The sequence below is a fragment of the Aeromonas sp. ASNIH8 genome (assembly GCF_002919855.1).
In the GTDB taxonomy this organism is placed as follows: Bacteria; Pseudomonadota; Gammaproteobacteria; order Enterobacterales; family Aeromonadaceae; genus Aeromonas; species Aeromonas caviae.
This window is the reverse complement of record NZ_PQLN01000013.1, coordinates 1-57671: the sequence shown is the minus strand read 5'-3', so window position 1 is coordinate 57671 and position 57671 is coordinate 1. Positions and strand designations below refer to the sequence as shown.

Sequence of the window (57671 nt, the reverse complement as noted above, 5' to 3'; positions counted from 1 at the left end):
ACATCAACATGGGGGCCACCCTGCTGGACAATGCCCCCATTCACATCGGTGCCGAGGTGATGATTGGGCCGAACGTGCAGATCTACACCGCCGCCCATGCGCTGGACGCCGATGAGCGCATTCAGGGGGTTGAGACGGCGCTGCCGGTCACCATCGAAGACAGGGTCTGGATAGGCGGCGGCGCCATTCTGCTTCCCGGCGTCACCATAGGGCGGGAAGCCGTCGTGGGTGCGGGCTCGGTCGTGACCAGAGATGTACCGGCCGGTGCCAGGGTGGCAGGCAACCCGGCACGGCTGCTGCCAGTCAAAGGTTGAGCGGAAGGCCAGAGGCTCGCTCAGGCGCTTTCCAGCAAGCGGTCGATGCAGTGCACCACCTGCATGCTGGCGTTTTCCATGGTCTTGAGCTGCTCGACCATGCTTTTGATATCCCCCTGCTCGCGCGCGTGCAGGGCGGCCTTGCCGCTCTCGTGGACCCGCTTGTGGGGCCCGTCCAGTTCACGAAAGCCCGGCTTGTGGGCGAAGAGCTCCGCACCCTGCCCCTCGAAATACCATTTGCCCAGCCTGCACTGAGCGTGGTCGCTCACCGGCTCGTGAAAATGCTGCTGATCGATGAGCCGATAGATGGTGTTCTTCCAGACGGCGTGATCCAGCTTGGTGGTATTGAGGAAGGAGGTGGAGGCCGCACTGTGGATCACCTGCTGCATCCGGCCTGATTGTGCAAGCACCTGGGTCACCACCACATCGATCTGGGAGGAGGAGGTCGCCACCTCGGCGGCACTGGCCTGGTTGTCATCGATGATGGACTTGATCTCCTGCGCCTGGGCCACTATCTGCCTGACCAGCACCTCGATCTGGCTGCTGGCTTCATGAGCCTTGCTCGCCAGCTGACGCACCTCATCGGCGACCACGGCGAATCCTCGACCAGCTTCACCGGCCCTGGCCGCCTCGATGGCCGCATTGAGTGCCAGCAGGTTGGTCTGATCCGAAATGCCCTGGATGGCGGTCACGAACTGGTTGATGGCGGATGTACTGGCATCGAGCTGATGGACGGCTGCGAGGCTGCGAGCCGCCTCATCCGTGATGGCATGGGCGCGATCGGAGAGACGGGTGATGGCGCCCCGGGTCTGGGCAAAGAGCTGATCCAGCTCGCAGAGCGCTCCCTTTTCCGCCATCAGGTGCTCGGCACTGCCAGCCAGCGCTTCCCGCACGCTCTGCAGCATCTCACCTCCCTGGTTCTGGCAGGAGATCACCTGATTGAAGAGATCGCCACGCTCCCGGCTGGTGCGCTGCATGTGCTCGTATTCACCGATGGTGGCGCGCAATTCGGCCAGCTCGCTCTGGTGCTGCTGCTCTTTGAGAAGCATCGCCTCCCTGAGCTGTTGATTCTCTTTTTCAAGCTTGCGGTTGAACCACATATGGCCTCCGGATGGCAAAGGTGCGGACAGTCGACGTCGAAGGGAAGCCTCTGGCTCTCTTGTCTCTGCCGATGCTGGCGGATCCCGGGCCGGATTTCACCTGCAAATGCAGGATATTTGACCCTGATCCTGATTCCAATCGAGGCCACACGCATGACTGTGCAAAAGATCGCCACAAAAAGGCAGGGTGAGGTAGATAAGAGGAAGAGGAGAAAGAACGCTGACGTGCCAGCCCTACAAAAAATGAAGCCCAATGTCATCAAGACGTTGGGCTCTAAAAAGGTGCTACGGAATTGCGACTCTCATCGCAGAAAATTAGAAGGGGTCACCTTCTAAACTGGCAGTGGGATAATAACGCGGCGCAAACGTTTTACATAGCGTAATAAACCAGGAGTGAGAAGAATCTCTCACAATTCAAAAAATGTCTGGCCAACCCCCTTCTACCCTCTTGGCAAGTGCACATTTATCAGTACAGCCTGACGGCTTTGTCAGAAAACAAAAAAGCCCTGAATAATCAGGGCTTTTGGCATTCTGTGCTTCAGAAGCTGCGCACGAAGTCCTGGATGGGCAACTCGCGCAGCTTGCGGGCCTCCAGCATGGGGGTGCCAAGGTAGAGGAAGCCCACCAGTTGATCCTCCGGTGCCAGCCCCAGTGCACCATGGATCTGCTCGTCGAAGATGAACCAGCCGGAGCGCCAGATGCCGTTGAAGCCCTGGGCCTGGGCCGCCATCTGCATCGCCATCAGGGCGCAACCGGCAGAGAGCTCCTGCTCCAGTTTCGGTACCTTGGGGTGCGCCTGATAACGGGTCGCCACCGCGATCACCAGGGGAGCACGCAGTGGCGCGGCGCGGCACTTCTCGACACTGTCCGCATCCTCGCCACGGGCAAGGGCGGCATCAGCCAGTAATGTCCCCAGACGCTCACGCCCCTCCCCTTCAAACAGGATGAACTGCCAGGGGGTCAGAGTGCCGTGATCCGGCGCCCGCAGCCCGGCCTTGAGGATATTGTCGAGCACTTCGCCACTCGGGGCAGGCTCGGCCAGACGACCACAGGAGTGGCGATTGAGTAACAGATGGAGGGCATCCATGGGGCAGTTCCTTGTCAAAGGCGATGATGGCGCTACCTTAGCACAGCACCGGATGAAGAAAACCCCTGAGGTTCAGGGGTTTGTCAGGATACGAAAGGGTCGGGCGGCTAGATGACGGCAGCCAGCTCCGCCCCTTGCCGGATGGCGCGTTTGGCATCCAGCTCGGCGGCCACGTCGGCACCGCCGATGATGTGCACCGGCTTGCCAGCAGCCTGCAGACCGGCCTGCAGCTCCTTGAGGGGCTCCTGTCCGGCACAGATGATCACCTGATCCACCGGCAGGCACTGCTGCTGGTCGCCCACCTGGATGTGAAGCCCGGCATCGTCGATACGCAGGTACTGGACGCCGGAGAGCATCTGCACCTTGCGATTCTTGAGCACGGTGCGATGGATCCAGCCAGTGGTCTTGCCAAGGCCGTCGCCCACCTTGCTCTCCTTGCGCTGGAGCAACCAGATCTGGCGCTCGGGGGCATCGATCTCGGGGGTAGTCAGGCCGCCGCGCTCACCCAGTTGCTTGTCGATACCCCACTCCTTGAGCCAGTGATCGCGATGGCTTTCAGCATCCGGCGCTCCTCTCTTCTCCACCAGGTATTCGGCCACGTCAAAGCCGATGCCGCCGGCGCCGATGACCGCCACCTTCTCGCCCACCGGCTTGTGATCCCGCAGCACATCCAGATAGCTCAACACCTTGGGGTGCTCGATACCCGGGATATTGGGGGTGCGCGGGCGGATGCCGGTGGCGAGGATCACCTCGTCAAAACCGCCGCCCAGCAGGCTCTCGGCACTCTGGCGCTGGCCCAGATAGAGCTCGACGCCGCACTTCTCAAGCCGTTTGGCAAAGTAGCGCAGGGTCTCGTGAAACTCCTCCTTGCCCGGGATCTGCTTGGCAAAGTTGAACTGGCCGCCGATTTCGCTCGCCTGATCGAACAGGCTTACCTGATGGCCCCGCTCGGCTGCGTAGCAGGCAAACGCCAGCCCCGCAGGACCCGCCCCCACCACCGCCAGCTTCTTGGGCTGGGGCACCCGGCCAAACGTCAACTCGGTCTCGAAACAGGCGCGGGGGTTGACCAGGCAGGAGGCACGCTTTTGCTTGAACACGTGGTCGAGGCAGGCCTGGTTGCAGGCGATGCAGGTGTTGATCTCGTCCGCCCTGTCTTCAGCCGCCTTGATGACGAATTCGGGGTCTGCCAGGAAGGGGCGCGCCATGGAGACCATGTCCGCTTCGCCGCCCGCCAGGATGCGCTCCGCCACCTCGGGGGTGTTGATGCGGTTGGTGGTGATGAGGGGCACCTTGAGGTGCTTTTTCAGCTCGGCGGTCACCCAGCTAAAGGCACCGCGCGGCACGCTGGTGGCGATGGTGGGAATGCGCGCCTCGTGCCAGCCTATACCGGTGTTGATGAGGGTGACCCCCACCTGCTCCAGTGCCCGGCCAAGTGCGATCACTTCCTCAAGGGAGGAGCCCTGCTCCACCAGATCCAGCATGGAGAGGCGGAAGATGATGATGAAATCCGTGCCCACCCGCTCACGGATGGCGCGGACAATCTCCACCGGGAAGCGCATGCGGTTTTCGCTGCTGCCGCCCCAGCCATCGGTGCGCTTGTTGGTACGTTCGCAGATGAACTGGTTGATGAGATAGCCTTCCGACCCCATCACCTCGACCCCGTCATAACCGGCCGCCTTGGCCAGCGCCGCAGTGGCGGCGAAGTCGCGAATGGTGCCGCGGATCTGCCGCTCGCTCATGGCCCGCGGCTTGAACGGGGAGATGGGAGCCTTGAGGGCGCTCGGCGCCAGGCTGAACGGATGGTAGGCATAGCGGCCCGCATGAAGGATCTGCAGCGCTATCTTGCCCCCTTCCTGGTGCACCGCCTCGGTCACCTTGCGGTGTTTGGCTACCTGCCAGGAAAAGCTCAGCTGGGATCCGTGGGGCACCAGCCGCCCCCGCAAATTGGGGGCGATACCGCCGGTCACGATGAGACCGACCCCGCCACGGGCCCGCTCACCATAGAAGGCGGCCAGCTTGTCAAAGCCCCCTTTTTCCTCCTCGAGGCCGGTGTGCATGGACCCCATCAGTACGCGGTTGCGCAACTGGGTAAAACCCAGATCGAGGGGGGTCAGCAGCGTGGGATAACGGCTCATGATGCACTCCTTGTCGAGGTCGATGTGCACGGGGTCATGCTCCAGCCTTCCTGGCTGCCTCGGGTGACGGGCAGTAAAAAGAAGGGGGGGGGTGGAGATGGGGCCGGCTCATCGGGCCTTTCAGTTAATTTTTTGTTATCAAGCTGGAGCTAGAGTAAAGAATCGAAAACCCTTTTTCAAACAAATGTTTGGACATTTCTTCAGCGAACAGCCGTGTTCCGAAGTGGCGGGGAGGCAGTCGACTCAAGGGGAAATGGCAATTGGCTGCGCAACTGGTTAATAATGGCGGCTCTCAACCCATTAACAGGGCGACAACGCAGCTATGTCTATTTTCAAAGGTCTGGGATGGCTCTTTCGCAGCCTCTGGCGCCTGCTCAACTTTACCCGCTTGATGCTGGTCAACCTGCTGTTTCTTCTCGTCGTGCTGGTCATTGTCTTCAGCGTCAGCCAGAGCGAGACCCCAAGCACCCCCATCGAGGGGGCGCTCACCCTCAATCTCTCCGGTGTGCTGGTAGAACAGCGCACCCAGACCGATCCCACGGTGCAACTGCTCAGGCAGATGGACAAGGGGGACGAGCAGCCAAGCGAAATCGTCCTCTCCGATCTGCTGTGGGCCATCAAGAGCGCGGGGAATGACGATCGCATCAAGGCGCTGGTGATCAAGCCCCAGGGTCTGCAAGGGGCCAGCCTCTCCAAACTGCAGGAGGTGACGGCCGCCATCGACGCCTTCAAGGAGAGCGGCAAGCCGGTCATCGCCATGGCGGACTACTACAGCCAGGGGGCCTATCTGCTCGCCGCCCACGCCGACCACGTGCTGCTCAACCAGAGTGGTGCCGTGCTGATCGAGGGGCTGGGTGTCTACCAGACCTACTTCAAGTCGGCACTGGAGAAGCTCAACATCACCCCGCACGTCTTCAAGGTCGGCACCTACAAGTCCTTCGTCGAGCCCTACACCCGGGACGAGATGTCCCCCGAGAGCAAGGAGGCGAACCAGCGCTGGCTGGATCAGCTGTGGCAATCCTATGTGGCCGACGTGGCGGAGCAGCGGGAGATCGAGCCTGATGCCGTGGCACCGAACAAGGATCACTTCCTCGAACTGCTGCGCAAGGCCGGTGGCAATGCGGCCAGCTACGCCCTCGACAACGGTCTGGTGGATCAGCTCGCCACCCGCGACGAGATGACCCAGGCGGTGATCAAGGAAGTGGGCGAGGCCGATGATCACGGCTGGAAGGGCGTGGGCCTGAAAGAGTATCTGGCCGCCATCCCGGAGCAATACCCCCAGAGCGGCAAGGATGAGGTAGGCCTCATCACCGCCAGCGGCGCCATCATGGATGGCGTCCAGCCTGCCGGCACCATCGGCGGCGACAGCCTTGCCGATCTGCTGGCCGAGGCCCGCCGTGACGATCAGGTGAAAGCCGTGGTGCTGCGAGTGGACAGCCCGGGCGGCAGCGCCTTCGCCGCCGAGCAGATCCGCGCCGAATTGCTGGCCCTGAAACAGGCAGGCAAGCCGGTGGTCATCTCCATGGGCAGCTACGCCGCCTCCGGTGGCTACTGGATCTCCGCCGATGCGGACAAGATCTTCGCCTCCCCCACCACCCTCACCGGCTCCATCGGGGTGTTCGGCATGTTCGCCACCATCGACAAGGCGCTCTCCCAGTACGGGGTACACACCGACGGCGTCGGCACCACCGACTTCGTGGGGGTCGGGCTGACCCGTGCCCTGCCGGATCACGTGGGTGAAGCCATTCAACTGAGCGTGGAAGACACCTATCAACGCTTTGTCGGCCTGGTGGGCAAGGGCCGGGGCCTTAGCCCGGAAGAGGCGGAAAAAGCCGCCGAAGGCCGGGTCTGGACCGGGCAGGATGCCAAGGCACTGGGGCTGGTGGACGAGTTCGGCAATCTGGATGACGCCCTCAAGGCGGCCGCCGATCTCGCCAACCTCAAGAGCTGGCAGGTCACCCCCATCGCACCGGAAGAGTCTGCCAGGGACAAGTTCCTGCGCGAGCTGTTTGACAGCAGCGCCCAGGCGCTGGCCCCGCACCTGCAAAGCTGGCTGCCCGCCGGGCTTGGCAAGGCGCTGCTGGAGATGAACCGCACTCTGGACCCGCTGACCCGCTTCAACGATCCCCAGGGCACCTACGCCTTCTGCCCGGTCTGTCTCCCCTGACGCCGGGGACAGCCATAAAAAAACCGCCGACAGGCGGTTTTTTTATGGGGCAAGCGGCCTTGTCAGGTCAGCAAGCCGGACGCTTGCCAGCTGTGCAACTCTGCCAGCACCCGGGTCTCTCGCGCCGTCCACTGGGGACAGGGACCCGCCAGCTGGGTCTTGTTGGTTTGCAGTGCCTCGGCCAGGGGGAACCAGCCCGGCGTAAAGCCGAGCCGGATCTCGTAGGGCTGGGGGCGCGGTGCACTCCAGTCCTCCCCGACCCGGCAGAGGTAATAGGACGATCGGATGCAGTAGGCATCGTAATCCGGCTCGCGCGCGGCACGATACTCCCGGGTCTCTCCCAGCAGGGGGCCCACGGCCACCAGCTCGGCGCCACACTCTTCCCGCAGCTCCCGGGCCAGGGCCGCATCGTGCGCCTCCCCGTGCTCGATGCCGCCCCCGGGGAACATGAGATCCCCATTGACGCGGGAGTGCACCAGCAGCAGTCGATCACCACGCATCACCACGGCCCTCACCGTGGCCCGTTCAAGCACCCTGTCCTCGCCGCGGATCTGGCCGTGCACGAGACGGATATCGAAGGGATGGGCCCACTCCCGGGCTTCTGACAGGGTCGGATTCATGGTGTGCGGTAGCTCCCCTGCCTGAGTGCATCGACGATGGTGGCCGCCTGGTCGTCCAGCGTCTCCTGCTCCTCCTTGCCGATGGCATGGTAAATGCCGAGCCGGGTGGCGGAGACCTCGGGGCTCTCCTGGAATGACTCGCTCACCTTGCCCCACAGATAGGCCTGATCAAATCGCTTCTGCCCCATGTAGAGGGTGCTGAGGGCAGTGAGGATCCGGCTGTTGACCTTGTCCCCCTCCCGATAGAGGGAGAGCGCATGGTGCATCAGCCTGATGGCCTTCTCGGGCTCGCTCTTGGCATAAATGCCGCCGAGCGCCAGTTGCAGCTCGGGCTCCTCGAGGCTCGGCGTCCCCTCCTGCGCGAGGAAGCTGGTGCGGGCCTCGGGACTGGTGTTGTTGGTCCAGTGCCAGAGCAGCAGGTAGGGATCCCGGGAACCCCGGGTCTGAGCATCCAGTTGCTCCAGTTGACGGCCGGCGGCCAGCATCCCTTCCACTCTGGGGCTCTTCTGCTCCCTGGCACGCTTGTACTCGATATTGGTGGAGTGCTCGGCGCACTGCAGATAACGCTCCAGGCCGCGCATCAGATCGTACTTGCGCCTGTCCGTCCCCTCTTCCTGGAGATAGTAACGACCGCGAATGACGTCGCTGCGCTCATAGCGACACCAGCCGTCGTCCACCAGGTCCGCGCACAGGGCGGGATATTGGGAGCAGATGTTGTGGATCCTGTCGTCGTCGCAGGCCGTCAACGTCAGGCAACAAGCGAGGGAAAGCAGTAACGGACGCTGTGAGAATAGGGTCATGGTTCACATCTGGTTGATAACAATCGCAACCCGCACCGGCCACCGCCAACTAGCAAACAGGCTACATATCCATTACAATGCGCGCGCCGTATAAGGCCGCGATTGCAGAATAATATAACGAAACCATCAGCCCTACACTGATCTGCCTTCGACGAATTTCAATTTGCCCAGGCAACTTGCTTCAACAACGTGAAATAAAAGGATCTGGTTAATGACCCACGAGCACTACTTGCAGGCGTGGCAGGAGAGCCAGGAGCTCGCCGAAGCCATGCAACCCTTGATAGGTCGCCTCTACCGACAGCAAGGGATAGAGATCACCCTCTACGGACGCCCGCTGCAAAACGCCTCCACCATCGATATCCTCAAGGCCCACCGGGTCGTTCGCCGCCACCAGGGCACCCCGCTGCCCATCCAGCAAAGCTTCCCTCTCCTGCGCGCCATCGTCGCCCTGAACCCCACCGCCGCCGAAGTCGATCTCGGCAAACTGGCCGTGGGCTACTGGCAGGATCACCAGGATGAAGCCGGCATTGAGGACTATCTGCGCGCCAAGCTGGCACCGGCCCTGAACCGCAGTGCTGTGCCCGCCCCGACCGACGTGGTGCTCTACGGCTTCGGCCGCATCGGCCGCCTGCTGGCCCGTCTGCTCATCGAGCGCACCGGCGCCGCCAACTCCCTGCGCCTGCGCGCCATCGTGGTGCGCGGCGGTCGCGACGGGGATCTGGAGAAGCGTGCCAGCCTGTTGCGCCGCGATTCGGTGCACGGCCCCTTCAACGGCTCCATCGAGGTGGATGCTGAACGCAGTGCCATCATCGCCAATGGCACCTTCATCCAGGTGATCTACGCCAACAGCCCGGCCGACATCGACTACACCGCCTACGGCATCGACAATGCGCTGATCGTCGACAACACCGGCGTCTGGCGTGACGAGGCGGGCCTGTCCGAGCACCTCAAGGCCCGCGGCGCCGCCCGGGTGCTGCTGACCGCCCCCGGCAAGGGGGAGATGAAGAACGTGGTGTTCGGGGTCAACCACGAGGTGATAGGTCCGGATGACAAGATAGTCTCCGCCGCCTCCTGCACCACCAACGCCATCACCCCGGTGCTCAAGGTGATGCAGGACAAGTACGGCATCCGCCACGGCCACGTGGAGACGGTCCACTCCTATACCAACGATCAGAACCTCATCGACAACTATCACAAGGGCGAGCGCCGCGGTCGCAGCGCAGCCCTCAACATGGTGATGACCAGCACCGGCGCCGCCAAGGCGGTGGCCAAGGCGCTGCCGGAGCTCAAGGGCAAGTTGACCGGCAACGCCATCCGGGTGCCCACACCCAACGTGTCCCTGGCCATCATCAACCTGTCGCTGGAGCAGACCACCGATCGGGAGAGCCTCAACGCCTATCTGCAGCAGATGGCACTGAGCTCGGCCCTGCATCGCCAGATCGACTTCAGTGCCAGCACCGAGCTGGTCTCCTCCGACATGGTGGGCTCCCGTTTTGCGGGCATCGTCGACTCCCAGGCCACCATCGCCGAGGGGGATCACTGCGTGCTCTACGTGTGGTATGACAACGAGTTCGGGTACAGTTGTCAGGTAGTCCGGGTGATGGAGCAGATGGCTGGCGTAGTCCGCCAGGATCTACCGGTATAGTCCGACAGGATCTGCCCGCCTGAACCCGTGTTCATGGCTCAATTTTCAAGGAGAGGCCGGATGTCGTCTCAGCAAGTGACGTTTCAACAAGCGATAGCGCAGATGCCCAAAGAGGTGTACGAGCGACTCAAGACTGCGGTCGAGCTCGGCAAATGGCCGGATGGCAAGCCCCTCACCGAGGAGCAGAAGGCCACCTCCCTGCAGGCCGTGATGGCCTGGCAGGCGATGCACCTTGAGAACCCCGAGCACATGAACATCGGCCGTGACGGCGAGATCGTGATGAAGAGCAAGAGCGAGCTCAAGCGCCAATATCGCGACGAGGAAGAGATAGTGCGGGTCGACCTTAGCCACTGAGGCAGGCCGCACGTCACCTATCGCGGTAACGAAACGAAAGAGGGGAGCCATTATGGCTCCCCTCTTTTTTTCCTCTCTATGCAGGATGACTCATCCCCCTCATCCCCGGCCCTTCTCCCACCAGGGGAGAAGGGAACTGGCACGCACCTGCGAGCAGTCAGCGGGCCACCTGCCGGCGATCTTCATGGCAAACCTCGCCACCTCGATCTATCCCCTCTCCCGCTGGGAGAGGGTTGGGTGGGAGGGAAAGTCAGGGGGTCAGTTCACCCCGCAGGGACTGCTGCATCAGCTCGCGGATGCGCGGCGCCGGCAGATCCTGGCTCAGCAGGAAGTGCAGCTTGGTGAGCGCCGCCTCGGCGGTCATGTCGAAGCCCGAGATGACTCCCGCACGGGAGAGGGCGTTGCCGGTGGCATAGCCCCCCATGTTGACCTTGCCGTGCAGGCACTGGCTCAGGTTGACGATGATGACGCCCCGGGCAGACGCCTCTGAGAGCAGCGCCAGCATGGCCGGGTTCTGGGGCGCATTGCCCACCCCGAAGGAGAGCAGGATCAGCGCACGCACCGGCTGTTGCAGGATGTTCGCTATCACCTCAGCCGAGATCCCCGGGTAGAGGGTCACCACCCCGATGGGCTGGGGGGTGATGTCGTGCAGCACCAGGGGGCGATCGCACGGCACTCCCAGCTCACCTGCCTCCAGGGAGATGGCGATACCGGCATTGAGCAGGGGCGGGTAGTTGGGCGAGTCGAAGGCGTGGAAGCCGTCGGCATGCACCTTCTTGCTGCGGTTGCCGCGATAGAGCTGGTTGTTGAAGAAGAGCGTCACCTCGTGGATCGGGTAGTTGGCCGCGATATAGAGGGCGTTGAGCAGGTTCTGCTGACCGTCCGAGCGCAGCTCGGCCAGGGGGATCTGGGAGCCGGTGATGATGACCGGCTTGTGCAGATCTTCGAGCATGAAGGAGAGCGCAGACGCGGTGAACGACATGGTGTCGGTGCCGTGCAGAATGACGAAACCGTCGTACTTGTCGTAGTTGCCCTTGATATCCTCGGCGATGCGCTGCCAGTCTGCCGGCGTCATGTCGGAAGAGTCGATGAGGGGGGCATATTCGTGGATATGGTAATCGGGCATTTCCGGTCGATGGAACTCGGGCATCCGTGCCAGACAGTCCTCCATGAAGCCCGCCATCGGTACATAACCGTGGTCGGAACGCTGCATCCCTATGGTGCCGCCTGTGTAGGCAATGTAGATGGACTTCTTCACACCCTCTCCTCTCTCTGGACTGGAAACCGGCAAATCAAACAGGGCTCAACCGATACAGCCCCCGTCCTTCAGATGGTGCGGGCGGGCTCAATATCGGTCATCAGCAGACCTCTTGAGGGTCTGTGTCCTCCCGTGGGGGCGGAACCGGGCGAATTATAAAGAGTGCCGCTGCAAATGACAGCCGCGGCAGCATTGTTGCGATCCGGAGCACACTCAGCGAGGCAGTTTTAAATGCCATGTTAACACCATGTTTTAATCATTAATGTGACATATGTGGATGTACTTGGTGTTTTTTGCTAGTATCCGGCGGATTTTTCACAAATCTCATCTGGACGCCCGACAAACACGGGCTCGTGTCGACCCCCTCTTATGCAGAGGGACGGGGCTGCGGCCCCTCTGTCACTGGCGCGTTCGCCACTCTGTTTCATCCCGGCTGGATCCGTGAGTCTTTCTCGCCAAAGACACAGCCGATCAACATGGGAGCACTGAATGCTACAACTTGATGCCTACGCCACCCTGGTCGCCGCGACCCTGGTGCTGCTGCTTGGCCGCCTGCTGGTCAACAAGATAGGACCCCTGCGCACTTTCAACATCCCCAAACCCGTGGCCGGTGGCCTGGTGGTTGCCCTGGTGCTGCTGGTGCTGCGTTCCACCCTGCAGATCGAGCTGCAATTTGATACCAGCCTGCAGACGGCCCTGATGCTGACCTTCTTCGCCTCCATCGGCCTCTCCGCCGATCTGGGCAGCCTCAAGCGCGGCGGCAAGGCGGTGGCCACCTTCCTGCTGGTGGTCACCGGCCTGCTGCTGGTGCAGAACAGCCTGGGGGTGGGTCTGGCCACCCTGCTGGGGCTGGATCCCCACATGGGGCTGCTGGCCGGCTCCATCACCCTCTCCGGCGGCCACGGCACCGGGGCGGCCTGGGGCTCCATCTTCACCGAGAAGTACGGCGTGCAATCCGCCGCCGAGCTGGCGATTGCCTGTGCCACCTTCGGCCTGGTGCTGGGGGGCCTCATCGGCGGCCCGGTGGCCCGTTATCTGGTGAAGAAGGTGCAGGTGCCCGGTGAGGAGCACAACCGTGACGGCGCCCCCCAGGGCTTCGAGATGCCGGACATGGAGCGCCCGCTCACCACCTTCAGCCTGATCGAGACCCTGGCACTCATCGCCATCAGCCTGAAAGGGGGCGAAATGCTGGCCCTCTACCTCAAGGGCGGCGTCTTCGAGTTGCCGATCTTCGTCTGCGTGCTCTTTGTCGGCGTGCTGCTGCGCAACCTGCTCACCCTGCTCAACTGGCACGAAGTGAGCGACCGTGAGGTCTCCCTGCTCGGCAACGTCAGCCTGTCGCTCTTCCTCGCCATGGCGCTGATGAGCCTCAAGCTGTGGGAGCTGGCAAGCCTGGCCCTGCCCATCTTCATCCTGCTGGCCGTGCAGACGGTAGCCATGGCGCTCTACGCCATCTTCGTCACCTTCCGGGTCATGGGGCGCAACTATGATGCGGCCGTGCTGGCGGCGGGTCACTGCGGCTTCGGCCTCGGCGCCACCCCCACTGCCATTGCCAACATGCAGGCCATCACCCAGCGCTTTGGCCCCTCCCACCTGGCCTTCCTGGTGGTGCCCATGGTCGGTGCCTTCTTCATCGACATCATCAACGCCGTGGTGATCAAGCTGTTCCTGGCCCTGCCCTTCCTGTGATCCCGGACGCAGGCCCCGTATGACAGAGCCCACCTTGCGGTGGGCTCTTTGCTTGCTGGTCCCTGGACGCTGCCCCGACCCCCACCAAGGGGCCGACGGCAGGCAACAAAAAGCCCCGCACCAAGGTGCGGGGCTTTTTACTGACGCCACGGTAGGACTGCGGCCTGACCTTCCTTACAAAATAAAGGTCGACACCTGCTGGTTCAGGTTGGTGGCACGCCCCTTGAGGTTGTGCGCCTGATCCAGGTCGCGCATGGCGGAAGCGGTGATCTCGTCGCTCACATCCTTGATGGCGGTGGTGTTCTGGGTTATTTCACCGGTCACCTGGGTCTGCTCCTCGGCGGCGGTGGCGATCTGACCCGCCATGTCAGAGATGAGGCTGACGGCCTGGGTGATCTCCTCCAGGGCCGCAGCGGCTGCGTCGGCATCCTTCACGCTGTTGTCCGCCAGCCCCTGGCTGGTCTGCATCAGGCTCACCGCGCGGGCCGTGGTCTGTTGCAGGGTTTCGATGGTGGACTGGATCTCCTGGGTGGAATCCTGGGTACGGCGCGACAACACCCGCACCTCGTCCGCCACCACGGCGAAACCGCGACCCTGTTCGCCGGCACGGGCCGCTTCGATGGCCGCGTTCAGCGCCAGCAGGTTGGTCTGCTCGGCGATACCCTGGATGGTGGAGAGGATGCCGGAGATGGCCTGAGCGTGACGGCTCAGCTCGCCGATGACGCCGGTCGCCTGCCCCACTTCCTCGGCCAGGTTGTTGATGGATTGGCGAGTCTGGTTCACCAGGATCTTGCCCTGTTCACTGCTCTGGGCGGATTGCTGGGCGGCGGCAGCGGTGTTCTCGGCGTTGCCCGCGATCTCCATGGTGGCACTCGCCATCTCGGTAACGGCGGTGGCGACCATGGTCACCTCCTGTTGCTGGCGTTGCAGCTCTTCCACCGCGGCCTGGTTGGTCACCAGACTGCGTTCGGCATCGGCGTTCAGCTCGTTGGCAAGCTGACGGATGTTGGCGATGAGCTGATGCTGGCTGCCCACGAAGCGGTTGAAGCTGCCGGCGAGCTGGCCCACTTCGTCATTGGCGTCGATCTTGATGCGCTGGGTCAGATCGCCGTTACCGTCGGCGATGCGGGCCAGGGCCTGGGACACCTTGGTGAGGGGACCGAGCAGCAGGCTGACCAGCCAGGAGATGGCGAGAATGCTGCCCACCAGCACCAGCAGGGCCAGGCCGAGCTGGGTCATCAGCAGGGAGGAGAGCGGCGCCTCCAGGGTGCTCTTGTCCAGTACCAGCACCAGCTCCCAGTCGGTGTCCGGAATGTCCGTCGCCCACAGCAGCTTGTCACGCCCCTCGTTGTCGAAGAAAGCAGGCACCAGGCTGTTGCTCGCCTTGCTCTGCTCGATCAGGGCATTGGTCAGATCGTTGTCGATCTCGCTGGCTGGCTTCATCGCCTTGGCCGCATCCTTGTAGGCGATGACGGTGCCATCCTTGTGCATCAGGATGGCGAAGCCGTCCGCAGGCAGCTTCATCTTGGTGATGTCATCCACCAGGGAGGCGATGGAGAGATCCCCCCCCACCACGCCGCCCTGGGCAGGCTGGGCCAGGGTCACCACCAGAATGTTGTAGGCCACGTCGAGGTAGGGTTTGGTGACGATCATGCCGCCCTTGGCCATGGCTTCCTGATACCAGCCACGGGAGCGGGGATCGTAACCGTCGCGGTTGATGGAGGGGTCGGAGTCGTTCATCTTGCCGCTGCCCTCACCGAAATAGGTGAGCTGGAAACGGCCGGACACCTGGGCCTGTTGCAGGGCGTTGAGGGGCTCGGCACCGGCCTTGTTGCCAAGGGCCTGGATGACGTCACGACGGGCGGCAAGCCAGTCGCTGACGCTGGCGGCCTGCTGGCTGCCAAGGCGCTGCACCTGTTCCTGACTGCCTTGCAGCAGCATGGACTTCTGGCTGGTGTAGCTCTGCCAGGAGAGCAGCAGGATCACCAGTGACAAGGCGATGACCACAGACAACAGTATCTTCTGCTTGAGTGATAGGTTTTTCATCGTGTTTTCTTCTTGTGGGGGTCGGGAACAGGATCAATCGGGAGTGCGTGGCACTGTGTGTTGTTAGCGGCCAATCTGCGCAAAACTGAAGCGGAGAATGGCGTGAGTGACGATATTTTACGCGGAAATTTTAAAAATGCTGCGGAAAATTGGAGCAGGAAAAAGAGCGGGGCCAGCCAACCCTGTTTATTCCTTCTGCAATTGGCTAGAATATCCCGTTTTTAAATCACATCGACCCCGAGAGTTTTCACGATGTTTGAAGTCAATCCTGTATTAAACAAGCTTAAGGAGCTGTCTGAGAGGACCGAGCTGCTTAGGGGGTACCTTTGACTATGACGCCAAGAAAGAGCGTCTAGAAGAGGTCAATGCCGAGCTGGAACAGCCGGATGTCTGGAACGAACCCGAGCGCGCACAGGCGCTGGGCAAGGAGCGCGTCTCCCTGGAGAACGTCGTCAGCACCATCGATACCCTGACCCAGGGCGTCGATGACGTCGAGATGCTGGTCAGCCTGGCCGTCGAAGGCGAAGACGAAGAGACCTTCAACGAAGCCGTGGTCGAAGCGGACGAGCTGGAGGCCAAGCTGGTGGATCTCGAGTTCCGTCGCATGTTCTCCGGTCAGCACGACGGTTCCGACTGCTACATCGACATCCAGTCCGGTTCCGGCGGCACCGAGGCCCAGGACTGGGCCAACATGGTGCTGCGCATGTACCTGCGCTGGGGTGATGCCCACGGCTACAAGCCCGAGCTCATCGAATGCTCCGAGGGCGACGTGGCCGGCATCAAGTCCGCCACCATCAAGTTCACCGGCGAGTATGCCTTCGGCTGGCTGCGCACCGAGACCGGCGTGCACCGCCTGGTACGCAAGTCGCCGTTCGATTCCGGTGGCCGTCGCCACACCTCGTTCTGCTCCGTGTTCGTCTACCCCGAGATCGATGATGACATCGAGATCGAGATCAACCCGGCTGATCTTCGCATCGACGTCTACCGCGCCTCCGGTGCCGGTGGTCAGCACGTCAACCGGACCGAGTCCGCGGTGCGTATCACCCACGTGCCGACCGGCGTGGTGGTGCAGTGCCAGAACGACCGTTCCCAGCACAAGAACAAAGATCAGTGTATGAAGCAGTTGAAGGCCAAGCTCTACGAGCTGGAAATTCAAAAGCAGAACGCTGAGAAGCAAGCCCTCGAAGAGACCAAGTCCGACATCGGCTGGGGCAGCCAGATCCGCTCCTACGTACTGGATGATTCCCGTATCAAGGATCTGCGCACCGGCGTCGAAACCCGCAATACCCAATCGGTACTCGACGGCGACTTGGACAAGTTTATCGAAGCCAGCCTGAAATCAGGCCTGTAAACAGAGCAGCAGGAATCACCATGTCTGAACAAACCACCACCCCGGAAGTCGACCAGACTCTCGAACTGAACAACGAGATGCTTGAGCGTCGCTCCAAGCTGGCCGCCTTGCGCGCCCAGGGCAACCCCTTCCCCAACGATTTCCGTCGTGACAGCCTCTCCGGCGATCTGCATGCCGAATTCGGCGACAAGAGCAATGACGAGCTGGTCGCCCTGGGTAAACAGGTGAAGATTGCCGGTCGCATCATGACCCGCCGGATCATGGGCAAGGCGTCTTTCGCGACCCTGCAGGACATGGCTGGCAAGATCCAGATCTACGTGACCCGTGACGATCTGCCGGAAGGCTTCTACAACGAGCAGTTCAAGAAGTGGGATCTGGGTGACATCGTCGGTGTCGAGGGCACCCTGTTCCGCACCAACGCCGGTGAGCTCTCCGTACACGTCTCCACCATCCGCCTGCTGACCAAGGCCCTGCGCCCGCTGCCCGAGAAGCACAAGGGTCTGACCGACCAGGAAGCCCGCTGCCGCCAGCGTTACCTGGACCTGATCGCCAACGAAGAGTCCCGCAAGACCTTTGTGACCCGCACCAAGGTGGTGGCCGGCATTCGCAAGTTCCTGAACGACAAGCGCTTCATGGAAGTGGAAACCCCCATGATGCAAGTCATCCCGGGTGGCGCCTCCGCACGTCCCTTCATCACCCACCACAATGCGCTGGACATCGACATGTACCTGCGTATCGCTCCGGAACTCTACCTGAAGCGTCTGGTGGTCGGTGGTTTCGAGCGTGTCTACGAGATCAACCGCAACTTCCGCAACGAAGGCATCTCCGTTCGCCATAACCCCGAGTTCACCATGCTCGAGTTCTATATGGCCTACGCCGATTACATCGATCTGATGGATCTCACCGAAGAGATGCTGCGCACCCTGGCGCAAGACATCCTGGGCGACACCAGGATCCGTTACGCCAAAGAGGGCGAAGAGGGCCTGACCATCGATTTCGGTCAGCCGTTCCAGCGCCTCTCCATGGTCGACTCCATCCTGAAGTACAACCCGGGTGTGACCCGTGACGATCTGGCCACTCTTGAGAAGGCCACCGCCGTCGCCAAGGGTCTGAAGATCGAGCTGATGAAGAGCTGGGAGCTGGGCCACGTGATCACCGCGATCTTCGAAGAGACCGTGGAACACATGCTGCTGCAACCGACCTTCATCACCGAGTACCCGGCCGCCGTCTCCCCGCTGGCCCGTCGCAACGACCAGAACCCGGACGTCACCGACCGCTTCGAGTTCTTCATCGGCGGCCGCGAGCTGGCCAACGGCTTCTCCGAGCTGAACGATGCGGAAGATCAGGCCGAGCGCTTCCAGGCCCAGGTTGACCAGAAAGCCGCAGGGGACGACGAAGCCATGTTCTACGACGCCGACTTCGTCACCGCGCTGGAACACGGTCTGCCGCCGACCGCCGGTCAGGGTATCGGTATCGACCGTCTGGTGATGCTGTTCACCAACAGCCACACCATCCGCGACGTCATCCTGTTCCCGGCCTTGCGTCCACAAAAGTAAGAGCCGCAGAAACAGGGCCGCAGCAAAACGCTGCCGTCCATGACAATCAAAACGCCCCGCAATTGCGGGGCGTTTTTTATGACGGACACAACCGGTGGCGAACCTTCAATACGCCACCAACTTGCCGCTTATCAGGCCGGCGGCAGCAGCCACTCCCCCTGCCACAGGGTCAGAGCCCGGCCCGCCATCAGCACCCGCTCCTCCTGCAATTCCAGCCTGAGATCCCCGCCTCGGGCCGAGATCTGGCGGGCCCGCAATTGCCGTTTGCCGAGCCGCTCGGCCCAGAAGGGCACCAGGGCGCAGTGGTTGGAGCCGGTCACCGGATCCTCGTCCACCCCGACCCAGGGGGCGAAATAGCGGGAGACGAAGTCGTCCTCTCCCCGGCTCGATGGCGCCGTCACCATGATCCCCCGGCCCGGCAGCGCCCGCAGGGCGTGAAAATCGGGGGTGAGCGCGCGGACCTCTTCCTCGCTACCGAGCTCAAGCAGGAACTTGGCCCCGGCCGCCAGGGTTTGCAGCGGCTGGCAGCCAAGAGCAGCCCCATAGGCAGGGTCCAGCTCAAGAGGAGCCAGATAGATGCGCGGAAAATCGAGCCAGATCCACTCCCCTTCCCGCCGGGCCACCAACTCGCCGCTGCGGGTCGCGAAGCGGATGGGCTGAGCTTCGGCCACCTCCCCCGTCTGCCACAACACATGGGCCGCCGCCAGGGTACCATGACCGCACAAGTCCACCTCCACTTGCGGGGTGAACCAGCGCAACCCGTAATGCCCCTCTCCCAGTTGGGTCAGAAAGGCGCTCTCAGAGAGGTTGAACTCCGCCGCCATGGCCTGCAGCTCGGCGTCGGACCGCGCTTCCCCCAGCACCACCACGGCGGGGTTGCCTCCGAAGGGGTGATGGCTGAAGGCGTTGACATGATAGAGACGGGACATGGTTGCTCCTTGGGGCATGAGAGATCCCCGGGACAGGGGCTCGGCAAGGCCATTTTTATATCACGGGCGCACCGGGGCTGAGATGGATTTTGGCTTTATAAATTCATAAATCGCATAAAGAAGATATTTTTATTCTTTGTTGTTATTCATTACACCCCTTACCCTGACCAAAAATCAGACCATGGAAGACATGTGTGATGCCATTGACAGCCCCCATCCTGAGCCCGCTCTCTGACGAACAGCAGCGCCAGCTCAACCAAGTTCTCACCACCCTCAATACCCAGCAACTGGCCTGGGTCAGCGGTTATCTCTACGGCCTCTCCCAGGCGGGCGTCCAGCCCGTGGCGAGTGCAGGCGCAGAAGTCGCGGCTCCCGGCGGCAGCCTGACCATTCTCTACGGCTCCCAGACCGGGAATGCCAAGGGCGTGGCCAGCGCCATCAAGGCCCAGGCCGAGGCCCGCAGCCTGCCGGTGACCCTCACCTCCATGGCGGACTACAAACCCAAGCAGCTCAAGAAAGAGAGCCACCTGCTGGTGGTAGTGAGCACTTACGGGGAGGGGGAGCCCCCCGAGAGCGCCGTCGATCTGTTCGAGCAGCTCAAGAAGGGCAAGGTCGGCAAGCTGGAAGGGCTCAAGTTTGCCGTGCTGGGGCTGGGTGACAGCTCCTATGAGTTCTTCTGCCAGACCGGCAAGGATTTCGATGGCTTCCTCGCCAAGGCAGGGGCAGAGCGCATCCATGAGCTAGCTAGCCTCGATGTGGATTATCAGGATGCCGCCAAGGCCTGGGGCGAGCAGGCCGTTGCGGCGGTCGCCGCCACCCTCTCTGCCGGCGCCGCGACCGCCAGCGTGGCGGGCTCGGTGCAGGCCGCCGTCGGCCACAGCCAGTACAACAAGGAGAACCCCTTCCCGGCCAGACTCTCGGTGAACCAGAAGATCACCGGCCGCAACTCTACCAAGGACATCCGTCACATCGAGATCAACCTGGAAGAGTCCGGCATCACCTATCAACCGGGGGACGCGCTCGGCATCTGGTTCGACAACGACGCCGATCTCGTGGGGGAAGTGCTGGCCCTGACCGGTCTGACCGGTGACGAGGCCACCCCCCATGGCAGCCTGCGCGAGGCGCTGACCCGTCACTACGAGCTGACCCGGTTGCACGGGGGCCTGATCACTGGCCTCGCCGAGATCACGGACAACGCGGCGCTGAAAGATCTGGCCGGTGACAAGGCCCAGGTCAACGCCCTGGTGGCCAGCGCCCAGGTGGTGGACGTACTGAAACGCTTCCCGGCTTCCTTGAGTGCCGATCAACTGATCGCACTGCTGCGCCCCCTCACCCCCCGCCTCTACTCCATCGCCTCCGCCCAGAGCGAGGTGGAAGAAGAGGTTCACCTGACCGTCGGCGTGGTGCGCTACCGCCAAGAAGATGGCACAGTGCGAAGCGGCGGCGCCTCCTCCTATCTGGCGGACCGTCTGCCGGAAGATGCCGAGGTCCGGGTGTTCGTAGAGCACAACGACAACTTCCGCCTGCCCGCCAATCCCGACACCCCCGTCATCATGGTGGGCCCGGGCACTGGCATTGCCCCGTTCCGCGCCTTCCTGCAGGAGCGGGAAGCACAGGGGGCAGAGGGCAAGAACTGGCTCTTCTTCGGCAACCCCCACTTCACCCAGGACTTCCTCTATCAGGTGGAGTGGCAGCGTTATGTGAAATCGGGCCTGCTGTCCAGGATCTCCCTGGCCTTCAGCCGGGATCAGGCCAACAAGATTTATGTGCAGGACCGCCTGCGCGAGGCAGGGCTTGAGCTCTACCAGTGGCTGGAAGCAGGCGCTCACTTCTATGTGTGTGGCGACGCCAACCACATGGCGAAGGATGTGCAGGAAGCCCTGCTGGAAGTGATTGCGGAACACGGCCACAAGAGCCGTGAGGAAGCAGAAGAGTATCTGAGCGAATTGCGTCGTGCCAAACGTTATCAAAGGGATGTCTATTGATGAGCAAACAACTTATTCCGGGACCGGTCGAAGGGCCGCTGGCTGACAACGAACGCCTCAAGCGCGAGAGCAACTTCCTGCGCGGCACCATCGCCGAAGATCTGCAGGACCCGCTCACCGGCGGCTTCAACGGCGACAACTTCCAGCTGATCCGCTTCCACGGCATGTATCAGCAGGATGACCGCGACATCCGCCCGGAGCGCGCCGCCCAGAAGCTGGAGCCCCTGCACAACGTCATGCTGCGCGCCCGCCTGCCCGGCGGCATCATCACCCCGGCCCAGTGGCAGGTGATCGACAAGTTCGCCGAAGAACACAGCATGTACGGCAGCATCCGCCTGACCACCCGCCAGACCTTCCAGTTCCACGGGGTACTGAAGCGCGACATCAAGCTGATGCACCAGACCCTCAACAGCACCGGTATCGACTCCATCGCCACCGCGGGGGACGTGAACCGCAACGTGCTCTGCACGAGCAACCCGGTGGAGTCCGAGTTGCACCAGGAGGCCTACGAGTGGGCCAAGAAGATCTCCGAGCACCTGCTGCCCAAGACCCGCGCCTACGTGGAGATCTGGCTGGATGGCGAGAAGCTGGGGGGTGACGAGGAGCCGATCCTGGGCTCCAACTACCTGCCGCGCAAATTCAAAACAACCGTGGTCATCCCGCCCCACAACGATGTGGACATCCACGCCAACGATCTCAACTTCGTGGCCATTGCCGAACACGGCAAGCTGGTGGGCTTCAACGTGCTGGTGGGGGGCGGTCTCGCCATGACCCACGGCGACACCACCACCTACCCGCGCAAGGCGAGCGACTTTGGCTTCATTCCGCTCTCCCACGTGCTGGAGGTGGCGGCCGCCGTGGTCAGCACCCAGCGCGACTGGGGCAACCGGGTCAACCGCAAGAACGCCAAGACCAAGTACACCCTTGAACGGGTGGGGGTCGAGGCCTTCAAGGCCGAGGTGGAGAACCGCGCCGGCATCCAGTTCGGGCCGGTTCACCCCTATGAATTCACCAGCCGTGGCGATCGCTTCGGCTGGGTGGAGGGGATCGACGGCAAGCACCACCTGACCCTGTTTATCGAGAACGGCCGCCTGCTGGACTTCCCGGGCAAGCCCCTCAAGACCGGCATGCTGGAGATCGCCAAGGTGCATCAGGGGGACTTCCGCCTCACCGCCAACCAGAACCTCATCATCGCAGGCGTGCCTGCCGGCGAGAAGGCCCGCATTGAGGCCCTGGCGCGTCAGTACGGTCTGCTGGATGACGGCGTGAGCGAGCAGCGCAAGCAGTCCATGGCCTGTGTGGCCCTGCCTACCTGCCCCCTGGCGATGGCCGAGGCCGAGCGCATGCTGCCTGCCTTCGTCACCGACATCGAGGGGCTGCTGGCCAAGCACGGCCTGGCGGATGACGCCATCATCTTCCGGGTCACCGGCTGCCCCAACGGCTGCGGCCGCGCCATGCTGGCGGAAGTGGGTCTGGTGGGCAAGGCGCCGGGTCGCTACAACCTGCACCTGGGGGGCAACCTTGAGGGGACCCGCATCCCGCGCCTGCATCTTGAGAACATCACCGAGCCGCAGATCCTGGCCGAACTGGACGCCCTGATCGGCCGCTGGGCCAAGGATCGCAACCCGGACGAGTGCTTCGGCGATTTTGTCATTCGCGCCGGGATCATCGCCCCGGTTATCGACTCCGCGAGGGACTTCTATGCAGCCTGAACAGACTGATACAGCCCGGCTTGCGCGCACCGCCGACGGCCGGCTCGACCTCGACGCCCTGCTGGCCCTGAGCCGGGAGGAGCAGGTCGAGGCGCTGGCCCCCCTCAACCGGGCGCTGGACGCCATGAGCGCCCCCGAGCGGGTGCGCTGGGCCCTGGCCAACCTGCCGGGGGAGCATGTGCTGTCGTCGAGTTTCGGCATCCAGGCGGCGCTCATGCTGCACCTGGTGAGCCGCGAGCGGGCCGACGTGCCCGTGGTGCTGACCGACACCGGTTACCTCTTCCCCGAGACCTACCGTTTCATCGACGAGCTGACCGAGCGTCTCGCGCTCAACCTCAAGATCTACCGGGCCGAACTCAGCCCGGCCTGGCAGGAGGCCCGCTTCGGCCTCCTGTGGGAGCAGGGGGTGGAGGGGATCACCCGCTACAACCAGCTCAACAAGGTGGAGCCCATGGACCGCGCCCTGAACGAGCTGGGTGCCCGCACCTGGTTCTCGGGCCTGCGCCGTGAGCAGTCCGGCAGCCGGGGCAAGCTGCCGGTGCTGGCCATCCAGCGCGGTCGCTTCAAGTTCCTGCCGGTGATCGACTGGAGCAACAAGGACGTCTTCTACTACTTCAAGGAGTTCGACCTCCCCTACCACCCGCTGTGGGAGCAGGGCTACCTCTCGGTCGGCGACGTGCACACCACCGCCAAGTGGGAGCCCGGCATGAGCGAGGAGCAGACCCGCTTCTTCGGCCTCAAGCGCGAGTGCGGCCTGCATGAGGAAGGTGGCGAGAGCGACGGCTCCGGCATCTGATCCCCCGGCCCGGCCATGTGCTGCGCCTCGCCCATAAAAAGCGCCCGGCAACTGCCGGGCGTTTTTCTTTGCGCAAAAGGGTGATGTACCGCCCTTCATTACATGGCGGCGGCGCGCGCCTGATTCAGCCAGTCGTTCACCAGTGCCTCGTGGCCCTTGAGCCAGGCGTCGGCATGACGTTCCACGTCCGCCGGCTTGTTCTGCCCCTTGTTCATCAGGCCGTTCTGCACGTTGATGTCATTGAGCGGCAGCTTGACGATGGAGAAGAGCTTGGCGGCGGCCGGATTGGCCTCGGCAAACCGCTTGTTGGCAACGATGTGCATGGTGTTCACCGCAAAGCCGTAGTTCTTGCCGTTCGGCAAGCGGGTCTTGGCCGCATCCGGGGCGTCGGCGGGGACTTCCAGCCACACCACATCCTTGCCCGGCACCAGTTCGCTGCTGAGCCAGTAGGGGGTCCAGGTGTAATAGAGCACCGGCTTGCCGGCCTGGTAGCGAGCCAGGGTATCGGCGATCAGCGCCGCGTAGTTGCCCTGCTTGTGGGCCACCGTGGGGGTCAGACCAAAGGCGTCGAGGTGATGGTTGATCGCCCCCTCGCAGCCCCAGCCGGGGTTGCAACCAATGAGGTCGGCCTTGCCGTCGCCATCCCCGTCAAACAGCGCCGCCACCTCGGGATCCTTGAGCTGGCCCAGGTTGGTGATGCCGTATTGGGTCGCGGTCTTCTTGTCGATGAGGTACCCCTGGGCGGCACCGGCCACATAGGTGCCCTCACGGAAGAACACCTTGTCGCCCCCCGCCTGCTCGTACTTGTTGTCCTGCAGCGGCACCCAGTTGAACGCGAGGAAGGTACCGTCTCCCTGGGCCACCGAGGCATAAGCCACGTTGTAGTCCACCTCCTGGGCGGGCTGGACATCGTAACCCAGACGCGCCATCAGCTTGCTCACCAGCAGGCTCTGGAAGGCCTCTTCCGGCAAGGAGCTCTGCAGGGGCTGAACGCGAACCCCCTCCCCCGGCAACTCGGCGCTGGCCATGACGAGCGGGCTCAGCAGTTGGGCACTCAGCAGCAATGTGCCCAGGGTCAATCCTTTGGTGATCGGTCTCATGCGTTTTCTCCTTTGTAATCGATTTTCTTGTCACGGCCGGCCAGGCGCAGCAGCAGGGCGGCGGGGCCGTGCTGATACCAGCGGCCGGTACGGGTGCGATCCGGTTGCCCCATCGCCTGGGTGAGGCGGTCGAGCACGATGGCCAGCAGCACGATGCCGAGGCCGCCGATGGAGGCGAGCCCCATGTCGAGCCGGCCGATGCCGCGCAGCACCATCTGGCCGAGGCCTCCCACAGCGATCATGGAGGCGATCACCACCATGGAGAGCGCCAGCATCAGGGTCTGGTTGACCCCGGCCATGATGGTGGGCATGGCGAGCGGCAGTTGTACCTTGAATAGCAACTGGGAGGGGCTGGCACCGAACGAGTGGGCCGCCTCCACCAGATCCGTGGGCACCTGGCGAATACCCAGCATGGTGAGCCGGATCATGGGCGGCAGGGCGAAGATGACGGTCACCACCACCCCGGGCACGTTGCCTATGCCAAACAGCATGACGATGGGGATGAGGTAGACGAACGCCGGGGTGGTCTGCATGGCATCCAGCAGCGGCCGGGTCCAGGTGGAGAGCCGCTCGCTGCGGGCCAGCAGGATGCCGGTGGGCAACCCCAGCAGCACACAGAAGAAGAGCGAGGTCAGCACCAGGGACAGGGTCACCATGGCATCGGACCAGGCCCCGATGAGCCCGATCCCCACAAGAGATACGAGCGTGCCGAGCGCCATGCGGCCGTTCACCAGTTGCCAGGCAAGCAGGGCCAGGAGCCCCATCATCAGGGTGGAGGGCACCGTCTGCAGCAGATGGGTCATGGCGTTCAGGGTCAGCTCCACCGGTGCGCGGATCAGCTGGAACAGCGGCCGCAGGTTCTCCACCAGCCAACCGATGCCCCCTTCCACCCAGGTATCCAGCGGCACCAGCGCCTGCTGGAAAGGATCCAGCCAGTCGATGGCGGTTGTGGTGTCGGCGGCTTCGATCTGGTTCTGCCAGTCGGTGGCCTGGGTGTCGGTACTGCCCCAGGGATCGGACACCTCGGTGGACGCAGGCGCGCTCCAGGGGTCTGCCGCCACCTCATCGGCCCGCAGGGAAGGGCTCGCCAGCAGCACCAGGGCCAGCAGCCCGCTCAGCAAGAAATGGGGATTCATCAGCTTCATGCCGGGGTACTCCTGTCCAGGGTATTGAGCAGATTGGCCTTGGAGATGAGGCCGAGGTAAGTGCCATCCTCCTCGACCACGGGCACCTGACAGGGGGCGGCCGCCACCTGGCTGATCAGTTCATTGAGGGCGGTGTCCGCCAGAATGGGCTGGATGTCCGCCAGCAGCGCCTGCTCCAGGCTGCCTTTGGCCCTGACCGCCTGACCGAGCGACTCCACCGAGACGACCCCGAGGAAGCGGCGGCTGCGATCCACCACGTACCCGAACTCCCGCTCAAGCTCCTTGAGCTGGCGCAGGGCGTTGCCCGGCCCGTCGGTGGTGTGTTTCTTGATGAGGGGCACCTGCTTGCGGCTGGCCACATCGCGGGCGCTGAACACATGGGCCAGATCCACACCGCGAAAGAAGGCGCGCACATAGTCGTTGGCGGGCTGGTTCAGGATCTCGTCCGGGGTGCCCACCTGCACCAGCTGGCCATCCTGCATGATGGCGATGCGATCGCCGATGCGCATCGCCTCGTCCAGATCGTGGGAGATGAAGACGATGGTGCGCTGCTGGCTGGCCTGCAGCTTGAGCAGCTCATCCTGCATCTCGGTGCGGATCAGGGGATCCAGCGCGGAGAAAGCTTCGTCCATCAGCAGGATGTCGGGGTCATTGGCAAGGGCCCGGGCCAGCCCGACCCGCTGCTTCATGCCGCCGGAGAGGGCATCCGGATAAGCCTCTATCCACTGTCCCAGACCCACCTGATGGAGCGCCTGACGGGCGCTCTGCTGGCGCTCCGCCAGCGGTACACCGGCCAGCTCCAGCCCGAAGGCGGTATTTTCAAGCACACTCAGGTGCGGCATCAGGGCGAAGGACTGGAATACCATGCTGATCTTCTTGCGGCGCACCCGGCGCAGTTCGCGCTCCGAGATGGCGGCGATGTCCTCGCCATCGATCAGCACCTGGCCGCGGGTCGGCTCGATCAGCCGGTTGAAGAGACGCACCAGGGTGGACTTGCCCGAACCGGAGAGGCCCATCACCACGAAGATCTCCCCTTCGTTGATGGACAGATTGACATCCTGGACCCCCAGGGTCTGTCCGGTCTTTTTCAGGATACTGGCGCGATCATGCCCTTTCGCCAGCAATTTGAACGCTTTATCCGGCTGATCGCCGAAGATTTTGTAGAGGGATTTGACCTCGAGTTTGACTGTCATATTGTCCTTTTTTCTTGGCCGACGCCTTGCCTGGCAAACCGTCGAACGTGAGCCAATTACTTTTAACACTAAGCAATTTCACACCCAAATAAAAGAACCAATTGAAGTCAATCTGGAAAGATTAAATTTAACTCATTGATTTTTATTGGTTATTTTCATTCATAAAAATTCATTAAATCACGATAAAAACGCCTATAACAGACAGGGCCACCACAGTATCGATGCACTTGCAGCACATTTCATTAATGATTAAAAGGCGTTGGCAGCAGGCGAAAAGAGAGGGTGGGGAGGATGGCCCCCATCGGAGCGATTAATGGCCATTTAATTACATCACTAATCATTTTGATGCCGCGCACTCGGTATTGCTTCAGGCACCTTCAACCATGCCGGTTCAGCCCCCTTCTCTTTGCGGCAACAGGGCACAAAAAAGCCCCCGGCTGTCGCAAGGGGCTCTTCATGGCATCAGAGGGCTCAGCGCCGCTGCCAGGTCTCGAAACAGTAGGGATGGGGGTTCTTCTCGTCAGGCTGATGGGACTCGCGCTCGATGCAGGACCAGTCGCCCTCGTCAAAGGCCGGGAAGCGGGTATCCCCCTCCACCGCCAGATCGATGCGGGTCAGATAGAGCCTGTCGGCCCGTGGCAGCAGCTGGCCGTAGAGATGCCCCCCCCCGATCACCATCAGCTCGGCCACGTCGCTGCCCGCCAGCAGCGCCAGTGCGGCCTCCACCGAGTCGATAACCTCCACGCCGTCGGCCCGGTAGTCGGGGTTGCGGCTGATCACCAGATTGCGGCGCCCGGGCAGCGGTCGCCCGATGGACTCGAAGGTCTTGCGCCCCATCAGCACCGGCTTGCCCAGGGTGACCCGCTTGAAGTGGGCCAGATCCGCCGGCAGGTGCCAGGGCATCTGGTTGTCCAGCCCTATCACCCGATCATGGGCCATGGCGGCAATCATGGAAATCATCATGGGGTCAACCTCTCGCACCGTCGTCAGATAATGGGGCGGTTACGGTACACGACCAGAGAGGGGATCGCCAAACCGAAACTCAGGGCCCCCACGATAAACAGCGCCTTGAGGCCGTTCTCCACCGCGCTCTGAAGCAGCTCCATGGTCACCCCGGAGATATTGAGCTCCACAATGGCGATCATGGTCTTGAACGCATAGCTGCCCGGGATCATGGGGATGATGGAGGCGACGCTGAACACCGGGCGCGGTGCCAGCAGGCGGCGCGACCAGTAGACACAGACAAAGCCGACCGTGGTCGCCGCTGCCAGAGTGGCCCACTCGATGGGCATGCCGTAGTGGATGAGCAGGGTACGCAGGCTGTGGGCCAACGCGCCCCCCATGGCGCAATATTTGAGCATCCGTGGCGGCACGTTGAACAGCATGGCAAAGCCCACCGCCGGAATGGCCGACCAGAAGGCATCCTTGGTCAGCAGCCAGAGCAGTTCCATCATACCTTCCACCCCCAGATACCGGTCACCGACATGGCGAGAATGATCCCTATGGCTGCGCTGATGGTCAGCAGTGTCGCCGTGCCCCAGCGGGCCAGCCCCATGTTGAAGTAACCCTTCACCATGTCGGAGACCGCATTGATGAGCGGGAACCCCGGCACCAGCAGCAACACGCTGGCGGCCATGGCGAGATAGGGTTGTTCGCCCCAGCCGAAGAAGGTGGCGCTGGAGGCGAGCAGGGTGGCGATAAACCCGGTGGCGGCAAAGTTGATGAGGGGGCTGTGGTGATGGCGGGCAATGAGCTGGCGTACCCGCATGGCGACCGAGGCCGAGAAGCAGGTCACCAGGAAGATGGGCCAGTCACCGCCAAACAGCAGGCTGAAGGCACCGCAGGAGAGCCCCACCATGGGCACCACCAGCCAGGGGTGATAGTGGAACGGCGTGATGGCCTCGAGGCGCTGACGTACCTCGCGCGCGCCGATAAGCGACTTCTCCGTCATGATGCAGATGCGCTGGATTTCGCACACCACCTGCATGTTGATGCCGTGCTCCCGCACCCGGCGGGTGGTGGTGACGCAACTGCCCTGGTAGAGGCTGGTGAGGACGATGGCGCTGGAAGAGATGGCCATCTCGACGCTCTCCAGCCCAAGCGCCATCCCCAGGCGGACCGTGGTCTGCTCTATGATGCGGCTCTCCGCCCCAAACTGGGCCAGCATCTGGCCCGCCTTGACGATGATCCGGGTGATCTCCGTCTGCTGCTCTCGCGACAGCACCCTTCCTGGTGTGATGCTTCTCATGATCCCTTTGAGTCATAGCAAGATGAAATGTGTCTGGATATTACCCCAAAATAAATACACCTTCATCCATCTCTATCGGACTGCGGGCACTGGTCACTATTATTCAGCCGCCTGGGGAATATTTGCAGCAAATAAAAAACAATTCACCCAACTTGCTTAACAACTTGTTTGAGAAGGGGTGAGAAAAATTAATAAACACCCTGTTTTTTTATATCTTGAACAGGGCCTTTAATTATTTCCGTTTCAGATAACTGGAAAACGCTATCACATTATCCGGCAGCGGGGGCTCTGCCATTTCCTGACAGGATTCGTTCTGCAGATCCAGAATGTGCTGGCGCATGGCGTAGACGGAGTCATGCATCATGTTGGCTATCCGGATGCAGCTGTCGAGGTTGTTTCTTGCCAGGCGGCGCTGGCAGTCGATGCGAAATTGCAGACCTCGCAACCGACGTTGCCGCTCTGGCCCCACCTGGGCGATCAGGGTCTCTATCTGCTGGTGCAGCAGCGCGTCGAGTCGCTCCGGCTCGGCCAGCGCCCAGTACTTCAGGGTATCGAAATCAGGCAGCTCCATATACCCTCCTGGCCGGACCTCGCCCATGGAATGGAACGACGCCGGGCACATCACTATTTCACTGTCCCTAGGGAAGGTTATATAGGATGGTGGCGATTTTGGGTCATTCACCGCCGAGCCACAGGAGTCCGGTTTTTGGCACGAATTGCGCGTCGTTGGCGGAAAAAATCATTTATTCCTTATGATTCATGAAATTAACCGAATCCGGCCTGCGTCAGTTTTTTTATAAAATTTCAGCGTCATTTTTCTCGGCCTTATTCCTTATTAACGGACTTTTCTCAAAATTGTTTTTCATTCGACTCTCTCCCTGACTCGATGCCCTCCCGTTGCCTCATCCGGCGGTTTAACATATCTCACTGATTATGTTATTTTATTTACCACTTTATTGCGGCAACCAAGGGCAGACCATGAGCAAGGCAAGAATCGGTATCGTCACCGTCAGCGATCGCGCCAGTGCAGGCATCTACGAAGATCTCTCCGGCAAGGCCATCATCGACACCCTGAACGCCTACCTGACCTCGGAATGGGAGCCCGTCTATCAGGTGATCCCCGACGAGCAGGATCAGATTGAGGCGACTCTGGTTCGGCTGGTGGACGATGAGCAGTGCTGCCTTGTCGTTACCACGGGGGGCACAGGGCCGGCCAGGCGGGATGTGACCCCGGAGGCCACCGAGGCGGTGTGCGATCGCATGATGCCGGGCTTTGGCGAGCTGATGCGGGCCGAGTCCCTCAAGTTCGTGCCGACCGCCATCCTGTCGCGCCAGACCGCCGGCCTGCGCGGCAGCTCGCTCATCGTCAACCTGCCGGGCAAGCCCAAATCGATCCGCGAGTGCCTGGATGCGGTCTTCCCCGCCATTCCCTACTGCATCGACCTGATGGAAGGGCCCTATCTCGAGTGCGACGAGGCCATCATCAAGCCGTTCCGCCCGAAGAAATAAGCACTGGGCGGGGATTTCCCCCGCCCTTCGCTCATTTGCGCCCGTACACCTTGACCCCTGCCCTGCTCCCTTCCGAATTGCCGTACACCTCGATGCGCTTGATGCAGAGTCGGCTGCCGAGGGATTGCCACCCCGACTCCTGATCCTCTTTCAACACCTTGTCGAAATAGAGGGTCTTGCTGCGATCGTTGCCGTAGAACACCTTGACCCGCTCCAGGGTCAACTCCCGCCCTGCCTTGACCATGATGGATTTGGTCGGCCGGCAGGCGAGCATGGGAATGATGGCGGGATGATCGCCGACCCCGAGCAGAATGGTCTGCCCCAAGCGGATATCCTCGTCGGCCATGGCCGGGGGAACAGCAGCCCCCAGCAGCGCCATGGGTACGCAGATGCGCAACGCGCGGGCAAGAGTGGACGAGGAGTGAAGGGAAAACAGCGCTGACATGATGCCTCCTGAAAAAAGGAGTCATGATAAGGGCCCGATGCCAGACCAAAGCTGTACTGGCCCTGTACCAGGGGCCATGACAATGGCCGGAGGCCCGTGTGGGTAACGGGGGCCTGGGCCCCTGTTACCCCTGCCGGACGCGCTAACCGCCCCACATGGCCGACAGCCGCGACTCCATGGCCTCTTCCTCCTCGTCAGGCAGCTCGGTAAAGAAGTCGAGTCCGGTCTGCTCCTCCACCTCATCCACCGTCACCACATAGTCCGCCAGCTTGCTGGCCGAGACGTTATCTTGCGGCAGGATGAAGGCGATGGCCCGCTTGCCCGCCAGCTCCATCACCACCCGGTAGTAGGCGTGGGGCACGGTCACGCCGTTGCCGATGGCGCCATCGGAGTGGGTGAAGATGGGGCCGGTGATCACCTGCACGCTCTTGTAGGTGATGGCCCACTGCCGGGTCTTCTCCTCCAGGATGCGCCAGGCCCCCTGGTTGAGCGCTGGCAGTTGCGGGGTCATGTTGGTGAGCAGGAAGCTCTGCTTCATGGTGTTGGCGGTGGAGCGCATGTCCGCCGCCGGCGCCTGGTGGCCGCGGTCATAGCCCGAGCCCTTGTAGTCCGACAGGGTGGCGCGAAACTGCACCGGCACCTCCTTGTCCTCGGCGAAGGCATCCTTGCGCGGCACCTGACCCTGGGCGCTGGCGGCCGTCATCCGGTAAGAGACCCAGTCAGAGACCTTGGTGTCGTAGTTGTACCCGGCGGCATAGCCCTCCCGGCACAACAGCTGACTGGATTGACCGGGTACCCCCAGGGTAACGTGCTCCCCGCACTGGAATCCCGCCGCCAGGCTCGGGAAGGTGGTGAGAGTGAATCCGATAGCCAGAACTAATTTATTGATATTATTCATTATTATGCCACTCCTTGTGTTAGGCGGAGTGATTTGACACCAGGTCGGATGAGTAAGGCAATCGCACAAATAGCGAGCAATCCGGAAATGTGAAGAGGACGGCAAAACCGCAAACAAGGCGCCGCCAACCGGGGGATTGTCATCCCGCCGTCACTGTGCTGAGGGGGAATTTCTCCAGCACTATCAGAGGGATAAGGGGTCAACACCGAGGCACTCTGTCAGCACAGCGCCCGGCTCCCACCACGCACGCCCCTGGCCGGGTCAGGGAATATCGAAAAAATCCCAACGAAATAAGGGATCCTCAAGCCCGATAATTAGTCCGCGCTTGTTTGCTCGAGATCAAACGGAGCCATGAAAAGCCCTCTAGAATCAGCCCGTCAGCTATTTGGGGCACCATGAAAGGGGGCCGTTCATGGCGAAAATGCCCGCAGGATTTCTCCTTCATGAATAAGCGGGCCCCGTTGCCGGAATACATCATGGCGCCGCCTCATGCCACGCTTCAAATAACGATGACGACAGACCTTTCATAACAATTAATCCAGTCTGGCACCGCGTACCCTGCGTTTCCAACGATGCCATTGACGAGGCCTTCCTGCCGGAAGGCCAGGAATGGCCGTGCTTTTCAATCAGGATAAGGATGCATGATGAAAAAGTCCTTGCTGGCTGGCGCCCTGCTGCTCTGCCCTGCCGCCTTTGCCGCCACCACACACTGGGAATACAGCGGCGAGGCCGGCCCGGCGAAATGGGCCAGCCTGACCCCGGAATATGGCCAGTGTGCCGGCAGCAACCAGTCGCCGGTCAACCTCTCGGGTCTGGTGAAGGCCGATCTGGCCCCCCTGCAGTTCCACTATCAGGCGGGTGGCAAGACGCTGGTCAACAACGGCCACACGGTGCAGGTCAACTATGCCCCCGGCAGCACCCTTGAGCTCGACGGCATGCACTTCGAGCTCAAGCAGTTCCACTTCCACGCCCCCAGCGAAAACCTCATCGAAGGCAGGTCCTACCCCCTGGAGGGTCACCTGGTCCACGCCAACGCCAAGGGGGAGCTGGCGGTGGTCGCCGTGATGTTCGAACCGGGCCGGGCCAATGCCGCCCTGAGCCAGGCCTGGCAGGCGCTGCCAGCCAAGGCGGGGGAGAGTCACGAGCTCAAGGAAGGGGTCTCGGCAGAGGCACTGCTGCCCGCCAAGCGGGACTACTACCGCTTCAGCGGGTCACTGACCACCCCGCCCTGCTCGGAAGGGGTGCGCTGGCTGGTGATGAAGGAGCCGGTGCAGGTCAGTCAGGCCCAGATCGATGCCTTCAAGGCGTTGATGCACCACCCCAACAACCGCCCCGTGCAGCCCCTCAACGGGCGACTGGTACTGCAGTAATCGGGCAGCCGATCTGACAATGAAAAGAGGGCCTGTCGGCCCTCTTTTGCATTTATCACAATACCTACAGGCTGGCGGCAATCTTTGCCCCCAGGGCGGCGTTGTTCAGTACCAGCTGGATGTTGGCCGCCAGGGAGTTGCCGCCGGTCAGCTCGCACACCCGGGCCAGCAGGAAGGGGGTGGATTCCTTGCCCTTGACCCCCTGCTCGTCCGCTTCCCGCAGCGCCTGCTTGATGGCCGCGTCGATGTCCGCCTTCGGCATCGCAAACTGGGCCGGGATGGGGTTCGCCACCACGGCACCTCCCGCCAGCCCCAGCTCCCACTTCAGGCGCAGCGCCTCGGCGATCGCCGCCGGGGTGTCGAGGCGGTAATCCACCTTGAAGCCGCTCTCCCGGGTATAGAAGGCGGGCAGCTCCTCGGTCTGGTAGCCGATGACCGGCACCCCCTGGGTCTCCAGGTACTCCAGGGTCAGGCCGATGTCGAGGATCGACTTGGCACCGGCGCAGACCACGGCCACCGGGGTCTGGGCAAATTCCTGCAGGTCAGCCGAGATGTCGAAGGTCTCCTGGGCGCCGCGATGCACGCCGCCGATGCCGCCGGTGGCAAACACCCGGATCCCGGCCATGGCGGCCACTATCATGGTGGAGGCCACCGTGGTGGCCCCCATCCCCTTGTTCGCCAGCACGAAGGGGATGTCACGGCGGCTGCACTTGATGGCGGCGTGGCCGGCCTTGCCCAGCGCCTCCAGGGCCCCCGCATCCAGGCCCACCTTGAGGCGGCCGTCGATGATGGCGATGGTGGCCGGCACGGCGCCGTTGTCCCGCACCACCTGCTCCACCTGGCGCGCCGTCTCCACGTTCTGCGGATAGGGCATGCCGTGGGAGATGATGGTGGACTCCAGGGCAACGACGGGTTTGCCGGCGGCAAGAGCTTCGGCGACGACCGGTTGGATATCGAGGTAAGCGTTCAACATGGGTACTCCTCCAGCATGCGTTCAACGGCGGCCTTGGATAGGCCGGAAAAGACGGTATCGGAACAATTGACGGTGAGGGCGGCGCAGCCGAGGGCGAACCGGGTCGTCTCGACGATGTCCTGCTCCTGCAACCAGGCGTGGGCCAGCCCTGCCATGAAGGCATCGCCGCCGCCGGTCACGTTGACGACCGGGCTGCCGAGCACGGGCAGATGGCCCTGGCACGCCCCGTCGCTGTAGAAGATCCCCTGATCGCCGAGGCTCAGGAAGAGCCGCTGCACCCCAGCGCGGTGGAACCAGGCCGCCGCCATGGGCCAGGTGTCGGGCCCGGCGATGGTGAAGCCACACAGTTGCTCGGCTTCCGTGCGGTTCGGTTTCAGGGTGTGGATGCGGTGCAGCCAGGGGCGGATCTTCTCCACCTTGGCCACAGAGACGGTGTCCACGAAGATGATGTGCTCCCCCTGGCGCTCGAACAGCCAGTCCAGGGTGTGGGTGGCGAGGTTGGTGTCCAGCACCCAGAGCCGGGCCGCGCCGAGGAAGCCGCTCAAGGGGGCAAGCCGGGCCGGGGTGAGCTGCTCGATGATCCCCATGTCGTTGACGGCGCAGCTCATCTCGCCGCTGCCATCGTGCAGGCTGAGGTAGCAGGAGGTCGATTGACCCTCCAGTACCAGTACCTGGCGCACGTCGACCCCGGCGCGCTGGCTCACCTCCAGCAGGTGGTGGCCGTATTGATCGTTGCCCACCGCAGTCAACAGCCGGGTGTCGGTACCAAGGCGCGCCAGGTTCTCGGCGATGTTGCGCCCTACCCCACCGGCGGAGGTGCGTACCCGGCCCGGGTTGGAATCCCCGATGCGCAGGTTGTCGTGGCTGCAGCCGCAGATATCCATGTTGGCGCCGCCTATCACCACGGCGTAGGGGCCTTCGCGCAGCACATAGCCGCGCCCCTGCACATAGCCCTGGCGCATCAGGCTGGAGATGTGGCTCGCCAGCGCGGAGCGGCTGATGCCGAGCCTGTCCGCCAGTTCCTGCTGGGCAATCATGGGATCCTGGCGCAGCAGGGCGAGGATCTCTTGTTCACGTTCCGTCATAGACAAACATCCAGTTGCAAACGTTTGTCCATTATTTCCGAAAAACGTTTTCCCGCCATCCTCTCGTGCAAGAAATGTCGGGTCGCGCACAAAAAATCACCGGGCAAGCCCGGTGATAGAAAAACGGTTTTCAGATGGAGCCACTCACCCCAGCTGTACCCAGACCTCGCTCCCCTCCAGTCGCACCGGCCAGCAGGCGACGCTCAGGGCAGGATCGTCCAGACAGCGACCGTCCATCAGGGCGTAGCGCTGCTTGTAAAGGGGCGAGGCGACCACGGGCTCCCCACCGGCATCCCCCACCAGGCCACGCCCCAGCACCGCCACGCCGGCCAGGGGATCCACCCCGTCCAGGGCATAGACATGCTCCCCGAGGCGAAACAGCGCCAGCACCCGCCCCTCCAGCCAGGCGCTGCGCCCGGCCTGCTCCGGCAGCGCCGCCAGCTCGCATACCCTATGCCAGGCTCCAGGTTCTGACTGTAAGGTCTCTTCTTTTATGTCGCTCATACCACCTCCTTGATAGCGATATCCGGCACCCATTGCCCCCGCTCCTCACGGCGCGGCGGCGTCTCGTCCTCGGGCCGGTTGACGAAGGCCTCGAACAGCTTGAGCTTGTCCGGATCCGCCAATGTGCTCTTCCACTCGCACTGCCAGGTGCCGACTATCCCCTCCATCATGGCCTCCAGCTCGGCACCGATGCCGAGCCTGTCCTCGATGATCACCGACTTTAGGTAGTCGAGCCCCCCTTCCATGTTCTCCATCCAGACCGAGGTACGTTGCAGTCTGTCCCCGGTGCGCACGTAGAACATCAGCAGCCGGTCGATGTAGCGGATCAGGGTCTGCTCGTCGAGATCCGTGGCAAAGAGGTCGGCGTGGCGCGGCCGCATGCCGCCGTTACCACACACATAGAGGTTCCAGCCCCGCTCGGTGGCGATGACGCCGATGTCCTTGCTCTGGGCCTCGGCGCACTCCCGGGTGCAGCCGGAGACCGCAAACTTCAGCTTGTGTGGCGCCCGCAGTCCCTTGTAGCGGTGCTCCAGGGTCTGGGTCAGGGTCATGGAGTCCTGTACCCCGTAACGACACCAGGTGGAGCCCACGCAGGACTTCACGGTGCGCACCGACTTGCCGTAGGCCTGACCGGTCTCGAAGCCCGCCGCCACCAGCTCACCCCAGATGGCGGGCAGCTGGTCGACCCGGGCGCCGAAGAGATCGATGCGCTGGCCGCCGGTGATCTTGGTGTAGAGGCCGTACTTGCGCGCCACTTCGCCGATGGTGATGAGCCCCTCCGGGGTGATCTCCCCCCCCGGGATGCGCGGCACCACCGAATAGGTGCCGTCCTTTTGCAGGTTCGCAAGGAAGGCGTCGTTGGTATCCTGCAACGCGCGGTGGGGCTTCTCCAGCACGTGCTCGTTCCAGAGGGACGCCAGGATGGAGGCCACCGTCGGCTTGCAGATGTCGCACCCCAACCCCTGGCCGTGCTTGTCCCGCAGCGCCTCGAAGCTCTTCAGCTCGCCCACCCGGGCCAGGTGATAGAGCTCCTGACGGCCGTAGGCGAAGTGCTCGCACAACCCCTTGTCCGCCTCGACGCCAAGGTCTGCCAGGGTCTGATCCACTACCTGCTTGAGCAGGTTGCTGCAACCGCCGCAACCCGTGCCGGCCTTGGTGCAGCTCTTCACCGCCGACAGCTCGTGATTGCCCGCCCGAACGGCGGCTACCACGTCCCCCTTGCTGACGTTGTGGCAGGAGCAGAGGATGGCGCTGTCCGGCAGCACCAGGGGCGCGGGAGCGGCCCCTGCCTCCCCCACCAGCAGGGAGAGCGGCGGCTGGGGCAGCGCCACCCCGTTCTGGTAGTACTGCAGCAGCCGCTCATAATCGGCCCCGTCCCCCACCAGGATGGCGCCGAGCAGGCGATTGCCCTCGCCGTCGGTCACCAGCTTCTTGTAGATGCCGTTGACCCTGTCCAGCAGCAGCAACTCCTGGGCGCCGGCGGTGTTGGCGTGGGCATCGCCGATGGAGCCCACGTCCACCCCCATCAGCTTGAGCTTGGTGGACATGTCGGCCCCGATAAAGCGGGTCTCGCCGCCGCACAGACTGGCCACTGCGGCCCGGGCCATCTGGTAGCCGGGAGCCACCAGGCCGAAGATGCGCTCCTGCCAGAGCGCGCACTCGCCGATGGCGAGGATGGCGGGATCCGAACTGTGGCAGCCGTCGTCGATGCAGATGCCGCCGCGCTCCCCGACCTCCAGCCCGGATTGCCGGGCCAGGGTGTCGGCGGGGCGGATCCCCGCCGAGAACAGCAGCACGTCGGTCTCAATGTGGGAACCGTCCTTGAAACGCAGGCGATGACGGGCCTGCTCCCCCTGCTCGATGCACTCGGTGGCTTTCTCCACCAGCACCTCGACCCCGAGGGCCTGGATCTTGTCCCGCAGCACGGCGCCGCCGCTCTCGTCGAGCTGCACCGGCATCAGCCTGGGGGCGAACTCCACCACCTGGGTCTTGAGGCCGAGCAAGCGCAGGGCGTTGGCCGCCTCCAGCCCCAGCAGGCCGCCACCGATGACCACGCCGCTGCGGGCCTGGGCGCAGGCATCGCGGATGGCGGCGAGATCTCCCAGGGTACGGTAGACGAAGCACCCCTCTCGCTGATGACCGGGGATGGGGGGCACGAAGGGGACCGAGCCGGTCGCCAGCACCAGACGGTCGTAAGGGAACTGCTCGCCGTTGGCCAGCGTCAGGGTGCGGGCCGCCCGGTCGAGCACCTCCACCTCGGCCCCCAGTCGCAGCGCAATGCCGCTCTCCTCATACCAGGCGGGATCCGCCATGCGCAGGGCCTGGGGCGCCTTGCCGCCGAATACCTCGGACAGATGCACCCTGTCGTAGGCGGGGTCAGGCTCGGCGCCAAACACCGTCACCTCAAACCGCTCGAGGCCGCCCGCCGCCACCAGCTGTTCGACGAAGTGATGGCCCACCATGCCGTTACCCACCACCAGCAGCCGTTGCTTGTCGGCCGTGTCGGCGGAACCACTGTTCTGGCGACCGAGCAGGCCCATGCCGTCCTCTGTCACCCACTGTTGCTCTTTGTCAGTCATGTCTCTCTTCCTTGAATCCGGCGGGCTCAGGCGCGCAGCTTGCTGCGCACCTGCCCGGCTGCCTTGAGGGGGGTCACCTTGCGTTGCTTCTCGTAGAGGAAGCGCAGCACCTGCTGGCGCAGCTTGTGGTAGTGGGGATCGTCCGCCAGGGCGACCCTGTCTCTGGGCCTTGGCAGGTCGACTGTCAGGATCTCCCCGACAGTGGCGCTGGGGCCATTGGTCATCATGACGATGCGATCGGAGAGCAGCACCGCCTCGTCCACGTCGTGGGTGATCATGATGACGGTGTTGCCAAGCTCCGCCTGGATCGCCATCAGCGCGTCCTGCAGATGGGCCCGGGTCAGGGCATCGAGGGCGCCGAACGGCTCGTCCATCAGCAGCACCTTGGGGGAGAGCGAGAGGGCGCGGGCGATGCCGACCCGCTGCTTCATCCCCCCCGACAGCTCGTGGGGCATCTTCTGGCTGGCGTGATCCATCTGCACCAGGGAGAGGTAGTAGTCCACCCGCTCCGCCACCGCCCGCTTGTCAGACTCCACCTGGGCCACCGCCAGCGCCACGTTCTGCTGGACGCTGAGCCAGGGCAGCAGGGCGTGGTTCTGGAACACCATGGCGCGCTCGGGCCCCGGGCCCGCCACCTCGCGACCATCGAGAATGATGCCCCCCAGGGTCGGCTCCAGCAGCCCGGCCACCAGGTTGAGCACCGTGCTCTTGCCGCAGCCCGAGTGACCGATGAGGGAGACGAACTCCCCCTTCTCGATGCGCAGGTTGACCCGGCTCAAGGCCTCGAAGCTGCCCTGCTCCGTCTCGAACGAGATGCCGACGTCGCTTATCTCCAGATAACTCTTCATTGGCTCTTCTCCTGCCTGAATAGAAATGTGATTAACGCAGCACCTGGCGCTTGTCCCAGGACAACCACTGCTGCAGGGCCAGCATGCCCCTGTCCAGGGCGCAGCCGATGAGGCCTATGGTGATCACCGCCACCATGATGCGGGCCAGGGAGGCCGAGCCACCGCTCTGGAACTCGTCCCACACGAACTTGCCGAGCCCCGGGTTCTGGGCCAGCATCTCCGCCGCGATCAGCACCATCCAGGCCACCCCCAGGGAGAGCCGCAGCCCGGTGAAGATCATGGGCAGGGCCCCGGGCAGCACGATGCGCCGCACGTGGGTCACAAAGGAGAGGCGCAGCACCCGGCTGACGTTGTGCAGATCCCCATCCAGCCCCGCCACCCCCACAGCCGTGTTGATCAGGGTCGGCCAGAGGGAGCAGAGGGTCACCGTCAGGGCCGAGGTGAGGAAGGACTTGGCAAGCCAGGGGGCAGGATTGGCGTAGAGGGCGCTCACCACCAGGGTGATGAGGGGCAGCCAGGCCAGCGGCGACACCGGCTTGAGCAGCTGGATCACCGGGTTGGCTGCGCGATAGAGCCCCTGGTTCATGCCGAGCAGCACCCCGCACGGAATGGCGATCAGGGTCGCTAGCGCGAAGCCGCACAGCACGGTGAGCAGGCTGGTGGCTATCTGATCGAAGAAGGTGGGGCGCCCTGTGTAGGGACGCAGCTTCACCTCGGCCGCCGGATCCGCCGCCAGCCTTGCGGCGTTGCGCGCCTGCTGGCGCTCGAGGAAGGCCGCCGCCTTCTCCCGCTCCTGCAGATGCTCCTGCCCGAGGGACCAGAGCTGGCTGGCGGTGGCAAGCGGCCCCGGCAGGGTGCCCAGACTGGTCTGCACCTGGCTCGCCCCCCACTGCCAGAGGCCGAGGAAGAGCAGCACGCCGAGCAGGGGCTGCACCATGATTTTCCAGTTGATGGCTTTTAAATGGATGAGGGGCCATGTGTGTCGTTTCATCGGGATCTCCTTGCTCATTGCACCCGCTCATCGCCCTTGAGGCCAATGGCGAACTGTTGCAGGTAGGCGTTGGGGTGGCGGCCGTCGTAGATGAGGCCGTCGATGAAGCCATCCTGGGGGCCGCGATAGCCCTGCTCGCTGGCAAAGTCGGGGAAGTCACTGGCCTTGAGCTTGCCCTCGGCGATGAGGGCCTCGGCGGCCTGGCGATAGACGTCCGGTTGATAGACGGCCTTGGCCACCTCCTCGAACCAGGCGTCCGGTCTGGCCTCGGGGATCTGGCCCCAGCGCCGCATCTGGGTCAGGTACCAGATGGCGTCGGAGTAGTAGGGATAGGTGGCGTGGTAGCGGAAGAAGACGTTGAAATCCGGCACCTGGCGCTTGTCCCCCCTGGCGTACTCGAAGGTGCCCGTCATGGAGCTGGCGATCACCTGCTCGTCCGCCCCCACGTACTCGGGTTTGGCCAGCAGCTTGGCCGCCGCGCGCCGGTTGCCGTTGTCGTCTGCATCCAGCCACCAGGCCGCCCGCAGCAGCGCCTTCACCAGCCGCACATGGGTGTTGGGGTGACGTTCGGCCCACTGCCGGGTGACGCCGAACACCTTCTCCGGGTTGTTGCGCCAGATCTCGTTATCCGTGATGACGGGCACCCCTATGCCCCTGGCGATCGCCTGCTGGTTCCAGGGCTCCCCCACGCTGTAGCCGGCGATGGTGCCCGCCTCCAGGGTGGCGGGCATCTGAGGGGGCGGTGTCACCGACAACAGCACGTCCGCCTGGCGCTGGCCCGAGTTGTCCCCAAGCTGGGGGGCATAGAAACCGGGGTGCAGGCCGCCTGCCGCCAGCCAGTACCTCAGCTCGTAGTTGTGGGGGGAGACGGGGAAGACCATCCCCATGTTGAAGGGCTTGCCCTCCTGACGATATTCCGCCACCACGGGCTTGAGGGCGGCGGCGCTCACCGGGGGTGGCACCTGGCCCGCCTGCGGCCTGGGCAACTGGGGCGCCATGGCAGCCCAGACGCTGTTGGCCACCGTGATGGCGTTGCCGTTGAGATCCATGGCGAACGCCGTCACCAGCTCGGCCTGGGTGCCGATGCCGATGTGGGCCGCCAGGGGCTGGCCCGCCAGCATCTGGGCACCGTCCAGCTCGCCGTCTATCACCCGATCCAGCAGGATCTTCCAGTTCGCCTGGGCTTCGAGGGTGACGTAGAGTCCCTCATCCTCGAAATAGCCCCGCTCGTAGGCCACCGCCAGCGGCGCCATGTCGGTCAGCTTGATGAAGCCGAGCCTGAGCTCCTCCTGCTCCGGGGCTCCCAGTGCCAGCACCGGCAGCGACAGCGCCGCCAGCAGCAGCCCCGCACATCCTTGTCGTCCGTTCATTGCATCTCCTCCCTCGGTTCCGGGTCAGGGCCATGGCGCCAGGCTGCCTGGAATCGCAGTGCCACCTCGTTGCAGCGCTGCGACCCAAGGTGCGTCGCGACCAAAAAAAGCCCCGCCGATCCGGGATCGGCGGGGCTTCTTTGCCCTGTTGCGGGTGAGTGACCTGACCGGCCCCTCACTGCGCATCATTACTTCATTGCTATCGTGTTTTTGTTATTCACTTTCCGTGCCAGCTCGTCCAGGGTGCATCAGGCGGCCCTTTGCGGCCTGTGGAGCCCTGATCCTCCCTCAAATTTGCCTCAATTAGGCGCAGTTGCACCAAAACGGTTGGCCACGGGAGCGCTCAGGCGGGCAAAGCCTGCAGCAGTTGCCGCGCCAGCTCACCCAGGCTCAGGTGACGGCTCATGGCGGTGCTGCGCATCAGGCGATAGGCCTCGTCCTCGTCCAGCCCCTGATGGCGCATCAGGCGTCCCTTGGCCTGCTCGATGAGCCGCCTATCCTCCAGCTTCTGGCGCAGCTCGCTCTCGGTCTGCATCAGGGCCTGCACCATGGCGAGCTGACTGCGGGCCAGGCGCAGCCACTGCTCCACCGGCTCACGCTCGCCGCAAGGGTGGGGCACCAGCAACACCCCCTGCTGCAACAGGGCGAGCTGGGTATCGCCCCCCAGCCGCTCGCAGAACAAGAGCCGCGGCATGTCGGGCCAAAGGGAGAGGCCAAGGCGTACCTCGGCGCTGAACTGGCGGCAACTGACGAGCAGGGCATCCCCCCTCTGCGTCGGCGTCAGCAACTGGCGGGTATCGAGGATCCCGGGCTGATGGCCGTAGTGACTGACCAGCAGGGCCAGGCGGTTCGCCTGGCCCGGGTCATCGGCGTGGATCAACAGCCGGGAAGCGGGGCCGTCCTGGCCCCGGGTGGAAAAAGTAGTCATGGCGCTCCTTACCGGCGACGATCGCGTTCTGTCTGGCGAAAATGCCGCAACATGAAGGCCAACTCTTTGAATCTACCTCCTTTTTATCTATCAGGAGGTAGTGGGGGTAGAGGGAAAATCGCCCCTCAGGCGACCCGTTCCAGTGCCTCCGTCAGCAGCCCCTGCAGCTCGGCGCGCAGCCGCACCACCTCCCCCATGATGATCAGCACCGGGCTCTGGCCCAGCAGGGCGCGGGCAGCTTGCTCCAGGCCATCGAGCGTGGCCTCGTGCACCTGCTGGCGGGGGCTGCAGCCGGCCACCACCAGGGCCACCGGCAGCACGCCCGGGGCCCCCGCCCTCAACATCCCTTCCCGAATGCGGGCCGCCCGCTCCAGCCCCATGTAGAACACCAGGGTGTGGCCCGCCCGGGTCAGCCCGTGCCAGCCCTGATAGTCGCGCTCGTCCATCAGGTGCCCCGTCACCAGGGTCAGAGAGCGGGCCAGCCCCCTGTGAGTCAGGGGAATGAAGCTGCTGGCGGCGCACCCCAGGGCCGCCGTGATCCCCGGCACCAGCTCGGCCTCGATGCCGTGCCGGGCCAGGTGCAGCGCCTCCTCGCCACCGCGCCCGAACACCAGGGGATCCCCTCCCTTGAGACGCACTACCCGCTTGCCCGTGCGGGCCAGGGCCAGCAGCAGGGCGTTGATCTCCTCCTGGGTCGGGCTCGGCTCACCGCAGCGCTTGCCCACGTCGAAGCGGGCCGCCCCGTGGGGAATGCGGGCCAGGATCTCGCTCCCCACCAGGCGGTCATAGACCACAATCTCTGCCGCCTCCAGACGGTGCAGGGCGCGCAGGGTCAACAATTCGAGGGGCCCGGGGCCCGCTCCCACCAGACTGATTTGGCTCATCTCAGGCTCCTTGTGTCCTGGCACCGCACTAAGCGGATGCCAGGAAAACATGTTTGATCAACAGCTTGTCGATTTCGGGCAGACAGGTGCCACAGTTGCTGCCACAGCCGAGCAGGGCCTGCAGCCCCGCCAGCTCGCTCACCCCCTGCCGGGTGATGGCATCGACGATGCGCTGCTCCGAGACCCGCAGGCAGGAGCAGACCAGCCGGCTCTCCCCGGCCAGGGCCTGGCTCAGGGTCTGGCTCAGGGCCCCCGCCTGGAGCGGCGTGCCGAGCAGACTGGCCAGCAGGTCGACCTTGATGTCCGGGCGCCGCCCCCCCACCAGCAAGATGCCCTCGATGCGATCCCCTGCCAGGGCCACGGCCAGCCACCCCTCCTTCATGGGCAGCCTGAGCCAGTGCCCCTCGGCCCCCAGCCGTTGCCACAGGCTCTCTGTGCTCTCTGACCAGGAGGCCAGCAGGGTGCAGTTCCCCTCGGGCAGGGGGCGCCTGGCCCACCAGTCCACCGGCTCGCGCCACTCACCACGGCCACACCAGAGCCCTTGCCAGCGGGTGAGCTGCGCCCTGGCCTGCACCCGCCCCTGTTTGAACATCGGCTGGCCGGAAAGGGGATCCACCACGGGGGCGATGAGGCGGTTGACCGCCCCCTGGCTGCACTGGCTGTCGGTCCAGTGCATGGGCAGGAAGGCCTCCCCCTCCCTGAGCCCCTCATCCAGCCCCACCAGCAGCAGCGCCTCCCCGAGCCCGTTGCAAAGGCGCACCAGGTCCCCCTCCTTCACGCCAAGCGCCAGCAGGCTGGCGGCCCCCATTCGCACCCTGGGCCAGGGCTCGGCCTCCTGCAACCGGGGCACGTGGCCGGTGCGGGTCATGGTGTGCCACTGATCCCGCAGGCGGCCACTGTTGAGGAGCAGGGAGACAGCCCCTGCAAGCGGGGGCGTTTCTGGCTGCTCGGGGAAGCGCTGGGCCAGGGGCAGCAGGCGGGCCCGGCCATCCGGGGTGGCAAAGCGCCCATCCTCGAACAGGCGATCCCGCCCACGGGGCCAGTCGGCGTTGACAGGCCAGCGCAGGGGAGAAAGGGCCTCGAATTCGGCACGGGTGAGACCCGCCAGCCCGGAGATGTCGAACTGGCGGGATCCGTCGTTCTCAAAGCCGGAGAGGGCGGCATGCTCGCAGAAGATCTCGTGCTCGTGCTCATAGGCGAACCCCTCGCCAAAGCCGAGCCGACGGGCGAACCGGGTCAGGGCCCACCAGTCGGGCCTGGCCTCCCCCGGCAGGGGCAGGAAGGCGCGCTGGCGGCTGATGGTGCGCTCGGAGTTGGTGACGGTGCCGCTCTTCTCCCCCCAGGCGGCGGCGGGCAGCAGCAGGTGGGCGAGGCGCGCCGTGTCGGTGTTGGCCGTCACCTCGGAGACCACCAGCAGCTCGCAGCGACTCAGGGCTTCGCGCACCCGGTTGCCGTCCGGCAGGGAGACCGCCGGATTGGTGCCGAGCACCCAGAGCGCGCGGATCTCCCCCCGGTGCACCGCCTCGAACAGCTCGACCGCCTTGTGCCCCGGCCCGCGCACTATGGTCGGGCTCTGCCAGAAACGCTGCACCCGATCGCACTCGGCCTCGCCAAAGCCCATGTGGGCGGCGAGCTGGGTCGCGAGCCCTCCCACCTCGCGCCCTCCCATGGCGTTGGGTTGCCCCGTCATGGAGAAGGGAGCCGCCCCCGGCTTGCCGATGCGACCGCACATCAGGTGGGCGTTGATGATGGCGTTGGCCTTGTCCACCCCCTGGTTGGACTGGTTGATCCCCTGGCAGAACAGGGTGACGGTCTTGGGGGTACGGGCAAAGAGCTGGTAGAAACCGAGCAGATCGCTGCGGGAGAGGCCGCAGCTGCGGGCCACCTCGTCCAACTGCCAGGCCGGATCGTCCAGCGCCCCCGCCAACGCCTCGAAGCCGCTCACGTGCTGCGCCACATAGGCCTTGTCCCAGCCATCGACATCGAGCAGGTAGCGGCACAGGCCGTTCCAGAGCGTCACGTCGCTGCCGGGTTTGAGTGCCAGATGCAGATCCCCCTGCTCCGCCGTCATGGTGCGGCGGGGATCCAGCACCACCAGCTTGAGCTCGGGGCGCCGCGCCCTGGCCTGCTGCAGGCGGCGAAACAGCACGGGATGGGTCCAGGCGGTGTTGGCACCGGTGAGCACCACCAGATCCGCGAGCTCGAGATCCTCGTAACAGGCGGGCACCAGATCCTCCCCGAAGGCGCGCTGGTGGGCCACCACCGCCGACGACATGCAGAGCCGGGAGTTGGTGTCCACGTTGGCGCTGCCCAGATACCCCTTCATCAGCTTGTTGGCGACGTAGTAATCCTCGGTGGTGAGCTGGCCGGACAGATAGATGCCGATGGCACCCGGCCCGGACTCGGCCAGGATGGCGGCAAAACGCGCAGCCAGGGTGTCCAGGGCCTCCTCCCAGCCGATGCGCTGCCCCATCCAGCGCGGATAGAGCAGGCGATCGGGAAAGGCCAGGCTCTCCAGCAGGCTGGCCCCCTTGACGCACAGGGCACCGCCGTTGGCCGGATGCTGCTCATCCCCCTGCAACTGCCAGTTGTCTCCCTCCCGGCTCAGCCGGATGCCGCACCCCACTCCGCAATAGGCACAGGTGGTCTTCATTCCCTTGCTCCTTGTCATGTGTCTGACGAGGGGCCCATAAAAAAAGCGTCCGCCCCCCTGCGGGGACGGACGCCTTTGTCCGGATGCCTCATCGTCTTGTATGGGGAAGTGACTGCAAACCCCGCGCCAGGATGCAAGGGGCGCCGCCACTGCGCATCAGGGTGTCGAGCTGCGCCGCCACGGTGCAGCCGCCCCCTTGTTGGGCCCGCCTTGCGGGAATCCGCCCCGCACGCTGGGCAAGGGGCCCACCGGGGGTATAATGCGCCGCCACACAGGAGAGAGAGATGAAAGTGTCAGATGAAGGCGCCACCGGGCAGCACCGGGCAGATGCCCGGGAGAGAGGGGACTATTGCGCCATCGGGCTGGTCAATCCCAAATCCCCGGAGAACGTGGGTGCCGTGATGCGGGCCGCCGGCTGCTACGGGGCGGACGAGGTCTACTACACGGGGCAGCGCTTCGAGCTGGCGAGGCGTTTTGTCACCGACACCAAGCAGATGGTGGAGAAGATCCCCCTGCTCGGGGTCGAGGAGCTGCTGGACTTCGTGCCCGAGGGCTGCACCCCAGTGCTGGTGGATCTTATCGAGGGGGCCACGCCCCTGCCGGATTACGTGCACCCCGAGAGAGCCTTCTACATCTTCGGCCCGGAGGATGGCACCCTGGAACCCGCCCGCTTCGCGGCGGTGAAGGAGGTCATCTATGTGCCGACTCAGGGTTGCATGAACCTGGCCGCCTCGGTCAACGTCATCCTCTATGACCGGTTGGCCAAGACGCTCAGAGCCAAAAACTGAGGGCGGGGCAAGACGTTATCTATTACGACCGGCTGGCCAAGACGCTCAGAGCCAAAGACTAAGGGCGGGGCAAGAGGGGCCCGATGACGGCATCAGGCCCGACAGCTAGGGCTGTGGCTTGTTCGCCCGCACCACCTGCTCCCTGAGAAAGTCCTGGTAGTAGTCGTAGAGCTTGTTCTGCCGATAGATCTCCGCCAGCTTGCCCTGCCTTATCAGGGTACGCATGCCGGGATCCCAGAGCCCGTGCAACTCCCTGCCCTTCGGGGTATCGGCGAAGATGGGGTAGGTCGGGATCCAGCGCAGGAATACCTGTACCAGCTCGGGGGGAAGGGAGCCTTCGGGGTAGAGGGCGCCGTCGGTCAGGTAGTAGCGGTAACGCCCCTTGATCAGCAATTGCAGCGCCATCTCGTGGCTGTCTATCTCGAACCAGCGCATCGGCTCCGGGATGAACTTGTCAAAGGCCCACCCCCTCAGCCAGAGCACCTCCTGCTCCTTGAGGCTGTGCTCCCCTGCCCAGTGCGGCAGCCAGCGCTTTTGCATCACCACGCTCACGTAGTCCGCCGAGTCGGGGTAGTCGGGCTGATGGACCCCGGGCACCTCTCCCCGATAGACCCCCATCGCCATGTCCCCCTCCTTTTGCGACACCACCGCCAGTGCCCGTTTGTAAGGCACCATGTGAAGCTTCACCTCGTGCCCCAGGGGTTCATAGATGGCTCGAACCACATCCAGATAGACCCCCTTGCCGTCCCGGTGACAGAAGCCGGTCCAGTCGTCGCAATAGACGTGTATGGTGTCTGCCCGCACGAACGAGGTGATCAGCAGGCAACAGAACAGAAAAAGACGAACCATGAATATCCTCAGTGATATGGCACTCGGCAGATGCTCACCGCCGGACGGCCCGTTCAGGCATACAGATAGCATAGAAAAACAGAGTCCCGGCCGACATTTTCCCCATTTTGCGAGCGGGTCGAGGGTTATTGTCGCCCCACAGCGTATCATGGCAAACAAGATTCATTAGTAGCCCAACTTGAGGGGAGATTCTCATGCCAACCATCAAATCCCTGCTCTGCCCCGTCGATTTCTCCGAGATGTCCAGAGCGGTACTCGACTACGCCGTCTTCATGGCCAACACCCACCAGGCCGAGCTCAAACTGGTCCACGTGGTGGATCAGCTGCACGGCTTCGACAGCTACAAGATCCTGCACATGACGGCCATCGAGATCACCCACGAGATGGAACGCCAGGCCAAGAGTCAGCTCAAGGAACTGGTCGCCTGCCTGCCCATTCCGGCCAAGTTCGAGGTCCGTTTTGGCCGCGCCGCCGATGAAATCGTCCTCCAGGCGAAGGAAGACAAGGTGGATCTCGTGGTCATGGGCAGCCATGGTCGCTCCGGCATCACCCACCTGCTGGTGGGCAGCGTGGCGGAATCCGTGGTGCGCCACGCTCCCTGCCCTGTGCTGGTGGTCCGCAAATAATCCCCGCCTGATGCGCCAAGGCCAGCATATGCTGCAATGCTGTTCACTTAAGAGAATTTGAGTTCCAGTCTACGTAGTATCAGGACAAAAAATCGAGGGAGGCATGATGCCTCCCTCTTTCTATTGCAAGCCCCGCTGGATAAAGGCTGGAGGAAGATCGACTGGACACAGCCTTGCCCCCTCAACTCAAATCCAATTTATGAATAATCAGTCAAAAAAGTGCTTATCTGAACAGCATTGCAGCATATGCTGGCCTTTTTGCTGTTCATTGCCATGGGATGCTCATCTCAGAACCGGTGCACGAGGGATAACGAGAGGTCGTCGGCAAGGTAGAGCGCCGCCCACCAGTCCTGGTGACGCCCTCGCAGCAGGCTCGCGGGCAGGGTCTCAGCCATGGGCATAGATGACGCTCCCTCCCTTGATGGTGTCGATAATGGCCCTGGACTGCTCCCTTGGCAGGGCCGGGCATCCCCAGCTGCGCCCCAGCTTGTCAAACTTCTGCAGATGCCTGGGGCTGGCGTAGTCCGCCCCGTGCACCACGATGGCGCGCTTGCGGGCATTGCTGTTCTTGCCGGGACTGAGGCCGTCGAGACGCAGGGAGTAACCGTGCTTGCCCTGATAGGTCTCGGCGGTGCGGTAGACCCCCAGGGAACTTTGCCGGGAATTCATCTGATTGGAGAACTGGCGGGCGGCCAGCTCCCCCGAATTGCGGCCGTGGCTGACCCAGGTGTGGTAGAGCAGCTTGTGGCGCTTGACGTCGATGACGAACAGCCGGCGCATGGTCGAGGGCTTGCTGTAGTCGATGATGGTGAGAATGGGTTTTCGCTTGTGGCGCACGCTCTGGTAACCGTCCAGGGCCTTGCGAAACACGCGGCTGTCGAGCTTGCCGGCCAGCCCGAGCTGACGATAGAGATCCTGGTCCCAGCTGGCGTGGCTGGCGCCGCTGAAACAGAGCGCCCCCAGCAGCAGTGGCAGGCTCAGCCAGAGGCTGCCCCACCACGCACTCCTATCCTGTCCCTTCATCCTTGAAGTTGCTCCCCTTGCTGTCGCTGGCCTGATGCCCCGGGTGACACCGCATCCTGCTGGATAGTTATATGCAAGCCATTGATTGCGAGCAATAAAAAAGCACAAAAATGCCGACCTGAGTCGGCATTGTCCTGCTTGCTGAGCGTGCCTGGATCAGGCACGGCTGAGATAATCCGCCTGCCCCACCCACTTGTAGCTGGTGAGTTCGGTCAGCCCCATGGGGCCACGGGCGTGAAGCATCTGGGTCGAGACCGCCACCTCGGCCCCGAGGCCAAACTGGCCGCCGTCGGTGAAGCGGGTGGAGGCGTTGACATAGACCGCCGCCGAACCAGCCCCGTTGACGAAACGCTCGGCATTGGCGAGGGAGTTGGTCAGGATGGCATCGGAGTGGCCGGCGTTGTGCTCGCGCATATGGGCCAGCGCCTCGTTGACGTCCGCCACCACCTTGACCCCCAGGGTCAGCCCCAGCCACTCGGTGTCGAAATCTTCCGGCCCCGCGTCGCACAGGTTCTCGCTGCCAGCCAGCAGCGCCATGGTATTGGGCGCGCCCACCAGGGTCACCTTGCGCTCGTTCATCAGAGCCACCAGTTGCGGCAGCAAGGTGGCCGCCACCTTCTCGTGTACCAGCAGGGTATCGAGGGCGTTGCAGGCGGAGGGGCGCTGCACCTTGGCGTTCTCGATGACCGCCAGGGAACGCGCCAGATCGGCGCTCTCGTCCACGAAGATATGGCTGATACCGAACCCGCCGATGATGACGGGGATGGAGCTGTTCTCCTTGCACATCTTGTGAAGACCCGCGCCGCCGCGGGGGATGATCATGTCCACGTAGCGGTCGAGGCGCAGCAACTCGGCCACCAGCGCCCTGTCCGGGTTGTCGATGTACTGCACCGCCGCCTCGGGCAGGCCGGATGCCGCCAGGGCATGCTGGATCACCCGCACCAACTCCAGGTTGGAGTGGAAGGTCTCGCGACCACCGCGCAGAATGCTGGCGTTGCCGGTCTTGAGGCAGAGGCTGGCGATGTCGATGGTGACATTGGGGCGCGCCTCGTAGATGACGCCGATGACCCCGATGGGCACCCGGCGACGGGAGAGGCGCAGGCCATTCTCCAGAACCCGGCTGTCGATTTCGGCCCCGACAGGATCGTCCAGGGTGATCACCTTGCGCACATCCGCCACTATGCCGGCAAGGCGCGCCGGGTTGAGCAGCAGGCGATCCAGCATGGCTTCCGTGAGCCCCGCCTCGCGCCCGGCGGCAATGTCTTTCTCGTTGGCCGCCAGGATCTGGGCACTGCGTGCTTCCAGTTCATCGGCGATGGCCGCCAGCGCCCGGTTCTTCTGTGCCGTGCTGACGGTGGCCAGTTGATAGGCGGCTTCACGGGCCGCCTGCCCCATTTTCTCCAGACTCATCACAGTTCCCTTTTGTTCATGCGGTGCCGCCCTGTTCAGAGCAGCACCATGTCATCACGGTGGATGGCCACGGCCCCATAGCCGTAACCCAATACCTGTTCAATCTGATCCGAGTGGACACCGCGCAGCCGATCCAGCTCCAGATGGTCGTAACGGCAGATACCGCGAGCCAGCTCGCTCCCCTTGGGATCCAGGATACGCACCACGTCGCCACGCACGAAATCTCCCTTCACCGCGACGATGCCCTTGGGCAGCAGGCTGGAGCCCTTCTCCTGCATGGCGGCCACGGCCCCCTGATCCACCTGCACTTCGCCGTGAGGAGGGGGCCCTGCCAGGATCCAGCTCTTGCGCCCTTCCAGGGGGGATGCCAGGGCCGGGAACAGGGTCCCCACCCGCTCCCCGGCGGCGAGGCGGCCGATCACTTCCGGGATCTGGCCAGTGGCAATCACCACGTCCACCCCGGCGCGGCGTGCCACGTCGGCGGCCTGCAACTTGGTGGCCATGCCACCGGTGCCAAGGCCGCTCACGCTGTCACCGGCAAGGGAGCGCAGGGTGTCATCTATGGTCTGCACCTCTTCGATGAGCTGGGCATCCGGGTTGGTGCGCGGGTCGGCGGTGAAGAGCCCCTTCTGATCCGTGAGCAGGACCAGCAAGTCCGCATCCGCCAGGATGGCGGCACGGGCAGAGAGGTTGTCGTTGTCCCCCACCTTGATCTCGGCGGTGGCCACGGCGTCGTTCTCGTTGATGACGGGGATGATGCGGTGATCGAGCAGAGTGCGCAGGGTGTCGCGGGCATTGAGGTAGCGCTCCCTGTCTTCCAGGTCGGCGCGGGTCAGCAGCATCTGGCCGATGTGCAGCCCGTAGAGGTTGAACAGGTCCTGCCATACCCGGATGAGCTGGGTCTGACCCACCGCCGCCAGCATCTGTTTGTTCGGCAGGGTAGGCGCCAGCGGAGGGTGGCCCAGATGCTCGCGACCGGCGGCGATGGCCCCCGACGTGACCAGCACGACACGGTGCCCGTGTCGATGCAAGGCGGCACATTGTCTGACCAGCTCGACCATGTGGGCACGGTTGAGGCGGGCAGATCCCCCGGTGAGCACGCTGGTGCCCAGTTTGACGACTATGGTTCTGTTTTCCATGGGAACGAAGGGTTAGAAAAGTAAGGAATCCCTTTATACCCACGGCCCCCCTGCCCTGCAAGGCAATTAAGCCTCGCCAGGCAGTTGCGGGCTCGGTGACAAAGCATCGGGGTACCCCGCACCGGGAAGATGCGGGGCTTGGGGATCAGGCTGCCGTCACGCTCAGTTCGGCGGTCACCTGCTTCGCGGGGGAGAGGGTGCACTCCAGCTGGGTCAACTTGCCGCTGATGAGCTTGTAGAAATGTTGCAGGGTGCGTTCCACTTCCGCCTGATGCTTCTTGGGCAGCGCCTTGTCGATCCACTCCCCGTCCGCGTTGTAGAACCCCGTCTGATAGTGGTAGCTGAAGCTGTGATCCGCCTGCTCCAGCACCAGCCACCAGCCCCAGAACTCCCGCTTGTCCGGAGCAGGCTTGGCGCTGACACAGACGGACAGACAGTCAAAGCGGTAGCGGCCCTCCTCGCACAGGTCTTCACGCAAATAGGGGCCAATGGCCGCGAACTGCCGCAGCAATCGCTTGTAAGTCACTCTTTCTGACATGCTAACCTCCCTGTTGAACAAGCCATACCATCACATGGTGATGTTACATTTTTAGTTTTATATCATGTACATAAGTGCTTTTTGAGCCAGTCTACCGTCTCTTTCAGTGCCTCGTCATAGACCTCGAGCAGTGGCTGCTTGTCAAACACCACCGCCTTGCCGCTGCGACTCGCAGCGGCCAATGCCCGGACATCCTGCTCGGGACAAATAAAATCTTTCTTGTGCCCGATACTCAATATCGGCACGGAAGTGCGACTCCCCAGCAATCCCTGGGTCTTGAGGGAGAAGACCTGGCACTTGGTGCGCAGCAGATCCCACTGGGCCGCGTCCGCCCCCAGCCGGTTCGCCAGCCCGTCGCGCATCATGCGCGGGCAGCGGGCGAACATCTCCTGATTGGTGAACACCTGGTTGATGCCGGCACCGATGCAGACCACGGTCCGAAGCTTGAATGGCTCGACGAAGGCGAGGCGGGCCGCCACGTTGCCGGCGAGGCGGAACCCCACCATGGCGATGCGCTGGTGATCGACCCAGGCCACCTCCGAGAGGTAGTTGAGCACCGCCTGGTGCAGGCGGCTGGTGTCCTGCACCAGGGGCCAGTGCTCGGCATAGCCGGTGCCCGGCATGTCCAGGGAGAGCATCCCGATGCCGTGGGGCTCGAGACACTTGAAATAGAAGTTGAGGAAGTCCACCTGAAGCGAATCGATGCCACCGCTGACGATGACCAGGGGCACAGGTTTCTCGGTGGTGGGCAGATGCAGGTAGCCCTGGATGGTCTTGCCCCGAAACGGGACCTGCAACTCCTTGAGGGGCACCTTGAACAGGCGTCCGGCCTCGCGATAGGCCATGTTGCCGAGCAACTGGGCCTGATCCGCCAGCTCGTCGTGCTTGAGGTGGGGGTAGCTTGCGATGGAGTAGTAGCGCACTGCCTTGAGCAGGCTCTTCAGCGCCGCGGCGCGATCCCCTTCCCCCAGCAGCGTCCGCCCCGTATTGAAATAACGGCCGGCAAGCTGGCTCCACTCATAGACCCAGTTGCCGGGCACATAGCCCTTGATGGTGTCCAGATAGCGTTCGTGACTGCGCTCCCCCTGCCCCATGGCGATGTGCGCCAGGGTCTGCTCCACCTCGACGGGATCGGCCCCCTGCCAGGCCCAGGTCGGTCTGCGCAGCAGGCGATACCAGCGGGGCGACAGGGCGCCATCGATGAAGCTGTCAGACAGTGCGCTGTCTTGCTCGTCGACGGGGCTCGAGTTGGAGACTTCGGAAGTTTCCAATACCTTTTTGACCCGGGTAAACAGCTTTTCCGTCAGATTGGTATCGTCGTTTGGTTCCAAAATGGTGGCTCTTCTGTCTCAAACAATGTCCCATCTTAACCACTTTTCACATCGAGCAGCCACACCAGAAACGCATTGAGCTCCAAAAGGGGCTCAATGTGGTCAACCTTGCATCACGATGGATCAGTCCGCTCCCGAATGCCGGGGAGTCACTGGTCGCGACCGGTGCGGCGATTACGCTTCGTCGCAGATCGGCTTGGCGAACTCCAGTGCCATGTCCCAGGGCTGTTCAATCCAGGTGTCCTGCGGAATGGCGACTTCGAAGTCATCCACCAGGGGTTCGCCCATGGGCTTGGCGAAGATGGTGATGAACTTGGCTCTGGGGTAGAGCTCGCGGATCGCCTTGGCGGTGCCGCCGGTGTCCACCAGATCGTCCACCACCAGCCAGCCTTCGCCGTCACCTGCGGTGGTGGCAGCCTTCACCACCACCAGCTCGCGCTGGTTGTCGTGGTCATAGCTGGAGATGCAGAGGGTTTCGACATTGCGAATGCCAAGTTCGCGGGCCATCAGGGCCGCAGGCACCAGACCACCGCGGCTGACGGCGATGATCCCTTTCCACTGGCTGACAGGCAGTTGACGACGGGCCAGACGGCGCGCTTCGCGTTGCAGGTTATCCCACGATACATAGAACTTTTTTGGCATGCTATCGATCTCAACGAGTTATAAAGCAATCACTTATGAGGCGAAACCCGACAAAGAGACGGGTTCAGGTCAATTCTGGCACCCCGTTTCCCGAATTTTGCTTGCACTTTTTCGGCCTCGGGGCTGACGCCTCGGCGGCAAAAACGGATGCAATGCGAACAGGGATGGGGTGTAGCTGGCGGCCATGTCGGGTGGACTCCCGAGCTCGGGCCTGCTGTTGGGCCGGTATGATAGCACTCTTTATGGATAAATTGAGCGGCAAACGTATGCGAAAAACAGGAAATGTCCGCCATCTTCCGCTCTGTCGCCCTTTTGGGAGGGCTTCGGCGACACCTACAGGTTAGCCGTTTGACACACATTCCATGACATTCGGGCAAAAAAATAGCAGGGGGAGGAGAGGTTCCTCACACACCTGCTGCTGTTACCTGTGACGCCTGCGAGCCTTAACGGCGGGTGGCGTAGGGATTCGGGTAGTTGAAACCCTGGGTATAGAGAGATTGGGCAAACCAATAGGTTGAATTGCTGCCTGACATCATAAACTCCTGATTGCTTAACAAGTTACGTACCTTAATGCGGGTTCACATCCTTGAACTGACACTCGGTTCCATGGAGGCGCACTTGCTTTGCTTCGGTTCCCTGGAGGCATTGATTGTCATCCTGACAAGTGGGCTGGCCACGGCGGCTAATTTACCACCCGGCGCCCAAAAGACAATATTTTTGTGACCAACATCACAAAACTGATGTTCTGCTGACACAAATAAGGCAGGTAGTGAAGTTCGCCATCCATGCTCCCTTTCCCAGCACAAGCAGAGCGTCATTTGCGCTGATCGCTCACATTTTTGCGTGATTGACTGTATTATCGTTATCCTCTTCCCCGGCCCGCAGAGTGGGGCCCGACATTTTCCATGCTGGTAAGGAGTCCCGACGTGGCACAGCTCAGTTCTCTGTCTCCCAAGTTGATTTGGCAATTCTTCGAGCAGATCTGCTCCATCCCCCACCCCTCCAAGCACGAAGCCCAACTGAGCGCCTGGATCGTGGCATGGGCCCAGGGAGAAGGCCTGGCGGTCAAGCAAGACGCCGTCGGCAACATCATCATCAAGAAACCGGCCACGCCGGGGATGGAAAACCGCAAGGCCGTGGTGCTGCAAGCCCACATCGACATGGTGCCCCAGGCCAACGCCGACACCCAGCACGACTTCACCACCGATCCCATCGATGCCTACATCGATGGTGAATGGGTCACTGCCCGCGGTACCACCCTGGGTGCCGACAACGGCATGGGCATGGCGGGTTGCCTGGCCGTGCTGGCCGACAAGACCATCAAGCACGGTCCGCTGGAAGTGCTGCTGACCACCGACGAAGAGACCGGCATGACCGGCGCCTTCGGTCTGGAAGCGGGCTGGCTTGAGGGCGAGATCCTGCTCAACACCGACTCCGAAGAGGATGGCGAGGTCTACATGGGCTGCGCCGGCGGGGTGGATGCCAATATCCGCTTCCCCCTGGAGCTGGTTGCTGCCACCGAGGGTGAAGGTTTCGAGCTGCAGGTCAAGGGCCTGCGCGGCGGCCACTCCGGGGTCGACATCCATCGCGGCCGCGGCAACGCCAACAAGCTGCTGGTCCGTCTGCTCAAGGCCGCCGAACCGCTGGGGGTGCGCCTTGGCGATCTCAGCGGCGGCACCTTGCGCAACGCCATCCCCCGCGAGGCCCGTGCCAGCCTGCTGGTGCCCGCCGCCAGCGTGGCTGACTTCAAGGCCCTGGTGGACCGCTACGCCGGCATCTATCAGAGCGAGCTGGCCGCCACCGAGGCCAACCTCACCGTGCTGCTCACCGCCCGGGAGAAACCGGCCCAGCTCATGAGCGAGTCCCTGCAAAGCCGCCTGCTGGATGCCCTGATGGCCTGCCCGAACGGGGTGATGCGCATGAGCGACGCCATCCCGGGCGTGACCGAGACCTCCACCAACCTGGGTGTCATCAAGACACTCGAGGGGGAAGTCTATGTGCAGTGCCTGATCCGCTCCCTCATCGATTCCGGTCGCGAGAACATCGAGCAGATGACCCGCTCCCTGTTCACCCTGGCCGGCGCCAGCTGCGAGTTCACCGGCGCCTACCCGGGTTGGGCCCCGAACGTTGACTCACCGGTCATGGCGCTGGTGCGAAGCAGCTACCAGACCCTGTTTGGCGAGATGCCGAACGTCATGGTGATCCACGCAGGCCTCGAGTGCGGTCTGTTCAAGAGCGCCTACCCGGACTGGGACATGGTCTCCTTCGGCCCGACCATCCGTGGCGCCCACGCACCGGGGGAGAAGGTACACATCCCGGCGGTCGAGCGTTTCTGGCAACTGCTGGTTCACGTGCTGGAACATATCCCGGCCAAGTAAGCCAGCTCACGACCATATCGATGCCCCGCCCAGTGCGGGGCATCTTTTTTGTACTTCCTCCTCGGCCACCTCTCTCACATCCCCGATTCCATACGTGGCCCTGGCTTGAAATCGTATCCATGAACAGGTCTGCATTTGAAAACCCTTTCCATGATTTATGTAAATTTACAACACAAAAAGTTGATCCAGCTCACATATGCCCCTAGGATCAGAACGTGACCAAGGTCACACAACCCATGAACCACAGAGAAACGAGGTCATCATATGTTCGAGAATCTGGCAGTGCTGTTCCACCTGAAGGGTGCAACCAGCAAGAAAGGTGCTGAAGAGAAAGACACTTATGCGCCTGCAACCCGCAATTACTACTTCCGTTATGGCGCCTGATATCGCCTGTCCGGATGTTGAAACTGGCAACGTAATAAAACTACAAAACAACTCAGCAATCCACACAACAGCCACCCCCATCGGGGCGCTGTCCTGCCCGGGCCAGAATTCCCACGGCCAAACCTGAACTCCAACCATGAAGATGGGGCCCGCAGGCCCCATTTTTTTAGGTTCTTCGCGGGATCTTGGGGAAGTGGAAGTTGACAGACAGGGTGCTGGTAAACTGGCTGTCTCCAAACACACCACCACCATCACCCTGCTGTCGCCGTGCATCATATTGATATTGCCTCCTTCTG

At 63.2% G+C, this 57671-nt stretch carries 49 protein-coding genes and 1 pseudogene (1 of these 50 running past the window's edge); 15 read left to right on the top strand and 35 right to left on the bottom strand.

Translation table 11 applies throughout. The features are described from left to right. Positions 1–314: the 3' portion of a sugar O-acetyltransferase gene (locus C3418_RS05540; RefSeq protein ID WP_010675413.1), read on the top strand. Its footprint begins 235 nt before the window's first position; only the last 314 of its 549 coding nucleotides appear in the window; its start codon lies beyond the left edge, outside the window; it ends in the stop codon at positions 312–314. A 20-nt stretch (positions 315–334) separates the two neighbouring features. Here C3418_RS05540 and C3418_RS25060 read toward each other — a convergent pair whose 3' ends face one another. The 4 genes and pseudogenes from C3418_RS25060 to C3418_RS05520 all read right to left on the bottom strand — a co-directional run bounded on the left by C3418_RS25060 (position 335) and on the right by C3418_RS05520 (position 4636). Then, entirely contained in the window at positions 335–703 is a 369-nt protein-coding gene (locus C3418_RS25060) for a CZB domain-containing protein (RefSeq protein WP_231563281.1), read from the bottom strand. A 24-nt stretch (positions 704–727) separates the two neighbouring features. Next, a pseudogene (locus C3418_RS25055) lies at positions 728–1171 on the bottom strand (methyl-accepting chemotaxis protein); the annotation flags it as partial. Between the two features lie 781 nt (positions 1172–1952). Further along, the gene (locus C3418_RS05525) at positions 1953–2501 is read right to left on the bottom strand and encodes an NAD(P)H nitroreductase (RefSeq protein ID WP_049636567.1); all 549 of its coding nucleotides are present in this window, start codon (positions 2499–2501) and stop codon (positions 1953–1955) included. Between the two features lie 107 nt (positions 2502–2608). Then, on the bottom strand, positions 2609–4636 hold the full coding sequence (locus tag C3418_RS05520) for an NADPH-dependent 2,4-dienoyl-CoA reductase (protein WP_103858126.1): 2028 nt from the start codon (positions 4634–4636) through the stop codon (positions 2609–2611). Positions 4637–4958: 322 nt separating this feature from the next. Here C3418_RS05520 and sppA point away from each other — a divergent pair, with 322 nt between their 5' ends. Further along, complete coding sequence (gene sppA, locus C3418_RS05515) at positions 4959–6803, top strand: signal peptide peptidase SppA (RefSeq protein WP_045525758.1); 1845 nt, start codon at positions 4959–4961, stop codon at positions 6801–6803. A gap of 62 nt (positions 6804–6865) precedes the next feature. Here sppA and C3418_RS05510 read toward each other — a convergent pair whose 3' ends face one another. Both C3418_RS05510 and C3418_RS05505 read right to left on the bottom strand, forming a co-directional pair. Then, the gene (locus C3418_RS05510) at positions 6866–7423 is read right to left on the bottom strand and encodes an NUDIX domain-containing protein (RefSeq protein WP_103858123.1); all 558 of its coding nucleotides are present in this window, start codon (positions 7421–7423) and stop codon (positions 6866–6868) included. Next, positions 7420–8223, bottom strand: coding sequence for a DUF2989 domain-containing protein (locus tag C3418_RS05505; RefSeq protein WP_069784398.1), 804 nt, complete (start codon positions 8221–8223; stop codon positions 7420–7422). Before C3418_RS05505 ends, C3418_RS05510 begins: the two co-directional genes overlap by 4 nt. A 211-nt stretch (positions 8224–8434) precedes the next feature. On the opposite strand from C3418_RS05505, the gene C3418_RS05500 reads away from it, so the two are divergent. Both C3418_RS05500 and C3418_RS05495 read left to right on the top strand, forming a co-directional pair. Further along, complete coding sequence (locus C3418_RS05500; protein ID WP_010675422.1) at positions 8435–9868, top strand: glyceraldehyde-3-phosphate dehydrogenase; 1434 nt, start codon at positions 8435–8437, stop codon at positions 9866–9868. Between the two features lie 60 nt (positions 9869–9928). Further along, entirely contained in the window at positions 9929–10222 is a 294-nt protein-coding gene (locus C3418_RS05495) for a YeaC family protein (protein WP_010675423.1), read from the top strand. 250 nt (positions 10223–10472) lie between these two features. Here the strand turns inward: C3418_RS05495 and ansA are convergent, their stop codons facing one another. After that, on the bottom strand, positions 10473–11480 hold the full coding sequence (gene ansA / locus C3418_RS05490; protein WP_010675424.1) for an asparaginase: 1008 nt from the start codon (positions 11478–11480) through the stop codon (positions 10473–10475). Between the two features lie 489 nt (positions 11481–11969). On the opposite strand from ansA, the gene gltS reads away from it, so the two are divergent. Further along, positions 11970–13169 (top strand): sodium/glutamate symporter, encoded by a 1200-nt coding sequence (gltS, locus tag C3418_RS05485; protein WP_039040321.1) that lies wholly within the window; start codon positions 11970–11972, stop codon positions 13167–13169. A gap of 174 nt (positions 13170–13343) precedes the next feature. Here gltS and C3418_RS05480 read toward each other — a convergent pair whose 3' ends face one another. After that, a complete protein-coding gene (locus C3418_RS05480; RefSeq protein WP_041215693.1) occupies positions 13344–15215 on the bottom strand; it encodes a methyl-accepting chemotaxis protein in 1872 nt (623 codons plus the stop codon). Positions 15216–15467: 252 nt separating this feature from the next. Here C3418_RS05480 and prfB point away from each other — a divergent pair. Then, positions 15468–16566, top strand: a protein-coding gene (gene prfB / locus C3418_RS05475) for a peptide chain release factor 2 (protein ID WP_102948437.1) whose coding sequence is annotated in 2 segments (ribosomal slippage) — positions 15468–15542 and positions 15544–16566 — 1098 coding nt in all. Because the reading frame shifts where the segments join, the coding sequence is not laid out codon by codon here. A 20-nt stretch (positions 16567–16586) separates the two neighbouring features. Further along, positions 16587–18122 (top strand): lysine--tRNA ligase, encoded by a 1536-nt coding sequence (gene lysS, locus C3418_RS05470; protein WP_010675428.1) that lies wholly within the window; start codon positions 16587–16589, stop codon positions 18120–18122. A gap of 131 nt (positions 18123–18253) precedes the next feature. Here the strand turns inward: lysS and C3418_RS05465 are convergent, their stop codons facing one another. Continuing rightward, positions 18254–19051, bottom strand: a complete 798-nt coding sequence (locus tag C3418_RS05465) for a PhzF family phenazine biosynthesis protein (protein WP_103858122.1) — start codon at positions 19049–19051, stop codon at positions 18254–18256. A gap of 197 nt (positions 19052–19248) precedes the next feature. Between C3418_RS05465 and C3418_RS05460 the strand changes: the two genes are divergently transcribed. Genes C3418_RS05460 through C3418_RS05450 form a run of 3 tightly spaced genes read left to right on the top strand, consistent with a single transcriptional unit; the run spans position 19249 to position 23544 of the window. Beyond that, positions 19249–21036 (top strand): assimilatory sulfite reductase (NADPH) flavoprotein subunit, encoded by a 1788-nt coding sequence (locus tag C3418_RS05460; protein WP_103858121.1) that lies wholly within the window; start codon positions 19249–19251, stop codon positions 21034–21036. Beyond that, complete coding sequence (cysI, locus tag C3418_RS05455) at positions 21036–22748, top strand: assimilatory sulfite reductase (NADPH) hemoprotein subunit (RefSeq protein ID WP_042865065.1); 1713 nt, start codon at positions 21036–21038, stop codon at positions 22746–22748. Before C3418_RS05460 ends, cysI begins: the two co-directional genes overlap by 1 nt. Beyond that, positions 22738–23544, top strand: coding sequence for a phosphoadenylyl-sulfate reductase (locus tag C3418_RS05450; RefSeq protein ID WP_103259650.1), 807 nt, complete (start codon positions 22738–22740; stop codon positions 23542–23544). The genes cysI and C3418_RS05450 overlap by 11 nt, the downstream gene beginning before the upstream one ends. Positions 23545–23642: 98 nt before the next feature. On the opposite strand, the gene proX is transcribed toward C3418_RS05450, so the two are convergent. The 7 genes from proX to C3418_RS05415 form a co-directional block, all read right to left on the bottom strand. After that, positions 23643–24644, bottom strand: a complete 1002-nt coding sequence (gene proX / locus C3418_RS05445; protein WP_103858120.1) for a glycine betaine/L-proline ABC transporter substrate-binding protein ProX — start codon at positions 24642–24644, stop codon at positions 23643–23645. Further along, positions 24641–25789 (bottom strand): glycine betaine/L-proline ABC transporter permease ProW, encoded by a 1149-nt coding sequence (proW, locus tag C3418_RS05440; RefSeq protein ID WP_103858119.1) that lies wholly within the window; start codon positions 25787–25789, stop codon positions 24641–24643. The genes proX and proW overlap by 4 nt, the downstream gene beginning before the upstream one ends. After that, positions 25786–26982 (bottom strand): glycine betaine/L-proline ABC transporter ATP-binding protein ProV, encoded by a 1197-nt coding sequence (proV, locus tag C3418_RS05435; RefSeq protein WP_043154281.1) that lies wholly within the window; start codon positions 26980–26982, stop codon positions 25786–25788. The genes proW and proV overlap by 4 nt, the downstream gene beginning before the upstream one ends. 471 nt (positions 26983–27453) lie before the next feature. Further along, positions 27454–27945 carry a type 3 dihydrofolate reductase gene (folA, locus tag C3418_RS05430; protein ID WP_024946467.1) on the bottom strand — a complete coding sequence of 164 codons (492 nt, stop codon included), beginning with the start codon at positions 27943–27945 and terminating at the stop codon, positions 27454–27456. A gap of 23 nt (positions 27946–27968) precedes the next feature. Continuing rightward, positions 27969–28436: a threonine/serine exporter family protein gene (locus C3418_RS05425; protein ID WP_103858118.1), complete on the bottom strand. Its 468-nt coding sequence runs from the start codon at positions 28434–28436 to the stop codon at positions 27969–27971. Beyond that, positions 28433–29230 carry a threonine/serine exporter family protein gene (locus C3418_RS05420; RefSeq protein WP_103858117.1) on the bottom strand — a complete coding sequence of 266 codons (798 nt, stop codon included), beginning with the start codon at positions 29228–29230 and terminating at the stop codon, positions 28433–28435. The genes C3418_RS05425 and C3418_RS05420 overlap by 4 nt, the downstream gene beginning before the upstream one ends. Positions 29231–29462: 232 nt before the next feature. Next, entirely contained in the window at positions 29463–29801 is a 339-nt protein-coding gene (locus C3418_RS05415) for a DUF3135 domain-containing protein (RefSeq protein WP_010675440.1), read from the bottom strand. A 407-nt stretch (positions 29802–30208) separates the two neighbouring features. On the opposite strand from C3418_RS05415, the gene mog reads away from it, so the two are divergent. Next, a complete protein-coding gene (mog, locus tag C3418_RS05410; RefSeq protein ID WP_041212474.1) occupies positions 30209–30739 on the top strand; it encodes a molybdopterin adenylyltransferase in 531 nt (176 codons plus the stop codon). A 31-nt stretch (positions 30740–30770) separates the two neighbouring features. Here the strand turns inward: mog and C3418_RS05405 are convergent, their stop codons facing one another. Then, a complete protein-coding gene (locus C3418_RS05405; protein ID WP_103255340.1) occupies positions 30771–31118 on the bottom strand; it encodes a DUF2541 family protein in 348 nt (115 codons plus the stop codon). Positions 31119–31326: 208 nt separating this feature from the next. Continuing rightward, on the bottom strand, positions 31327–32082 hold the full coding sequence (locus C3418_RS05400; protein WP_103858116.1) for a DNA/RNA non-specific endonuclease: 756 nt from the start codon (positions 32080–32082) through the stop codon (positions 31327–31329). A 644-nt stretch (positions 32083–32726) separates the two neighbouring features. On the opposite strand from C3418_RS05400, the gene C3418_RS05395 reads away from it, so the two are divergent. Next, positions 32727–33452: a carbonic anhydrase gene (locus C3418_RS05395; protein WP_103858115.1), complete on the top strand. Its 726-nt coding sequence runs from the start codon at positions 32727–32729 to the stop codon at positions 33450–33452. 64 nt (positions 33453–33516) lie between these two features. Here C3418_RS05395 and C3418_RS05390 read toward each other — a convergent pair whose 3' ends face one another. The 10 genes from C3418_RS05390 to C3418_RS05345 all read right to left on the bottom strand — a co-directional run bounded on the left by C3418_RS05390 (position 33517) and on the right by C3418_RS05345 (position 46267). After that, on the bottom strand, positions 33517–34425 hold the full coding sequence (locus C3418_RS05390) for a pseudouridine-5'-phosphate glycosidase (RefSeq protein WP_103858114.1): 909 nt from the start codon (positions 34423–34425) through the stop codon (positions 33517–33519). After that, complete coding sequence (locus tag C3418_RS05385) at positions 34419–35510, bottom strand: PfkB family carbohydrate kinase (protein WP_103858113.1); 1092 nt, start codon at positions 35508–35510, stop codon at positions 34419–34421. The genes C3418_RS05390 and C3418_RS05385 overlap by 7 nt, the downstream gene beginning before the upstream one ends. A 144-nt stretch (positions 35511–35654) precedes the next feature. After that, positions 35655–36014, bottom strand: coding sequence for a nitrite reductase small subunit NirD (gene nirD / locus C3418_RS05380; RefSeq protein WP_010675447.1), 360 nt, complete (start codon positions 36012–36014; stop codon positions 35655–35657). Further along, a complete protein-coding gene (gene nirB / locus C3418_RS05375) occupies positions 36011–38593 on the bottom strand; it encodes a nitrite reductase large subunit NirB (RefSeq protein ID WP_103858112.1) in 2583 nt (860 codons plus the stop codon). The genes nirD and nirB overlap by 4 nt, the downstream gene beginning before the upstream one ends. Before the next feature lie 26 nt (positions 38594–38619). Beyond that, a complete protein-coding gene (locus tag C3418_RS05370) occupies positions 38620–39441 on the bottom strand; it encodes an ABC transporter ATP-binding protein (RefSeq protein ID WP_010675449.1) in 822 nt (273 codons plus the stop codon). A 31-nt stretch (positions 39442–39472) separates the two neighbouring features. Then, the gene (locus C3418_RS05365) at positions 39473–40432 is read right to left on the bottom strand and encodes an ABC transporter permease (RefSeq protein ID WP_103858125.1); all 960 of its coding nucleotides are present in this window, start codon (positions 40430–40432) and stop codon (positions 39473–39475) included. Between the two features lie 14 nt (positions 40433–40446). Beyond that, positions 40447–41802, bottom strand: coding sequence for a CmpA/NrtA family ABC transporter substrate-binding protein (locus tag C3418_RS05360; RefSeq protein ID WP_181023068.1), 1356 nt, complete (start codon positions 41800–41802; stop codon positions 40447–40449). Positions 41803–42145: 343 nt separating this feature from the next. Continuing rightward, complete coding sequence (locus tag C3418_RS05355) at positions 42146–42730, bottom strand: ANTAR domain-containing response regulator (RefSeq protein WP_010675452.1); 585 nt, start codon at positions 42728–42730, stop codon at positions 42146–42148. A gap of 125 nt (positions 42731–42855) precedes the next feature. Continuing rightward, a complete protein-coding gene (gene cobA, locus C3418_RS05350; RefSeq protein WP_103858111.1) occupies positions 42856–43614 on the bottom strand; it encodes a uroporphyrinogen-III C-methyltransferase in 759 nt (252 codons plus the stop codon). A gap of 28 nt (positions 43615–43642) precedes the next feature. Then, positions 43643–46267, bottom strand: coding sequence for a nitrate reductase (locus C3418_RS05345; RefSeq protein WP_103858110.1), 2625 nt, complete (start codon positions 46265–46267; stop codon positions 43643–43645). Positions 46268–46551: 284 nt separating this feature from the next. On the opposite strand from C3418_RS05345, the gene C3418_RS05340 reads away from it, so the two are divergent. Continuing rightward, positions 46552–47055, top strand: coding sequence for an RNA methyltransferase (locus C3418_RS05340; RefSeq protein WP_103858109.1), 504 nt, complete (start codon positions 46552–46554; stop codon positions 47053–47055). 105 nt (positions 47056–47160) lie between these two features. On the opposite strand, the gene C3418_RS05335 is transcribed toward C3418_RS05340, so the two are convergent. Then, complete coding sequence (locus C3418_RS05335) at positions 47161–47904, bottom strand: hypothetical protein (RefSeq protein ID WP_103858108.1); 744 nt, start codon at positions 47902–47904, stop codon at positions 47161–47163. A 194-nt stretch (positions 47905–48098) separates the two neighbouring features. Between C3418_RS05335 and C3418_RS05330 the strand changes: the two genes are divergently transcribed. Continuing rightward, complete coding sequence (locus tag C3418_RS05330; protein ID WP_041212463.1) at positions 48099–48530, top strand: universal stress protein; 432 nt, start codon at positions 48099–48101, stop codon at positions 48528–48530. A 387-nt stretch (positions 48531–48917) separates the two neighbouring features. Here C3418_RS05330 and C3418_RS05325 read toward each other — a convergent pair whose 3' ends face one another. The 6 genes from C3418_RS05325 to gpt all read right to left on the bottom strand — a co-directional run bounded on the left by C3418_RS05325 (position 48918) and on the right by gpt (position 54613). Next, positions 48918–49553 carry a murein L,D-transpeptidase catalytic domain family protein gene (locus C3418_RS05325; protein ID WP_042016892.1) on the bottom strand — a complete coding sequence of 212 codons (636 nt, stop codon included), beginning with the start codon at positions 49551–49553 and terminating at the stop codon, positions 48918–48920. A gap of 156 nt (positions 49554–49709) precedes the next feature. Continuing rightward, a complete protein-coding gene (locus C3418_RS05320; protein ID WP_354004560.1) occupies positions 49710–50966 on the bottom strand; it encodes a glutamate-5-semialdehyde dehydrogenase in 1257 nt (418 codons plus the stop codon). Between the two features lie 32 nt (positions 50967–50998). Continuing rightward, positions 50999–52102, bottom strand: a complete 1104-nt coding sequence (gene proB, locus C3418_RS05315) for a glutamate 5-kinase (RefSeq protein ID WP_048207022.1) — start codon at positions 52100–52102, stop codon at positions 50999–51001. A gap of 145 nt (positions 52103–52247) precedes the next feature. Further along, the gene (gene crl, locus C3418_RS05310) at positions 52248–52640 is read right to left on the bottom strand and encodes a sigma factor-binding protein Crl (RefSeq protein WP_039040346.1); all 393 of its coding nucleotides are present in this window, start codon (positions 52638–52640) and stop codon (positions 52248–52250) included. A gap of 62 nt (positions 52641–52702) precedes the next feature. After that, positions 52703–53971 carry an esterase FrsA gene (gene frsA / locus C3418_RS05305; RefSeq protein ID WP_103858106.1) on the bottom strand — a complete coding sequence of 423 codons (1269 nt, stop codon included), beginning with the start codon at positions 53969–53971 and terminating at the stop codon, positions 52703–52705. A gap of 174 nt (positions 53972–54145) precedes the next feature. Next, positions 54146–54613: a xanthine phosphoribosyltransferase gene (gpt, locus tag C3418_RS05300; RefSeq protein ID WP_039040347.1), complete on the bottom strand. Its 468-nt coding sequence runs from the start codon at positions 54611–54613 to the stop codon at positions 54146–54148. 926 nt (positions 54614–55539) lie between these two features. Between gpt and C3418_RS05290 the strand changes: the two genes are divergently transcribed. Further along, on the top strand, positions 55540–56991 hold the full coding sequence (locus C3418_RS05290) for an aminoacyl-histidine dipeptidase (protein ID WP_045525722.1): 1452 nt from the start codon (positions 55540–55542) through the stop codon (positions 56989–56991). Positions 56992–57671 lie beyond the last annotated feature (680 nt).

Bases quoted from the DNA above. Each gene is read 5' to 3' on its own strand.
- C3418_RS25060 (WP_231563281.1), bottom strand. From the start codon at position 703: ATGCAGCAGGTGATCCACAGTGCGGCCTCCACCTCCTTCCTCAATACC.
- C3418_RS05525 (WP_049636567.1), bottom strand. From the start codon at position 2,501: ATGGATGCCCTCCATCTGTTACTCAATCGCCACTCCTGTGGTCGTCTG.
- C3418_RS05520 (WP_103858126.1), bottom strand. From the start codon at position 4,636: ATGAGCCGTTATCCCACGCTGCTGACCCCCCTCGATCTGGGTTTTACC.
- sppA (WP_045525758.1), top strand. From the start codon at position 4,959: ATGTCTATTTTCAAAGGTCTGGGATGGCTCTTTCGCAGCCTCTGGCGC.
- C3418_RS05510 (WP_103858123.1), bottom strand. From the start codon at position 7,423: ATGAATCCGACCCTGTCAGAAGCCCGGGAGTGGGCCCATCCCTTCGAT.
- C3418_RS05505 (WP_069784398.1), bottom strand. From the start codon at position 8,223: ATGACCCTATTCTCACAGCGTCCGTTACTGCTTTCCCTCGCTTGTTGC.
- C3418_RS05500 (WP_010675422.1), top strand. From the start codon at position 8,435: ATGACCCACGAGCACTACTTGCAGGCGTGGCAGGAGAGCCAGGAGCTC.
- C3418_RS05495 (WP_010675423.1), top strand. From the start codon at position 9,929: ATGTCGTCTCAGCAAGTGACGTTTCAACAAGCGATAGCGCAGATGCCC.
- gltS (WP_039040321.1), top strand. From the start codon at position 11,970: ATGCTACAACTTGATGCCTACGCCACCCTGGTCGCCGCGACCCTGGTG.
- C3418_RS05480 (WP_041215693.1), bottom strand. From the start codon at position 15,215: ATGAAAAACCTATCACTCAAGCAGAAGATACTGTTGTCTGTGGTCATC.
- lysS (WP_010675428.1), top strand. From the start codon at position 16,587: ATGTCTGAACAAACCACCACCCCGGAAGTCGACCAGACTCTCGAACTG.
- C3418_RS05465 (WP_103858122.1), bottom strand. From the start codon at position 19,051: ATGTCCCGTCTCTATCATGTCAACGCCTTCAGCCATCACCCCTTCGGA.
- C3418_RS05460 (WP_103858121.1), top strand. From the start codon at position 19,249: ATGCCATTGACAGCCCCCATCCTGAGCCCGCTCTCTGACGAACAGCAG.
- cysI (WP_042865065.1), top strand. From the start codon at position 21,036: ATGAGCAAACAACTTATTCCGGGACCGGTCGAAGGGCCGCTGGCTGAC.
- C3418_RS05450 (WP_103259650.1), top strand. From the start codon at position 22,738: ATGCAGCCTGAACAGACTGATACAGCCCGGCTTGCGCGCACCGCCGAC.
- proX (WP_103858120.1), bottom strand. From the start codon at position 24,644: ATGAGACCGATCACCAAAGGATTGACCCTGGGCACATTGCTGCTGAGT.
- proW (WP_103858119.1), bottom strand. From the start codon at position 25,789: ATGAAGCTGATGAATCCCCATTTCTTGCTGAGCGGGCTGCTGGCCCTG.
- proV (WP_043154281.1), bottom strand. From the start codon at position 26,982: ATGACAGTCAAACTCGAGGTCAAATCCCTCTACAAAATCTTCGGCGAT.
- folA (WP_024946467.1), bottom strand. From the start codon at position 27,945: ATGATGATTTCCATGATTGCCGCCATGGCCCATGATCGGGTGATAGGG.
- C3418_RS05425 (WP_103858118.1), bottom strand. From the start codon at position 28,436: ATGATGGAACTGCTCTGGCTGCTGACCAAGGATGCCTTCTGGTCGGCC.
- C3418_RS05420 (WP_103858117.1), bottom strand. From the start codon at position 29,230: ATGAGAAGCATCACACCAGGAAGGGTGCTGTCGCGAGAGCAGCAGACG.
- C3418_RS05415 (WP_010675440.1), bottom strand. From the start codon at position 29,801: ATGGAGCTGCCTGATTTCGATACCCTGAAGTACTGGGCGCTGGCCGAG.
- mog (WP_041212474.1), top strand. From the start codon at position 30,209: ATGAGCAAGGCAAGAATCGGTATCGTCACCGTCAGCGATCGCGCCAGT.
- C3418_RS05405 (WP_103255340.1), bottom strand. From the start codon at position 31,118: ATGGCGCTGCTGGGGGCTGCTGTTCCCCCGGCCATGGCCGACGAGGAT.
- C3418_RS05400 (WP_103858116.1), bottom strand. From the start codon at position 32,082: ATGAATAATATCAATAAATTAGTTCTGGCTATCGGATTCACTCTCACC.
- C3418_RS05395 (WP_103858115.1), top strand. From the start codon at position 32,727: ATGAAAAAGTCCTTGCTGGCTGGCGCCCTGCTGCTCTGCCCTGCCGCC.
- C3418_RS05390 (WP_103858114.1), bottom strand. From the start codon at position 34,425: ATGTTGAACGCTTACCTCGATATCCAACCGGTCGTCGCCGAAGCTCTT.
- C3418_RS05385 (WP_103858113.1), bottom strand. From the start codon at position 35,510: ATGACGGAACGTGAACAAGAGATCCTCGCCCTGCTGCGCCAGGATCCC.
- nirD (WP_010675447.1), bottom strand. From the start codon at position 36,014: ATGAGCGACATAAAAGAAGAGACCTTACAGTCAGAACCTGGAGCCTGG.
- nirB (WP_103858112.1), bottom strand. From the start codon at position 38,593: ATGACTGACAAAGAGCAACAGTGGGTGACAGAGGACGGCATGGGCCTG.
- C3418_RS05370 (WP_010675449.1), bottom strand. From the start codon at position 39,441: ATGAAGAGTTATCTGGAGATAAGCGACGTCGGCATCTCGTTCGAGACG.
- C3418_RS05365 (WP_103858125.1), bottom strand. From the start codon at position 40,432: ATGAAACGACACACATGGCCCCTCATCCATTTAAAAGCCATCAACTGG.
- C3418_RS05360 (WP_181023068.1), bottom strand. From the start codon at position 41,802: ATGAACGGACGACAAGGATGTGCGGGGCTGCTGCTGGCGGCGCTGTCG.
- C3418_RS05355 (WP_010675452.1), bottom strand. From the start codon at position 42,730: ATGACTACTTTTTCCACCCGGGGCCAGGACGGCCCCGCTTCCCGGCTG.
- cobA (WP_103858111.1), bottom strand. From the start codon at position 43,614: ATGAGCCAAATCAGTCTGGTGGGAGCGGGCCCCGGGCCCCTCGAATTG.
- C3418_RS05345 (WP_103858110.1), bottom strand. From the start codon at position 46,267: ATGAAGACCACCTGTGCCTATTGCGGAGTGGGGTGCGGCATCCGGCTG.
- C3418_RS05340 (WP_103858109.1), top strand. From the start codon at position 46,552: ATGAAAGTGTCAGATGAAGGCGCCACCGGGCAGCACCGGGCAGATGCC.
- C3418_RS05335 (WP_103858108.1), bottom strand. From the start codon at position 47,904: ATGGTTCGTCTTTTTCTGTTCTGTTGCCTGCTGATCACCTCGTTCGTG.
- C3418_RS05330 (WP_041212463.1), top strand. From the start codon at position 48,099: ATGCCAACCATCAAATCCCTGCTCTGCCCCGTCGATTTCTCCGAGATG.
- C3418_RS05325 (WP_042016892.1), bottom strand. From the start codon at position 49,553: ATGAAGGGACAGGATAGGAGTGCGTGGTGGGGCAGCCTCTGGCTGAGC.
- proB (WP_048207022.1), bottom strand. From the start codon at position 52,102: ATGGAAAACAGAACCATAGTCGTCAAACTGGGCACCAGCGTGCTCACC.
- crl (WP_039040346.1), bottom strand. From the start codon at position 52,640: ATGTCAGAAAGAGTGACTTACAAGCGATTGCTGCGGCAGTTCGCGGCC.
- gpt (WP_039040347.1), bottom strand. From the start codon at position 54,613: ATGCCAAAAAAGTTCTATGTATCGTGGGATAACCTGCAACGCGAAGCG.